General features: G+C 52.6%; 60 protein-coding genes (1 of these 60 running past the window's edge). 39 read left to right on the top strand and 21 right to left on the bottom strand.

All coding sequences use genetic code 11. The features are described 5' to 3' along the window. Together dnaN and dnaA are read right to left on the bottom strand one after the other, a co-directional pair. Positions 1–431, bottom strand: partial view of a DNA polymerase III subunit beta gene (gene dnaN, locus BIT28_RS02320; protein ID WP_075762030.1) — the 5' portion only. The gene continues 670 nt to the left of window position 1, outside the view; 431 of the gene's 1,101 nt are visible here — the first part of the coding sequence; the start codon lies at positions 429–431; its stop codon lies beyond the left edge, outside the window. Between the two features lies 1 nt (position 432). Further along, entirely contained in the window at positions 433–1,836 is a 1,404-nt protein-coding gene (dnaA, locus tag BIT28_RS02315) for a chromosomal replication initiator protein DnaA (protein WP_075762029.1), read from the bottom strand. 309 nt (positions 1,837–2,145) lie between these two features. Between dnaA and BIT28_RS02310 the strand changes: the two genes are divergently transcribed. From BIT28_RS02310 to BIT28_RS02180, 27 genes are all read left to right on the top strand, one after another. After that, positions 2,146–2,901 (top strand): amino acid ABC transporter substrate-binding protein, encoded by a 756-nt coding sequence (locus tag BIT28_RS02310; protein ID WP_075762028.1) that lies wholly within the window; start codon positions 2,146–2,148, stop codon positions 2,899–2,901. A gap of 104 nt (positions 2,902–3,005) precedes the next feature. Continuing rightward, positions 3,006–3,677 (top strand): amino acid ABC transporter permease, encoded by a 672-nt coding sequence (locus tag BIT28_RS02305; RefSeq protein WP_075762027.1) that lies wholly within the window; start codon positions 3,006–3,008, stop codon positions 3,675–3,677. After that, the gene (locus BIT28_RS02300) at positions 3,674–4,444 is read left to right on the top strand and encodes an amino acid ABC transporter ATP-binding protein (protein WP_075762026.1); all 771 of its coding nucleotides are present in this window, start codon (positions 3,674–3,676) and stop codon (positions 4,442–4,444) included. The genes BIT28_RS02305 and BIT28_RS02300 overlap by 4 nt, the downstream gene beginning before the upstream one ends. A 151-nt stretch (positions 4,445–4,595) precedes the next feature. Next, positions 4,596–4,730 (top strand): 50S ribosomal protein L34, encoded by a 135-nt coding sequence (gene rpmH, locus BIT28_RS02295; protein ID WP_075762025.1) that lies wholly within the window; start codon positions 4,596–4,598, stop codon positions 4,728–4,730. 12 nt (positions 4,731–4,742) lie between these two features. Then, positions 4,743–5,099 carry a ribonuclease P protein component gene (rnpA, locus tag BIT28_RS02290; RefSeq protein WP_075762051.1) on the top strand — a complete coding sequence of 119 codons (357 nt, stop codon included), beginning with the start codon at positions 4,743–4,745 and terminating at the stop codon, positions 5,097–5,099. Next, positions 5,066–5,323, top strand: a complete 258-nt coding sequence (gene yidD, locus BIT28_RS02285; protein WP_075762024.1) for a membrane protein insertion efficiency factor YidD — start codon at positions 5,066–5,068, stop codon at positions 5,321–5,323. Before rnpA ends, yidD begins: the two co-directional genes overlap by 34 nt. Positions 5,324–5,325: 2 nt before the next feature. Then, the gene (gene yidC / locus BIT28_RS02280) at positions 5,326–6,942 is read left to right on the top strand and encodes a membrane protein insertase YidC (protein ID WP_075762023.1); all 1,617 of its coding nucleotides are present in this window, start codon (positions 5,326–5,328) and stop codon (positions 6,940–6,942) included. Between the two features lie 168 nt (positions 6,943–7,110). After that, a complete protein-coding gene (mnmE, locus tag BIT28_RS02275) occupies positions 7,111–8,478 on the top strand; it encodes a tRNA uridine-5-carboxymethylaminomethyl(34) synthesis GTPase MnmE (RefSeq protein ID WP_075762022.1) in 1,368 nt (455 codons plus the stop codon). A 173-nt stretch (positions 8,479–8,651) separates the two neighbouring features. Further along, a complete protein-coding gene (mioC, locus tag BIT28_RS02270; protein WP_075762021.1) occupies positions 8,652–9,098 on the top strand; it encodes an FMN-binding protein MioC in 447 nt (148 codons plus the stop codon). A 427-nt stretch (positions 9,099–9,525) separates the two neighbouring features. Continuing rightward, positions 9,526–11,415, top strand: a complete 1,890-nt coding sequence (gene mnmG / locus BIT28_RS02265) for a tRNA uridine-5-carboxymethylaminomethyl(34) synthesis enzyme MnmG (RefSeq protein ID WP_075762020.1) — start codon at positions 9,526–9,528, stop codon at positions 11,413–11,415. Between the two features lie 9 nt (positions 11,416–11,424). Next, positions 11,425–12,045, top strand: coding sequence for a 16S rRNA (guanine(527)-N(7))-methyltransferase RsmG (gene rsmG / locus BIT28_RS02260; RefSeq protein WP_075762019.1), 621 nt, complete (start codon positions 11,425–11,427; stop codon positions 12,043–12,045). Positions 12,046–12,061: 16 nt separating this feature from the next. Next, positions 12,062–12,856, top strand: coding sequence for a ParA family protein (locus BIT28_RS02255; protein WP_075762018.1), 795 nt, complete (start codon positions 12,062–12,064; stop codon positions 12,854–12,856). A gap of 9 nt (positions 12,857–12,865) precedes the next feature. Beyond that, positions 12,866–13,759, top strand: coding sequence for a ParB/RepB/Spo0J family partition protein (locus BIT28_RS02250; protein WP_075762017.1), 894 nt, complete (start codon positions 12,866–12,868; stop codon positions 13,757–13,759). 178 nt (positions 13,760–13,937) lie between these two features. Then, the gene (locus tag BIT28_RS02245; protein WP_075762016.1) at positions 13,938–14,327 is read left to right on the top strand and encodes a F0F1 ATP synthase subunit I; all 390 of its coding nucleotides are present in this window, start codon (positions 13,938–13,940) and stop codon (positions 14,325–14,327) included. Between the two features lie 8 nt (positions 14,328–14,335). Beyond that, entirely contained in the window at positions 14,336–15,121 is a 786-nt protein-coding gene (gene atpB / locus BIT28_RS02240; RefSeq protein ID WP_075762015.1) for a F0F1 ATP synthase subunit A, read from the top strand. Between the two features lie 66 nt (positions 15,122–15,187). Next, a complete protein-coding gene (gene atpE / locus BIT28_RS02235; protein WP_005302247.1) occupies positions 15,188–15,445 on the top strand; it encodes a F0F1 ATP synthase subunit C in 258 nt (85 codons plus the stop codon). 49 nt (positions 15,446–15,494) lie between these two features. Further along, on the top strand, positions 15,495–15,965 hold the full coding sequence (atpF, locus tag BIT28_RS02230) for a F0F1 ATP synthase subunit B (protein ID WP_075762014.1): 471 nt from the start codon (positions 15,495–15,497) through the stop codon (positions 15,963–15,965). Positions 15,966–15,981: 16 nt separating this feature from the next. Then, positions 15,982–16,515: a F0F1 ATP synthase subunit delta gene (atpH, locus tag BIT28_RS02225; RefSeq protein WP_075762013.1), complete on the top strand. Its 534-nt coding sequence runs from the start codon at positions 15,982–15,984 to the stop codon at positions 16,513–16,515. Positions 16,516–16,531: 16 nt separating this feature from the next. Further along, positions 16,532–18,073, top strand: coding sequence for a F0F1 ATP synthase subunit alpha (gene atpA, locus BIT28_RS02220; protein ID WP_075762012.1), 1,542 nt, complete (start codon positions 16,532–16,534; stop codon positions 18,071–18,073). A gap of 44 nt (positions 18,074–18,117) precedes the next feature. Continuing rightward, positions 18,118–18,984 carry a F0F1 ATP synthase subunit gamma gene (atpG, locus tag BIT28_RS02215; RefSeq protein WP_075762011.1) on the top strand — a complete coding sequence of 289 codons (867 nt, stop codon included), beginning with the start codon at positions 18,118–18,120 and terminating at the stop codon, positions 18,982–18,984. Between the two features lie 32 nt (positions 18,985–19,016). After that, positions 19,017–20,423, top strand: a complete 1,407-nt coding sequence (atpD, locus tag BIT28_RS02210) for a F0F1 ATP synthase subunit beta (RefSeq protein ID WP_075762010.1) — start codon at positions 19,017–19,019, stop codon at positions 20,421–20,423. A 17-nt stretch (positions 20,424–20,440) separates the two neighbouring features. Continuing rightward, entirely contained in the window at positions 20,441–20,863 is a 423-nt protein-coding gene (locus tag BIT28_RS02205; RefSeq protein ID WP_075762009.1) for a F0F1 ATP synthase subunit epsilon, read from the top strand. 248 nt (positions 20,864–21,111) lie between these two features. After that, positions 21,112–22,473, top strand: a complete 1,362-nt coding sequence (glmU, locus tag BIT28_RS02200) for a bifunctional UDP-N-acetylglucosamine diphosphorylase/glucosamine-1-phosphate N-acetyltransferase GlmU (RefSeq protein WP_075762008.1) — start codon at positions 21,112–21,114, stop codon at positions 22,471–22,473. 186 nt (positions 22,474–22,659) lie between these two features. After that, positions 22,660–23,427, top strand: coding sequence for a DeoR/GlpR family DNA-binding transcription regulator (locus BIT28_RS02195; RefSeq protein WP_075762007.1), 768 nt, complete (start codon positions 22,660–22,662; stop codon positions 23,425–23,427). Positions 23,428–23,447: 20 nt separating this feature from the next. Next, on the top strand, positions 23,448–25,283 hold the full coding sequence (gene glmS, locus BIT28_RS02190; RefSeq protein WP_075762006.1) for a glutamine--fructose-6-phosphate transaminase (isomerizing): 1,836 nt from the start codon (positions 23,448–23,450) through the stop codon (positions 25,281–25,283). Between the two features lie 296 nt (positions 25,284–25,579). Next, the gene (locus tag BIT28_RS02185) at positions 25,580–25,957 is read left to right on the top strand and encodes a helix-turn-helix transcriptional regulator (protein WP_075762005.1); all 378 of its coding nucleotides are present in this window, start codon (positions 25,580–25,582) and stop codon (positions 25,955–25,957) included. Between the two features lie 249 nt (positions 25,958–26,206). Next, on the top strand, positions 26,207–26,566 hold the full coding sequence (locus BIT28_RS02180; RefSeq protein WP_075762004.1) for a helix-turn-helix transcriptional regulator: 360 nt from the start codon (positions 26,207–26,209) through the stop codon (positions 26,564–26,566). 60 nt (positions 26,567–26,626) lie between these two features. On the opposite strand, the gene ilvA is transcribed toward BIT28_RS02180, so the two are convergent. The 5 genes from ilvA to ilvG are packed head-to-tail and all read right to left on the bottom strand — an operon-like array spanning position 26,627 to position 32,943. Continuing rightward, positions 26,627–28,180, bottom strand: a complete 1,554-nt coding sequence (ilvA, locus tag BIT28_RS02175; RefSeq protein WP_075762050.1) for a threonine ammonia-lyase, biosynthetic — start codon at positions 28,178–28,180, stop codon at positions 26,627–26,629. Positions 28,181–28,184: 4 nt separating this feature from the next. Beyond that, a complete protein-coding gene (ilvD, locus tag BIT28_RS02170) occupies positions 28,185–30,026 on the bottom strand; it encodes a dihydroxy-acid dehydratase (RefSeq protein WP_075762003.1) in 1,842 nt (613 codons plus the stop codon). A 60-nt stretch (positions 30,027–30,086) separates the two neighbouring features. Continuing rightward, entirely contained in the window at positions 30,087–31,028 is a 942-nt protein-coding gene (locus tag BIT28_RS02165) for a branched-chain amino acid transaminase (protein WP_075762002.1), read from the bottom strand. A gap of 20 nt (positions 31,029–31,048) precedes the next feature. Then, the gene (gene ilvM, locus BIT28_RS02160; RefSeq protein ID WP_075762001.1) at positions 31,049–31,297 is read right to left on the bottom strand and encodes an acetolactate synthase 2 small subunit; all 249 of its coding nucleotides are present in this window, start codon (positions 31,295–31,297) and stop codon (positions 31,049–31,051) included. Next, positions 31,297–32,943 (bottom strand): acetolactate synthase 2 catalytic subunit, encoded by a 1,647-nt coding sequence (ilvG, locus tag BIT28_RS02155; RefSeq protein WP_075762000.1) that lies wholly within the window; start codon positions 32,941–32,943, stop codon positions 31,297–31,299. The genes ilvM and ilvG overlap by 1 nt, the downstream gene beginning before the upstream one ends. A 413-nt stretch (positions 32,944–33,356) precedes the next feature. Here ilvG and BIT28_RS02150 point away from each other — a divergent pair, with 413 nt between their 5' ends. Beyond that, a complete protein-coding gene (locus BIT28_RS02150; protein WP_075762049.1) occupies positions 33,357–34,889 on the top strand; it encodes a YifB family Mg chelatase-like AAA ATPase in 1,533 nt (510 codons plus the stop codon). 20 nt (positions 34,890–34,909) lie between these two features. On the opposite strand, the gene BIT28_RS02145 is transcribed toward BIT28_RS02150, so the two are convergent. The 6 genes from BIT28_RS02145 to BIT28_RS02120 form a co-directional block, all read right to left on the bottom strand. Beyond that, on the bottom strand, positions 34,910–35,380 hold the full coding sequence (locus BIT28_RS02145) for a 2-thiouracil desulfurase family protein (RefSeq protein WP_075761999.1): 471 nt from the start codon (positions 35,378–35,380) through the stop codon (positions 34,910–34,912). A gap of 63 nt (positions 35,381–35,443) precedes the next feature. Next, the gene (locus BIT28_RS02140) at positions 35,444–36,046 is read right to left on the bottom strand and encodes a thiol:disulfide interchange protein DsbA/DsbL (protein WP_075761998.1); all 603 of its coding nucleotides are present in this window, start codon (positions 36,044–36,046) and stop codon (positions 35,444–35,446) included. Between the two features lie 69 nt (positions 36,047–36,115). Further along, complete coding sequence (locus BIT28_RS02135; protein WP_075761997.1) at positions 36,116–37,105, bottom strand: serine/threonine protein kinase; 990 nt, start codon at positions 37,103–37,105, stop codon at positions 36,116–36,118. Positions 37,106–37,261: 156 nt separating this feature from the next. Then, the gene (gene ccoG / locus BIT28_RS02130; RefSeq protein WP_075761996.1) at positions 37,262–38,692 is read right to left on the bottom strand and encodes a cytochrome c oxidase accessory protein CcoG; all 1,431 of its coding nucleotides are present in this window, start codon (positions 38,690–38,692) and stop codon (positions 37,262–37,264) included. Between the two features lie 267 nt (positions 38,693–38,959). Next, entirely contained in the window at positions 38,960–39,226 is a 267-nt protein-coding gene (locus BIT28_RS02125; protein ID WP_075761995.1) for a YihD family protein, read from the bottom strand. Between the two features lie 167 nt (positions 39,227–39,393). Beyond that, a complete protein-coding gene (locus tag BIT28_RS02120; protein ID WP_075761994.1) occupies positions 39,394–39,579 on the bottom strand; it encodes a hypothetical protein in 186 nt (61 codons plus the stop codon). Between the two features lie 319 nt (positions 39,580–39,898). Between BIT28_RS02120 and BIT28_RS02115 the strand changes: the two genes are divergently transcribed. The 3 genes from BIT28_RS02115 (at position 39,899) to trhA (ending at position 42,305) form a co-directional block, all read left to right on the top strand. Beyond that, entirely contained in the window at positions 39,899–40,576 is a 678-nt protein-coding gene (locus BIT28_RS02115; RefSeq protein WP_075761993.1) for a FadR/GntR family transcriptional regulator, read from the top strand. 147 nt (positions 40,577–40,723) lie between these two features. After that, positions 40,724–41,512: a sporulation protein gene (locus BIT28_RS02110; protein WP_075761992.1), complete on the top strand. Its 789-nt coding sequence runs from the start codon at positions 40,724–40,726 to the stop codon at positions 41,510–41,512. A 133-nt stretch (positions 41,513–41,645) separates the two neighbouring features. Further along, positions 41,646–42,305, top strand: a complete 660-nt coding sequence (trhA, locus tag BIT28_RS02105; RefSeq protein WP_075761991.1) for a PAQR family membrane homeostasis protein TrhA — start codon at positions 41,646–41,648, stop codon at positions 42,303–42,305. 77 nt (positions 42,306–42,382) lie between these two features. On the opposite strand, the gene BIT28_RS02100 is transcribed toward trhA, so the two are convergent. The 5 genes from BIT28_RS02100 to def form a co-directional block, all read right to left on the bottom strand. Continuing rightward, positions 42,383–43,828, bottom strand: a complete 1,446-nt coding sequence (locus BIT28_RS02100) for a TrkH family potassium uptake protein (protein ID WP_075761990.1) — start codon at positions 43,826–43,828, stop codon at positions 42,383–42,385. A gap of 6 nt (positions 43,829–43,834) precedes the next feature. After that, complete coding sequence (trkA, locus tag BIT28_RS02095; RefSeq protein ID WP_075761989.1) at positions 43,835–45,211, bottom strand: Trk system potassium transporter TrkA; 1,377 nt, start codon at positions 45,209–45,211, stop codon at positions 43,835–43,837. Between the two features lie 92 nt (positions 45,212–45,303). Then, complete coding sequence (gene rsmB, locus BIT28_RS02090; RefSeq protein WP_281251544.1) at positions 45,304–46,593, bottom strand: 16S rRNA (cytosine(967)-C(5))-methyltransferase RsmB; 1,290 nt, start codon at positions 46,591–46,593, stop codon at positions 45,304–45,306. 116 nt (positions 46,594–46,709) lie between these two features. Next, a complete protein-coding gene (fmt, locus tag BIT28_RS02085) occupies positions 46,710–47,654 on the bottom strand; it encodes a methionyl-tRNA formyltransferase (RefSeq protein ID WP_075761987.1) in 945 nt (314 codons plus the stop codon). Positions 47,655–47,665: 11 nt separating this feature from the next. Beyond that, positions 47,666–48,178, bottom strand: coding sequence for a peptide deformylase (gene def, locus BIT28_RS02080; protein WP_075761986.1), 513 nt, complete (start codon positions 48,176–48,178; stop codon positions 47,666–47,668). Positions 48,179–48,512: 334 nt separating this feature from the next. Between def and BIT28_RS02075 the strand changes: the two genes are divergently transcribed. The 4 genes from BIT28_RS02075 to BIT28_RS02060 are packed head-to-tail and all read left to right on the top strand — an operon-like array spanning position 48,513 to position 51,742. After that, positions 48,513–49,580 carry a LysM peptidoglycan-binding domain-containing protein gene (locus BIT28_RS02075; RefSeq protein WP_075761985.1) on the top strand — a complete coding sequence of 356 codons (1,068 nt, stop codon included), beginning with the start codon at positions 48,513–48,515 and terminating at the stop codon, positions 49,578–49,580. Further along, complete coding sequence (gene dprA / locus BIT28_RS02070) at positions 49,577–50,674, top strand: DNA-processing protein DprA (protein ID WP_075761984.1); 1,098 nt, start codon at positions 49,577–49,579, stop codon at positions 50,672–50,674. Before BIT28_RS02075 ends, dprA begins: the two co-directional genes overlap by 4 nt. Positions 50,675–50,676: 2 nt before the next feature. Beyond that, on the top strand, positions 50,677–51,150 hold the full coding sequence (locus BIT28_RS02065; RefSeq protein ID WP_075761983.1) for a DUF494 family protein: 474 nt from the start codon (positions 50,677–50,679) through the stop codon (positions 51,148–51,150). A gap of 34 nt (positions 51,151–51,184) precedes the next feature. After that, positions 51,185–51,742 (top strand): DNA topoisomerase family protein, encoded by a 558-nt coding sequence (locus BIT28_RS02060; RefSeq protein WP_075761982.1) that lies wholly within the window; start codon positions 51,185–51,187, stop codon positions 51,740–51,742. 66 nt (positions 51,743–51,808) lie between these two features. On the opposite strand, the gene BIT28_RS02055 is transcribed toward BIT28_RS02060, so the two are convergent. Then, a complete protein-coding gene (locus BIT28_RS02055) occupies positions 51,809–52,924 on the bottom strand; it encodes a 5-(carboxyamino)imidazole ribonucleotide synthase (RefSeq protein WP_075761981.1) in 1,116 nt (371 codons plus the stop codon). Then, a complete protein-coding gene (gene purE, locus BIT28_RS02050) occupies positions 52,924–53,412 on the bottom strand; it encodes a 5-(carboxyamino)imidazole ribonucleotide mutase (RefSeq protein ID WP_075761980.1) in 489 nt (162 codons plus the stop codon). The genes BIT28_RS02055 and purE overlap by 1 nt, the downstream gene beginning before the upstream one ends. A 201-nt stretch (positions 53,413–53,613) precedes the next feature. Here purE and tsaC point away from each other — a divergent pair, with 201 nt between their 5' ends. The 4 genes from tsaC (at position 53,614) to BIT28_RS02030 (ending at position 56,255) form a co-directional block, all read left to right on the top strand. Further along, positions 53,614–54,171, top strand: a complete 558-nt coding sequence (tsaC, locus tag BIT28_RS02045; protein ID WP_075761979.1) for an L-threonylcarbamoyladenylate synthase type 1 TsaC — start codon at positions 53,614–53,616, stop codon at positions 54,169–54,171. 7 nt (positions 54,172–54,178) lie between these two features. Beyond that, a complete protein-coding gene (gene hemF / locus BIT28_RS02040; RefSeq protein ID WP_075761978.1) occupies positions 54,179–55,084 on the top strand; it encodes an oxygen-dependent coproporphyrinogen oxidase in 906 nt (301 codons plus the stop codon). Between the two features lie 71 nt (positions 55,085–55,155). Then, positions 55,156–55,989, top strand: coding sequence for a shikimate dehydrogenase (gene aroE, locus BIT28_RS02035; protein ID WP_075761977.1), 834 nt, complete (start codon positions 55,156–55,158; stop codon positions 55,987–55,989). Between the two features lie 2 nt (positions 55,990–55,991). Beyond that, positions 55,992–56,255, top strand: coding sequence for a DUF1488 family protein (locus BIT28_RS02030; protein ID WP_075761976.1), 264 nt, complete (start codon positions 55,992–55,994; stop codon positions 56,253–56,255). A 6-nt stretch (positions 56,256–56,261) separates the two neighbouring features. Here BIT28_RS02030 and BIT28_RS02025 read toward each other — a convergent pair whose 3' ends face one another. Continuing rightward, positions 56,262–56,801 (bottom strand): gamma carbonic anhydrase family protein, encoded by a 540-nt coding sequence (locus BIT28_RS02025; protein WP_075761975.1) that lies wholly within the window; start codon positions 56,799–56,801, stop codon positions 56,262–56,264. Positions 56,802–57,092: the final 291 nt, after the last annotated feature.

The following is a 57,092-nucleotide window of genomic DNA, read 5'->3' as shown; positions in this document are numbered from 1 at the left end:
AACTGGGTGCTGTCGATCAGCTGGCGCATCCGCCCTTGCGGTAGCGTCAGCTCAACCTCGCTCTGCCAGTCATCAATATTCGGGAAATCCGCGGCAGGCAGCGTCGACAGGGAATAACGGCTGCGGCCGGAGCGAATGATCACCCGGTCGCCTTCCAGGGCTACAACGATATTGGCGCTATCAGGCAGGCCGCGACAAATGTCGAGAAACTTACGCGACGGGACAGTTACCGCCCCAGGCTCAAAATCAGCGTCCAGTGCCAGCTTGGCAACCAGCTCGACTTCCAAATCAGTGCCTGTCATCGACAGGCAGCCTTCTTCGACCTGAAGCAGAATATTGCCCAGGATCGGTAATGAAGGACGGCCGCCAAGTGCACCAGACACCTGCTGCAGCGGCTTTAATAAATGTTCGCGTTCGACGGTAAATTTCATATCAAGACGACAATGTTCTAATTAGGTTTGAATAATCTTCTTTTATATCGTGGCTTTCTTCACGCAACTGCTCAATTTTGCGGCAGGCATGGAGCACCGTTGTATGGTCGCGACCACCAAAGGCATCGCCGATTTCCGGCAGGCTGTGGTTGGTCAGCTCCTTGGCCAGTGCCATCGCCATCTGGCGCGGACGGGCAACGGAGCGGGAACGGCGTTTGGACAGCATATCAGCCATCTTTATTTTATAGTATTCGGCCACGGTCTTCTGGATATTATCGATCGTTACCAGTTTTTCCTGCAGCGCCAGCAAATCGCGCAGTGCCTCACGGACAAAGTCAATGGTAATGGCACGGCCGGTAAAGTTGGCGTTGGCTATCACCCGGTTCAGAGCCCCCTCCAGCTCACGGACATTGGAGCGCAGGCGCTTGGCAATAAAGAAAGCCACTTCGTCGGCCAGGCGGATATGGTGGTCTTCGGCCTTTTTCATCAAAATGGCCACTCGCGTTTCCAGCTCCGGCGGCTCAATCGCTACTGTCAGTCCCCAGCCAAAGCGGGATTTCAGACGATCCTCTACACCGTTGATTTCGCGCGGATAGCGGTCAGAGGTCAGGATGATCTGCTGGTTGCCTTCAAGCAGGGCATTAAAGGTGTGGAAAAACTCTTCCTGCGATCGCTCTTTGTTGGCAAAGAACTGAATATCATCGATCAACAGGGCATCGACGCTACGGTAATAGCGCTTGAACTCTTCAATCGCATTGTTCTGCAGGGCCTTGACCATATCCTGGACAAAGCGCTCGGAATGCATATAGACAACCCGGGCATTGGGCTTGCGATCCGCAATGGCATTGCCAACCGCATGTAAAAGGTGCGTTTTACCCAGACCGGTTCCGCCATATAAAAACAGCGGGTTATAGGCGGCACCCGGGTTATCCGCCACCTGGCGGCAGGCGGCCAGTCCCAGCTGGTTTGATTTACCCTCAACAAAGTTGTTGAAGTTATGCTTGGGGTTCACATTCGACCGGTAGCCGGACTGAGACTCGGGCTGGACCGGTGACGGTGCTGGCTCCCAGGTACGCGGAGGCGTATCGTCCACCATCTGCGGGGCTGCCGGCTCGACAACCGGCACCGAGACCGCAGGCTGTGGCGGCGGCGCGGTAACCGGGCGGCTACCGACCTCAAATCGCAGGATCGGTACATCGTTGCCGCAAAATTCATTCAGCAGCCGGTTAATATTGTTGAGGTACTTATCCCGTACCCAATCAAGCACAAAACGGTTAGGCGCAAACAAGGTCAGCGTATTATCGTTCAACTCGGCCTGAAGCGGTCGAACCCACATACTGAATTCTGTTGCAGGGAGTTCTTCCTGAAGGCGTTGAAGGCACTGCAACCAAAGCGAAGATGACAAGCTCGACTCCACACTGAATAACAAAACACGAAAAGGGATGCAATTTTATACCTGCTGGCTCAGGATCGCCAGCAAAGAGATCGCAGATCCGGTGAATAAGATCAGACTTATTCACATAGATCGCACAATAAAACCTAAGATCAGCACAATTTTACCAGCCCTTACCCACAAAGCTATTAACAGCATGTAACCGCTACCTACGAACAATTGGTTATTTGAAATAACTCCAAGTTATTTAAAAAAAGCAGATATCAGCATATAGGATGTGAAAAACAGAGCATCATCACAGCCATCTGAGGAGTAAACAGGATGAAAAGCTGGATAAAAACAACATTCACAGCTGTCGCACTGACTTTGACAGCAAGCCAGGCTGCCATGGCCGCCACAGACGTGAAAGTCGGCATGTCAGGACGCTACTTCCCGTTTACCTTTGTAAAACAAGATCAGCTTCAGGGCTTTGAAGTCGACCTGTGGAACGAAATTGGTAAACGCAATGACTATAACGTCGAATTTGTGACCGCCAGCTTCTCGGGTCTGTTCGGTCTGCTGGAAACCGGCCGTATCGATACTATCTCCAACCAAATCACCATGACCGACGAGCGCAAGGCCAAGTATCTGTTTGCCGATCCGTATGTGGTCGATGGTGCCCAGCTGGTCGTCCGCAAGGGAAATGACAGCATCAAGAGTACCGATGATCTCAACGGCAAGACCGTCGGGGTCAACCTGGGCTCTAACTACGAGCAGCTGCTGCGCGAGCTGGACAAAGACGGCAAGATCAATATCAAAACTTACGATACCGGCATCGAGCACGATGTTGCCCTCGGCCGTACCGATGCCTTTGTAATGGACCGCCTGTCATCCGTCGAGCTGATCAAAAAAGCCAACCTGCCGCTGCAGCTGGCCGGCGAACCGTTCGAGCGTATCGAGAATGCCTGGCCGTTCATCAAGGGCGAAAAAGGCGAAAAGCTACGTGGTGAAGTGAACAAGGCCCTCAAGAGCATGCGAGAAGACGGTACCCTGGCAGAAATTTCAGTGAAATGGTTTGATGCCGATATCACCCAGTAATATCGCTGACGGCGTTTCCCTCTAAATATCCATATACTTAAAGGCTCACCGCAAGGTGGGTCTTTGTCGCTTATTCATCCCTCAATAACGGAACTCTTATCCACATGGGCTTTGATTTTGACTACATGTTATCGCTGCTGCCTATTCTCCTGAAGTACCTGGGTACGACATTGAATATGGCTGTCTGGGGTTTGCTTTTTGCCTTGGTCATTGCTGTGACGCTGGCGCTGGTCAGAGTATACAAGCTGCCGGTACTGGATCAGCTCAGCCAGCTCTACATCAGCTTCTTTCGCGGTACCCCGCTGCTGGTTCAGCTTTTTTTGCTCTACTACGGCCTACCGCAGGTGTTTCCAGTTTTTGTCGGCCTCGACGCCTTCAGCGCCGCGGTCATCGGCCTTAGCCTGCATTTTGCCGCGTACAAGGCGGAAAGTATCCGTGCTGCCATCATCGGGATTGACCGCAGCCAGATGGAGGCAAGCCTGTCGATCGGGATGACCGGCCTGCAGGCCATGAGACGGATCATTCTGCCGCAGGCAACCCGGGTCGCCCTACCCTCGCTAATGAACTACTTCATCGACATGATCAAATCAACGTCACTGGCCTTTACACTGGGTGTGGCGGAAATTATGGCCAAGGCCCAGATGGAAGCCTCCTCGAGCTTCAAGTTCTTCGAGGCTTTTCTGGCCGTTGCCCTCATTTACTGGGGGATGGTACTGGTACTGACCCGGATCCAGAACTGGGCAGAAGCAAAACTCAACAAGGCATACACACGATGATCAAGCTAAACAATCTCGCCAAGCGCTTTGGCGACGCCACCATCTTTTCCGGCATTGACCTGACCATAGAGAAAGGCGAAATCGTCGTGGTTATCGGTCCCTCGGGTACGGGGAAGTCCACCCTGCTACGCTGTATCAACTTCCTTGAAACAGCCAACCGCGGCCACATTACTATCGGGGATGTCACCATTGACAGCCAGCAGGCCGCCAAGAGCGACATCATCGCCCTGCGCCGCAAAACCGGGTTTGTGTTTCAGAACTATGCCTTGTTTGCGCACCTGACGGCGAAGCAGAACATCGCCGAAGGGTTGATCACGGTAAAAGGCTGGAAAAAAGACGACGCCTTTCAGCGCGCGCAGCAAATCCTTGATGATATTGGCCTCGGTGACAAGGGAGAGCACTATCCCGCCGCCCTGTCCGGCGGCCAGCAGCAACGGGTCGGTATCGGTCGAGCTATGGCCCTGGAGGCCGATTTGCTGCTGTTTGACGAGCCGACATCGGCGCTGGACCCGGAATGGGTCGGCGAAGTACTGACCTTGATGCAGAAACTGGCGACCCGCCACCAGACCATGCTGGTGGTCACTCACGAGATGCAATTTGCCCGCGAAGTCGCTGATAGGGTGATCTTTATGGCCGACGGTGAATTCGTCGAGCAAGGACCGCCAGAGCAGATCTTCACCAACCCGCAGGATCCTCGGCTACAAAAGTTCCTGAATAAGGTTGGGATCCGCGAAGGATCCTTGCACTCAGCGACACAAGAAGTATAATTCAGCGCCCGTTGCTAACAACGGGTATAATTATTGACTATTTAGAGGTCAGTGATTACAATTCCGCCTCTTTGTTTAGAGGTACCGGTTGTTCGCAGTCGGAAACTCAGTAACAAACTTAAAAACTGATCAGTTAATTTAAGGTAAAACCATGAAACGCACTTTTCAACCTTCAGTTCTAAAGCGCAAGCGTAGCCACGGTTTCCGTGCACGCATGGCTACTAAGAACGGTCGCGCTGTAATCAACGCACGTCGCGCTAAAGGCCGTAAGCGTCTTTCTAAGTAATCTTTGATTATTTTGAATAAGCTCGCTTTCGCTCGGGAGTTACGTTTGTTAACTCCCGAACATTATAAAAAAGTCTTCCAGCAAGCTCACCGTGCTGGCTCTCCCCACTTAACTATTCTTGCCCGTAACAACGACCTTAATCATCCCCGTCTCGGCTTGGCTGTTCCCAAAAAACAGATCAAAACTGCTGTTGGCAGAAATAAGTTCAAGCGCATCGTGCGTGAAAGCTTCCGCCTCAAGCAAGCCGATCTGCCAGCCAAAGATTTTGTCGTTATCGCCAGGAAAAGCGCCAGTGAGCTGAGCAACGAAGAGCTCTTTAAATTGCTAGATAAACTATGGCATCGCCTGTCTCGCCCTTCGCGTGGCTAGTCGTTGGACTAGTCCGCTTTTACCAACTGGCAATAAGTCCGCTTATTGGACCACGCTGTCGCTATACCCCAACATGTTCCCAATACGCAATTGAAGCAATAAAAGCGCATGGAGCGATAAAAGGTTGTTGGTTCGCAGCGAAACGTCTATTAAGATGTCATCCTTTAACCGACGGTGGTTATGACCCCGTTCCGCCAACCAAGCATAACGACAGAGATAAGTAACGATGGATTCCCAACGCAATATTCTGTTAATTGCCCTACTGTTCGTCTCGTTCCTGCTGTATCAGCAGTGGAACATGGACAACGCCCCTCAACCACAAGGACAGGGTGTAGCGCAACAAGTCAACACAAGTGGTGATGTTCCTTCACATTCAGCTGACGGCCAGCCGATCACTGAACAAAGCACATCCGACAATCTAATCACCATCAATACAGATGTACTGGCGCTTACTGTCGATACGCTTGGTGGCGATGTGATCGAAGCCCAATTGCTGGCTTACGACAACGAACTCAATTCAGAAGACCCGTTTGTTCTTCTGAAAAACGAGCAGGGCCACAGCTATACAGCACAGTCAGGCCTTATCGGTGCCAACGGTATCGATACCACCGCCGGCCGTGCCCAGCTAGTGGTTGATGCCGACAGCTTTACCCTTGCCGACGGCCAGGATGAGCTGCGCGTACCAATGACGTATGAAAAAGACGGCATCCAGTACACTAAGACTTTCGTACTTAAGCGCGGCAGCTACGCCGTTGATGTTGAATACAGCATCAACAACCAGTCAGCAGCACCGGCAAGCGTTCAGATGTATGCCCAGCTGAAGCAGAACCTGATGGATGACGGCGGCAGCCTGACCATGCCGACCTACCGCGGTGGTGCTTACTCGGCTGACGATACCAAATACAAGAAGTACAGCTTTGAAGATATGCAGGACAAGAACCTGAACCTGACTATCGCCAACCAGGGCTGGGCGGCAATGATGCAGCACTACTTCGTCTCGGCGTGGATCCCGCGTACCGACGAAGCCACCAACCTGTACACCCGTACCGGCAACGGCCAGGGTTACATCGGTGTGCGTATGCCTGCCACCACGGTTCCTGCAGGTAGCGAGCAGACACTAACTGCCACCCTGTGGGTCGGTCCTAAACTGCAGGATCAGATGGAAGCCACCGCGCCTAACCTGAACCTGACCGTCGACTACGGCTGGCTATGGTTTATCGCCAGCCCGCTTCACATGCTATTGTCGTTCATCCAGGGCATCGTTGTGAACTGGGGTGTGGCGATCATGATGCTGACCTTTATTGTCCGTGGTGCAATGTACCCGCTGACCAAGGCTCAATACACCTCGATGGCCAAAATGCGTATGCTGCAGCCTAAACTGCAGGCAATGCGCGAGCGTCTGGGCGACGATCGCCAGCGTATGAGCCAGGAAATGATGGAACTGTACAAGAAAGAGAAAGTGAACCCGCTGGGTGGCTGTCTGCCAATCTTGCTACAGATGCCTATCTTCATTGCCCTGTACTGGTCACTGATGGAATCTGTCGAACTGCGTCATTCTCCTTTCTTTGGCTGGATTCACGACCTGTCAGCACAGGACCCGTACTACATCCTGCCGATCCTGATGGGTGTGTCGATGTTCATGATCCAGAAAATGAGCCCGACGACGGTGACCGATCCGATGCAGCAGAAGATCATGACCTTCATGCCGGTGATGTTTACCTTCTTCTTCCTGTTCTTCCCGTCAGGTCTGGTCCTTTACTGGCTGGTATCTAACGTCGTGACCCTGATCCAGCAAACGCTGATCTACCGTTCACTCGAGAAGAAAGGGCTGCATTCGAAGTAATGTAACCCCATGAACTCCCCAAAGGCGGCCAATGGCCGCCTTTTTACGTTATGCCACGGTGTCGCAGCGAAGCAAACCTGCCTCGCAGCCAACCATCTAAGCTATTACTAGGTTTTCCCACCGACTCTGTTTACAATTGCAGCGAATTTACAAAGCAAAGCCAAAATTATGATCGAACATACTGATACCATTGTTGCGCAAGCTACCCCTCCGGGCCGTGGCGGCGTCGGCATTATTCGCGTCTCGGGCCCAAAAGCCAACGAGGTCGCACTCGCGGTAGCCGGCCGTGAACTCAAAACCCGTTATGCCGAATACCTACCGTTCAAAAACGAAGACGGTAACGCACTGGATCAGGGCATCGCTTTATTCTTCAAGGGACCGAACTCCTTTACCGGTGAGGATGTGCTGGAGCTACAGGGCCACGGCGGCCCGGTACTGATGGATATGATGATCAAGCGTATCCTGAAAATTGACGGCATCCGCCCGGCCCGTCCGGGGGAATTTTCCGAACGGGCTTTTATGAACGACAAGCTCGACCTGGCACAGGCAGAGGCGATTGCCGACCTGATTGACGCCAGCTCGGAGGAAGCCGCCAAAAGTGCCTTCCAGTCGCTCCAGGGCGCCTTCTCGGGCCGTGTCAACGAGCTGGTGGAGGCCCTCATCCACCTGAGGATCTATGTCGAGGCCGCTATCGACTTTCCGGAAGAAGAAATCGACTTCCTGTCTGACGGCAAGGTCAGCGGCGATCTCAACGGTATCATCGAACGCCTCGATGCCGTGCGCCGCGAAGCCAATCAGGGAGCGATCATGCGCGAAGGGATGAAGGTGGTTATCGCCGGTCGCCCTAACGCCGGCAAGTCCAGCCTGCTCAATGCCCTGTCCGGCAAGGATTCAGCCATTGTCACCGATATCGCCGGCACCACCCGTGACGTACTGCGCGAGCATATCCATATTGATGGCATGCCACTGCATATCATTGATACCGCCGGCTTGCGCGAAGCAACCGACGAAGTCGAGCGTATCGGAATCGAGCGTGCGTGGGAGGAGATCCAGCAGGCCGACCGCGTGCTGTTCATGGTTGACGGTACCACCACCGATGCCACCGATCCCAAAGAAATTTGGCCGGACTTCATCGAACGTCTGCCAGACAGCATGGGCCTGACGGTTATCCGCAACAAAGTCGAGCTGACCAACGAAGAAGCCGGGATCTGCCATGTCAACAACCCGACCCTGATCCGCCTTTCAGCACGTACCGGCGCCGGGGTCGACAGCCTGCGCGAGCACCTGAAGGAATGTATGGGCTATGCCGGTACCACCGAAGGCGGCTTCATGGCCCGGCGTCGCCACCTGGAGGCCCTGGAACGCGCGGCAGAACACCTTGAGACCGGCAAAGACCAGCTGGAAGGCTTCATGGCCGGAGAAATACTGGCCGAGGAGCTGCGCCTCGCCCAGCAGCACCTGAGTGAGATCACCGGCGAATTCACCTCTGACGATCTTCTCGGCCGGATCTTTACCTCGTTCTGTATCGGTAAATAGCAGATCCCACAAAGCAATCACACCCGTAGCCTGTTCCGGATCCCCGGGACAGGCTGTGCATAACCCTTCTATAAAGATCCCCTCTCCAGTAAGATCATGCTTTCCTCCCTGTTCTGAAGCAGTACAATGCTGTGTATAGATTTGTTGTGAATATCTAAACGGACAGAGAGACCATGCGCTATATCACCTTGATCACCGGCAGTACCCTCGGCGGTGCTGAATATGTTGCCGACCACCTCAGCGAATTGCTGGAACAACACGGCCACAGCACAGAAATCATCAATCAAGCCGACCTCGAACAGCTTTCCACCGACCATATCTGGCTACTCGTCTGCTCGACCCATGGTGCCGGTGAGTATCCGGACAACATCCAGCCGTTTATCGAGCAGCTCACCAGCCAGAAACCCGATTTGTCGACATTGCAGTATGGGATCGTCGGGCTTGGCGACAGCAGCTATGACACTTTCTGCGCCGCGGCCAAAAATCTCGATCAACAGCTCGCATCGCTTGGGGCAACCCGTCTCGGAGAGCGGCTAGATATCGATGTTTCCCAGGATCCCGTCCCTGAAGATCCTGCCGAACTGTGGCTGGAAACCTGGAAAAACACCCTCTGTGAATAAAATTCCGGCGATAATTACTCAATATTTTCGCCTTTTTTAAACTTTTTTCTGTGGATAACTATAGATCTAAACGGTGATCAACCCATAGTTATCCATTGAATAAGTTTATACCCCTCACCGGGCTGTTGATAAGTGGCTATTTTGATCCCAGCTAATCCTTGTAGAGATCCAAGCTGCTCCACAGCAAATGATCCTCCCTAACATCATGATCATTAGGATCATTTCTCGGTTATCCACATGATCGGGGGATCTATATAATAGATCTAACAGAAGATCTCTTTAAAAGATCTTATATATATTTAAAGAAGCCTTTCTTCTTGATCAAATGATCTTCACTAAAGATTCTCTCTTCCTCGGAAAAAGGATAGAATGATCCACCTTTGCTCGCAGATACGTACTGGCAATTTCGAATACCTGAGGTAGTTTCATGTTTTACCAGGAAAATTTTGATGTCATCGTGGTTGGTGGCGGCCATGCCGGCACTGAGGCCGCGTTGGCAGCAGCCCGAATGGGACAAAAAACCTTACTTTTGACGCATAACATCGATACGCTGGGACAGATGTCTTGCAACCCAGCCATTGGCGGGATCGGGAAAGGACACCTGGTTAAAGAAGTTGATGCCCTCGGCGGCCTGATGGCTCAGGCAATTGACAAGGGCGGGATCCAGTTCAGAACCCTGAACTCCTCCAAAGGACCGGCAGTACGAGCGACGCGTGCCCAGGCAGACCGTGCCCTGTACAAGGCTGCCGTACGTGAAAAACTGGAAAACCAGCCGAACCTGATGTTGTTCCAGCAGTCCGTGGATGACCTGATCGTTGAAAACGATCGTGTTGTCGGTGTGATCACCGAAATGGGACTGAAATTCCGCGGCAAGGCGGTCGTGCTGACTGTCGGCACTTTCCTTGGCGGCAAGATCCACATCGGGCTGGAAAACTACAGCGGTGGCCGTGCCGGGGATCCACCGTCGATCGCCCTGGCATCTCGCCTGCGTGAACTACCGTTCCGTGTTGACCGCCTGAAAACCGGTACACCACCACGGATTGATGCCCGCACCGTTGATTTTAGCCAGCTACAGGCCCAGCACGGTGACAACCCGACGCCGCTGTTCTCGTTCATGGGCAAGGCATCGGATCATCCGCGCCAGATCCCGTGCTACATCACCCATACTAACGAGCAGACTCATGAGGTGATCCGCAATAACCTCGATCGCAGCCCGATGTATTCCGGTGTGATTGAAGGTATCGGCCCGCGTTACTGCCCGTCGATTGAAGACAAGGTGATGCGGTTTGCCGACAAGAACAGCCACCAGATATTTATCGAGCCTGAAGGCCTGACAACACACGAGCTGTACCCGAACGGTATCTCGACCAGCCTGCCGTTTGATGTCCAGATGCAAATCGTCCGTTCGATGAAGGGCTTCGAGAATGCGGCGATTGTCCGCCCGGGTTATGCGATTGAGTATGATTTCTTCGATCCGCGTGATTTGAAACAGACATTTGAAACCAAGTTTATCCAGGGCCTGTTCTTTGCCGGACAAATCAACGGTACAACAGGCTATGAAGAAGCTGCCGCGCAGGGCTTGCTGGCCGGTATGAATGCCGCACTGCTGGCACAGGACAAAGAAGGTTGGAGCCCGCGTCGTGATCAGGCCTATATGGGCGTTCTGATCGACGATCTCTCGACCATGGGTACCAAAGAGCCGTACCGGATGTTTACGTCCCGTGCCGAATACCGTCTGCTGCTGCGCGAAGACAATGCCGACTTGCGTTTGACCGAAATTGGCCGTGAGTTTGGTCTGGTCGACGACGAGCGCTGGGCTCGTTTCAACCAGAAGATCGAGAACATGGCGCAGGAGCGCCAGCGTCTGAAAGATATTTGGATCAACCCGGCATCGGATCATGCCGAGGCGCTGAACAAGATCCTCAAGACACCGATCGCCCGCGAGGCCAGCGGTGAGGATCTTCTGCGCCGTCCTGAGGTGACTTATGAGCAGCTGACGGCCATCGAGGCTTTTGCTCCGGCTCATGATGATGCACAGGCGAGCGAGCAAGTTGAAATCCAGGTGAAATACCAGGGTTATATCGATCGCCAGAAAGACGAGGTCGAAAAATCCCTGCGCCATGAAAACACCAAGCTACCGTTTGAGCTGGATTACAGCGTGGTGAAGGGCCTGTCTAACGAGGTCATTGCAAAACTTAATGATGCCAAGCCGGAAACCATCGGCCAGGCGTCACGGATCTCGGGCGTTACACCAGCGGCAATTTCCCTGCTGTTGGTTTACCTGAAAAAACAAGGCATGCTTAAGAAAGGCGAATAGGAGTCACCGGTGAAACAACGTTTGGCGCAATTGATCGCGCAAACTGACCTTGAGGTCACAGATCAGCAAGTGGAGCAACTGGTCGGTTATGTTGCCCTGCTGCACAAGTGGAACAAAGCGTATAATCTGACCTCTGTTCGCGATCCCCAGGATATGTTGGTGAAACATATTATGGATAGTATTGTGGTAAGCACTCACCTTGACGGTGAGCGCTTTATCGATGTCGGTACGGGACCGGGCTTGCCGGGGATCCCGCTGGCGATTATGAATCCGGACAAGGACTTTACCCTGCTCGATAGCCTGGGCAAGCGAATTCGCTTTATTCGCCAGGTGATCCATGAGCTGGGCATCGAGAATGTGACGCCGGTGCAGAGCCGGGTTGAGGAATTTCAGCCGGAAGCGGGCTTTGATGCAGTATTGAGCCGTGCATTTGCGTCGATGAATGATATGGTGTCCTGGTGCCACCACCTGCCGCACAGCGAAGGGTGCTTTATGGCGCTGAAAGGGCAATTTAATCAACAAGAGGTCGTAGAGCTACCGGAGTGGTGTTCTGTGACTGAGGTCAAATCTTTGCAAGTCCCTGAGCTAGAAGGCGAGCGTCATCTAGTAATCTTGACGGCAAAGGATTAATTGATGAGGTTTTTTCGTGGGAAGAGTCATAGCGGTTGCCAACCAGAAAGGAGGCGTGGGTAAAACCACCACTTGCGTTAATCTAGCGGCTTCACTGGCCGCGACACAGCGCAAAGTTCTAGTTATTGATCTGGATCCGCAGGGAAATGCCACCATGGCCAGCGGCGTGGATAAATACCAGGTTGATGCAACAGCCTATGATCTTCTGGTCGAAGAAACCCCGTTTAGCGAAGTGGCGGTCACCGATACGACCGGCGGCTATCACCTGATTGCCGCCAACGGTGATGTGACGGCCGCAGAAATCAAGCTGATGGAAGTGTTTGCCCGCGAAGTTCGCCTGCGTAACGCTTTGGAGGTAGTTCGTGATAACTATGATTTCATCTTTATCGATTGTCCTCCGGCATTAAACCTTCTTACAATCAACGCTATGACAGCAGCTGATTCTGTGCTTGTCCCTATGCAGTGTGAGTATTTTGCGCTGGAAGGCCTGACCGCATTGATGGATACCATCAGCAAATTGACCGCCGTGGTGAATGCCGACCTGAAGATTGAAGGGTTGCTTCGTACCATGTATGACCCGCGTAACCGGTTGGCAAATGAAGTCTCCCAACAGCTGAAAAAGCACTTTGGCGAGAAAGTCTACCGTACCGTGATCCCACGAAATGTCCGTTTGGCAGAAGCTCCTAGTCACGGGCGTCCGGCAATGTACTACGATAAGTATTCCAGCGGCGCCAAGGCATACCTGGCTCTGGCCGGTGAGATTATTCGTCGTGACGAGGTCGAGCGCAATGCCGGCGCTGTGGATGCATAAGGGTAAACAATGAACATGAATAAGCGAGGCCTTGGGAAAGGCCTTGATGCGCTACTGGCTACCAGTTCGGTCGCCCAGGCGAAACAAAAAAGTGCCGAGCAGGCACAATCGCTCTCTGAGGAAGGGATGCTGAAAGATCTTCCTGTGCAGGCGCTGCAGGCCGGTAAGTTTCAGCCTCGTAAAGATATGTCGGATGAGGCGCTGGCTGAACTGTCAGACTCGATTCGGGCCCAGGGGGTGATTCAGCCGATTGTGGTGCGTGAGATCGCATCGCAACAGTATGAGATTATTGCCGGCGAGCGACGCTGGCGCGCGGCCCGTCAAGCTGGGCTTCAGAAAGTCCCTTGTATTATTAAGGATGTTAATGATCGGGCGACGGTCGCCATTGCACTAATAGAGAATATCCAGCGGGAAGATCTCAATGCGATGGAAGAGGCGCAGGCATTGGAACGGCTGCAGAATGAATTTTCGCTGACCCACCAGCAGGTCGCCGAAGCCGTGGGTAAGTCGCGGGCAGCCGTATCAAACCTGTTGCGTTTGAACCAGCTGTCGGAGCCGGTTAAGCGCATGGTCGAGCAGAGACAACTCGAAATGGGCCATGCCCGTGCCCTGCTCGCGCTTGAGTCCGAGCAGCAGCTGGAAGCGGCACAAATAGTTGTTGCCAAGCTGTTAACGGTTCGTGATACCGAGAAGCTGGTGAAGAAACTTTTACAGCCTGTAGCCGAGCCAAAAGTGAAAGCCGTGAATGCCCAGCTCGAAGCGGCAGAAAATCACCTAAGTGAACACTTTGGCACCCAGGTGGCGATTAATCAGCAGAAAAACGGTAAAGGAAAAATCGTTTTCAGCTTTGACGAAGCCCACAAATTGAAGCAATTTATTGCAATGTTTGGTCACGAAATGTGACATAAAACGTGGATATTTTGTTGCAAAATTTACAATGACGTGATCAGGTTATTGTGTTGTAAAATCTAACACTTTTTTTTGCTGCGATTAGATTGCATTCAATCTAATGAGCCGTATAATTTTCGCAGTTTTCCCAGCACGACGTTTGTGTAGTGGAATGGACTCGAGGAACGAATACATGGTATCGGCGCTAGTTAGACCGGGCCGCCAACTGGCGAAACGGTTGCTCTTGCTACAATCTGGCGTCGTTTTGACAACGGCATTACTGGCAGTGTTTGCTGTCAGTGTTGACTGGGGAATCTCCGCATTAATAGGTGGCGGCATTTTTGTAATTGCCAATGCTGTCTTTGCTAAATGCGCCTTTCTGTTCAGTGGAGCCCGCCGGGCCCGGCTGATCATGGCGTCATTTTACGGTGGAGAAGTGCTGAAAATCCTCATCACGGTCATCCTATTTGCCATTGTTTACCTGTATGTCGAGGTGGAACTTGTTCCCCTCAAACTGACCTATTTGCTGGCTCTCGGGATTAATATCTTTGGGCCGGTTTTATTCATTAACAACAACAAATAGGATGAGTTATGGCTGCGCCAGGTGAAGCGCTAACGCCGTCAGGCTACATTACTCACCACCTGACTAACTTGTCGGTGGGTGATGGTTTCTGGACGGTTCATATAGATAGCCTGTTTTTCTCTGCTTTCACAGGACTGCTCTTTTTAGGGCTATTCTACAAGGCAGCGAAATCAGCGACATCAGGAGTTCCAGGAAAACTACAGTGTTTTGTGGAGATTATGGTCGAATTCGTTGATAGCAGCGTAAAAGAGACCTTCCATGGCCGCAATAAACTGATAGCTCCTTTGGCTCTGACCATATTCTGTTGGATCATGCTGATGAACATCATGGACTTAGTGCCAATTGATTTTCTTCCGTATCCGGCGGAGCACTGGTTAGGTATTCCTTATCTTAAGGTAGTACCGAGTGCTGATGTCAACATCACCATGGCAATGGCGTTAGGTGTGTTTGCTTTGATGCTTTATTACAGCATCAAAATCAAAGGCCTTGGCGGTTTTGCGAAAGAACTGGCACTTCACCCGTTCAATCACCCGGTAATGATCCCGTTCAACTTGCTGCTTGAAGTAGTGTCGTTGCTAGCGAAGCCTATTTCGCTTGGTATGCGTCTGTTCGGTAACATGTTTGCCGGTGAGGTGGTGTTTATCCTAATTGCGGCATTAATGCCGTGGTGGGCACAATGGCTGGGCTCGGTCCCGTGGGCAATTTTCCACATCCTGGTCATTACAATTCAATCATTCGTGTTTATGATGTTGACTATTGTGTACCTGTCTCAGGCGCATGAAGACAATCATTAACGATTATTTGTAAATTTTTAATTTTTTACTGGCACTTTAGCCGACAACTATAAACTGGAGATAGTGATGGAAACTTTACTAAGCTTTTCTGCAATTGCCGTGGGCATCATTGTAGGTCTTGCTGCACTGGGTACAGCGATCGGCTTCGCACTTCTAGGTGGTAAATTCCTTGAAGGTGCAGCTCGTCAACCTGAAATGGCACCTATGCTGCAAGTTAAGATGTTCATCATTGCAGGTCTGCTTGATGCGGTTCCAATGATCGGTATCGTAATCGCTCTACTATTCACATTCGCAAACCCATTCGTTGGCCAACTAGCTGGTTAATAAATAAAAACGAACGGACCCATAGCAACCCTTTTTAAGGAGATGCGTTGTGAATATGAATGCAACTTTGCTGGGTCAGGCAATCGCCTTCTTCCTATTCGTGGTTTTCTGCATGAAATATGTATGGCCACCAATTATGGAAGCGATTGAAGATCGTCAGAAGAAAATTGCTGACGGTTTGGCAGCCGCTGATCGTGCTGCCAAAGACCTGAACCTAGCGCAGGCAAATGCTTCTGAGCAATTAAAGGAAGCAAAACACACTGCAACTGAACTTGTTGAGCAAGCGAATAAACGCAAAGCTCAAATCATCGACGAAGCGAAGGCTGAAGCCCTTGCTGAGCGTGACAAAATTCTGGCTCAAGGTCTTGCTGAGATTGAAGCAGAACGTAACCGCGCGCGCGATGATCTGCGCAAACAAGTTGCAACTCTAGCTGTGATTGGTGCTGAGAAAATCATTGAGCGTTCTATCGATAAGGATGCCCATGCTGATCTTCTTAACAAAGTCACTGCAGAACTGTAATTAAAGGGGCAAGCACATGTCTGATATGACTACTATCGCACGCCCCTACGCTAAAGCAGCCTTTGATTTTGCGGTTGAGAAAGGTGAGCTGGCCCAATGGGCTGAAATGCTCACCTTTACTGCTGAGGTGGCAACGAATGACACTATTCAGGATGTCCTGGACAGTGGTTATGCTGCCGAGAAGCTGACTGAAATCTTTATTTCGGTTTGCGGCGAGCAACTCAACGAATTCGGTCAGAACTTGATTAAAGTGATGGCCGAGAACGGACGCCTGAAAGCGCTACCTGATGTCTGCGACGAGTTCCTGTTCCTGAAAAATGAACATGAAAAGACTATCGATGCGGAAGTAACCTCGGCGGTTACCCTCGACGATAGCCAACTTGCCGCGATCAGCGCGAAACTGGAAGAGCGTCTGGAACGTAAGGTTAAGCTGAATTGCAGTGTAGACGAGACCCTGATTGCCGGGGTTGTGATTAGAGCTGGAGACTTAGTCATCGATAACTCAGTACGCGGAAAACTAAACCGCCTGAGCGATACTTTGCAGTCTTGATTTGGGGAATTGGAGCATGCAACTTAATTCCACGGAAATTAGCGCACTGATCAAGCAGCGTATTGAAAAATTCAACGTTGTAAGTGAAGCGCGTAACGAAGGTACTATCATTTCCGTAAGTGACGGTATTATTCGTATCCATGGCCTTGCTGACGTAATGCAAGGTGAAATGATTGAATTACCTGGTGGCCGTTTTGCACTGGCACTTAACCTTGAGCGTGACTCGGTTGGTGCGGTTGTAATGGGCCCATATGCCGACCTACAGGAAGGCATGAAAGTAACGGGTACTGGTCGTATTCTTGAAGTACCAGTAGGCCCGGCGCTACTTGGCCGTGTTGTCAACACGCTGGGTGAGCCTATCGATGGTAAAGGTCCAATTGAAACCGAGACATTCTCTCCGGTTGAAGTAATTGCACCAGGTGTTATCGACCGTAAATCAGTCGACCAGCCAGTTCAGACTGGTTATAAAGCGGTTGACTCAATGATCCCAATCGGCCGTGGCCAGCGTGAGCTAGTCATCGGTGACCGTCAGACTGGTAAAACAGCGATGGCGATCGATGCGATCATCAACCAGAAAAACTCTGGTATTTACTCTGTTTATGTTGCTATCGGCCAGAAAGCGTCAACTATCGCTAACGTAGTGCGCAAACTGGAAGAGCACGGTGCACTGGCAAACACAATTGTGGTTGTAGCATCGGCGTCTGAAGCCGCTGCATTGCAGTACCTTGCGCCATACGCAGGTTGTGCAATGGGTGAATACTTCCGTGACCGCGGTGAAGATGCCCTGATCGTATATGATGACCTGTCTAAGCAGGCTGTTGCGTACCGTCAGATTTCACTTCTTCTTCGTCGTCCACCAGGTCGTGAAGCATTCCCTGGTGACGTTTTCTACTTACACTCTCGTCTGCTGGAGCGTGCTGCTCGTGTAAACGAAAACTACGTAGAAAAATTCACTAACGGTGAAGTGAAAGGTCAAACGGGTTCCCTAACTGCGCTGCCGATTATCGAAACGCAGGCAGGTGACGTATCAGCATTCGTACCGACCAACGTTATCTCGATCACTGATGGTCAGATCTTCCTACAGACAGAGCTGTTCAACGCCGGTATTCGTCCAGCGGTTGATCCAGGTATCTCTGTATCGCGTGTAGGTGGTTCTGCTCAGACCAAGATCATCAAGAAGCTATCTGGCGGTATCCGTACTGCACTGGCACAGTATCGTGAACTAGCGGCGTTTGCCCAGTTCTCGTCTGATCTTGATGAAGCAACCAAGAAGCAGCTTGACCACGGTCAGAAAGTAACAGAGCTGATGAAGCAGAAGCAGTACGCGCCAATGTCTGTTTTCGAGCAAGCGCTTGTTATCTTTGCTGCGGAAAAAGGCTATCTGAACGATGTTGAGCTGACAAAGCTTGCTGACTTCGAAGCTGCGTTGCTTTCATATGCCAAAGCTCACTATGTAGAGCTTGTATCTCAGGTAGATGAAACGGGTGCTTGGAACGGCGAAATCGAAGAGCAGTTTGTAAAACTGGTTGAAGATTTCAAAGCGACCCAGACTTGGTAATTGGTTGGTGATCGCTTGCGATCACCTACTAACGGAGAGTAACGATGGCCAGCGCAAAAGAGATTCGTAACAAGATCGGCAGTGTGCAAAACACACAGAAGATCACAAAAGCGATGGAAATGGTGGCCGCGTCTAAAATGCGTAAAACGCAAGACGCGATGGAATCATCACGTCCATACGCACAAACTATGCGCAAAGTGATCGGTCATATCGCCCTTGGTAGCCTCGAGTATAAGCATCCTTATCTTGAAGAGCGTGAAGCCAAGCGCGTGGGTTACATCATTGTTTCTACTGACCGCGGTCTGTGTGGCGGTTTGAACATTAACCTGTTCAAACAAGCCATGACGGATGTGCAAGGCTGGTCAGAGAAAGGTGCAGACGTTGACTTGGCGCTTGTTGGCGCAAAGGCGACTGCATTCTTTAACAGCTACGGCGGTAACGTGGTCGCTCAGGTGTCAGGTCTGGGAGACTCCCCGACGGTTGACGAGCTGATCGGTACCGTTGGCGTAATGCTGAAGAAATATGATGAAGGCCAATTGGATCGCCTGTACCTGGTTTACAACAAATTTGTAAACACCATGGTTCAGGAACCAGTGATTGATCAATTGCTGCCTTTGCCTAAGTCAGAAGACGAAGAAATGCAGCGCAACCACTCTTGGGACTATATCTATGAGCCCGAGCCGAAAGCCCTGCTCGAGACCCTACTGGTTCGCTATGCCGAATCACAGGTATACCAGGGTGTGGTCGAGAATCTTGCCAGTGAGCAAGCGGCTCGAATGGTTGCGATGAAAGCAGCGACAGACAATGCTGGAAACTTGATTGACGAACTACAGCTTGTGTACAACAAAGCCCGTCAGGCGGCGATTACACAAGAACTGTCAGAAATCGTTTCTGGTGCATCGGCTGTTTAAGGCAAAGAATTAATAAGTTTAGAGGATTAACGATGGCTACAGGTAAGATCGTACAGATCATCGGTGCGGTAGTCGACGTAGAGTTTCCGCAGGACTCTGTACCACAGGTATATGACGCCCTTCACGTTGATGCAAAAGAGAACGGTACGCTAGTTCTTGAAGTTCAGCAGCAGCTTGGTGGCGGTGTTGTACGTGGTATCGCAATGGGTACTTCTGATGGCTTACGTCGTGGTTTGTCTGTTGAAAACACAGGCCGCCCAATTGAAGTTCCAGTTGGTACAGCTACTCTAGGACGTATCATGAACGTTCTGGGTCAGCCAATCGACGAGTGTGGTGATATCGGTGAAGAAGAGCGTTACGCGATTCACCGTGAAGCACCAAGCTACGAAGAGCAGTCAAACGCAACTGAGTTGCTTGAGACTGGTGTAAAAGTTATCGACCTGATTTGTCCATTCGCCAAGGGTGGTAAAATCGGTCTATTCGGTGGTGCCGGTGTAGGTAAAACCGTAAACATGATGGAACTTATCAACAACATCGCCCTACAGCACTCAGGTCTGTCGGTATTTGCTGGTGTTGGTGAGCGTACTCGTGAAGGTAACGACTTCTACTACGAGATGCAGGAAGCAGGCGTTGTTAACGTTGAGAATCCTGAAGAGTCTAAAGTAGCAATGGTTTACGGCCAGATGAACGAGCCACCGGGTAACCGTCTACGTGTTGCATTGACTGGTCTGACAATGGCTGAACGTTTCCGTGACGAAGGTCGTGACGTACTGCTGTTCATCGATAACATCTACCGTTATACCCTTGCGGGTACCGAGGTATCGGCACTTCTTGGTCGTATGCCATCTGCGGTAGGTTACCAGCCAACTCTTGCAGAAGAGATGGGTGTACTTCAGGAACGTATCACGTCAACGAAGACAGGTTCTATTACCTCTGTTCAGGCGGTATACGTACCTGCGGATGACTTGACGGATCCATCACCGGCAACAACGTTTGCCCACTTGGATGCGACAGTTGTACTTTCTCGTCAGATCGCTTCTCTGGGTCTATACCCAGCGATTGACCCACTAGATTCAACATCTCGTATGCTTGATCCGCTAGTGGTTGGTCAGGAGCACTACGAGATCGCTCGTGGCGTGCAGAGCCTTCTGCAGCGTTATAAAGAGCTGAAAGACATCATTGCAATCCTGGGTATGGATGAGCTGTCTGAAGAAGATAAGCAGGCCGTATCTCGTGCACGTAAGATTGAGCGTTTCCTAACTCAGCCTTACCACGTTGCTGAAGTCTTCACAGGTGACCCAGGTATCTACGTAGCGCTGAAAGACACGCTACGTAGCTTTAAAGGTCTTCTTGCTGGCGAATACGACGACATCCCAGAGCAGGCATTCATGTACTGCGGCGCGATCGAAGACGTATTGGAAAACGCGAAGAAGCTTTAAGCTGAGTAGGAGGCGACATGGCAGCGATAACCTTCCATCTAGACGTAGTCAGCGCAGAGAAAAAACTGTTCTCTGGTCGTGCTGAAAACGTTCAGGTGACCGGTAGCGAAGGTGAACTGGGTATTCACGCAGGACACACACCGCTGCTGACCGCTATCACGCCGGGCATGGTTCGAATCACTAAACAGCACGGCGAGGAAGAGATCATCTACCTTTCCGGTGGTATGCTGGAAGTCCAGCCGAGCTCCGTTACGGTGCTGGCTGACACTGCAATCCGTGGTGAAGATTTGGATGCTGCGAAGGCGGAAGAAGCGAAACGTCAGGCTGAGGAGCATATCCACAATCAGCACGGCGATATCGACTTTGCTCAAGCGGCCAGTGACCTGGCTAAAGCAATCGCTCAGCTACGAGTTATCGAGCTGACGCGAAAAGCGCGTTAATCAGGCGCATGACGCAAAAAGCGACCCTAGGGTCGCTTTTTTTATGCCTGCTACCTGGCGGGCTGTCCGTTTATGAGTACCTGATAGCTTTGTCATTGTTTGCTGTACGCCGTGTGTTTTGTTTCATTTGCAGGCGATATACGGTTATTACTCGCAAAAAAAAATCTATTTTCCTTAAACCTTCCCGGGTGAACCGATACAATGCGGGAAGTTAAACATTGAATATGCATCAAGAAGGATTATTTATCATGAGCTTCAGTGCTGTGATCCTGGCGGCGGGTAAAGGAACCCGCATGTACTCGAATTTACCTAAGGTGCTGCATAAACTGGCAGGCAAGCCGATGGCCAAGCATGTTATCGATACCTGTGGCGGGCTGGGGGCGGAGAATATTCACCTGGTTTATGGTCACGGCGGTGATCAAATGCAGGCAGCCCTGGCTGAAGAGTCGGTGAACTGGGTATTGCAGGCTGAGCAGTTGGGCACAGGCCACGCGGTTAACCAGGCCTGCCCGGATCTGGCCGATGACGAGAAAGTGCTGATCTTGTACGGGGACGTGCCGCTGATCAGTGCCCAGACCCTGGAAAACCTTCTTGATGCCCAGCCTGAGGGCGGTATTGCCCTGCTGACCGTGGTACTGGATGACCCAACAGGTTATGGCCGTATTGTTCGTCGTAACGGTCCTGTTGTTGCCATTGTTGAGCAGAAAGATGCTTCTGAAGAGCAGAAGCTGATCAAGGAGATTAATACCGGGGTAATGGTTGCCAACGGTGGCGATCTCAAGCGCTGGCTGGCAGCGCTTAAAAACGATAACGCCCAGGGTGAGTACTACCTGACCGACATTATTGCGACGGCCCACAATGAAGGCCGCGCTGTTGAAGCCGTTCACCCGGAAAAGGCGATTGAGGTTGAAGGGGTGAACAACCGCATTCAGCTGGCAAGACTGGAGCGGGCCTACCAGGCAATGCAGGCAGAGCGCCTGCTTGAACAAGGTGTAATGCTGCGCGATCCGGCTCGTTTTGACTTACGCGGTGAGCTGCAGTGCGGCACCGACGTTGAAATTGATGTCAATGTTATTATCGAGGGCTCTGTGTCCCTGGGGGATAACGTGGTGATCGGCACCGGCTGTGTGCTGAAAGACTGTGAGATTGATGACAACACAATTGTACGGCCGTATAGCGTGATTGAAGGTGCGACAGTCGGTGAAGATTGTACGGTAGGGCCGTTTACTCGCTTGCGCCCGGGAGCCGAACTGGTGGGTGACTCGCACGTCGGTAACTTTGTCGAAATGAAGAAAGCGCGATTGGGGCAGGGCTCCAAAGCCAACCACCTGACCTATCTGGGTGATGCCGAGATTGGCGATCGGGTAAATATCGGTGCCGGTACGATTACCTGTAACTACGACGGTGCCAACAAGTTCAAGACCGAAATAGAAGATGATGTCTTTATTGGTTCTGATACCCAGCTGATCGCCCCGGTAAAAGTAGCCAAGGGAGCTACCATTGGTGCCGGCGCGACAATCAACCGTGATATCGGTGAGGGTGAGTTAGTCATTACTCGCGCCCCTGCCCGTACTATCAAAGGCTGGAAACGTCCGGTGAAACAAAAGTAACGGCCGTTATTGGGTAATAAAAGGCAAGGGCTCTCCTTGCCTTTTTTGTATCCGAGTGACTACGTTGCTTCTCTTCCACCTCATCTTCTTTTTAATAAAAAATTAATTGCACAATCTTGATCAAGAAAGTTTTGATCTGCTACCATTTCTTTCAAATCGAAACTTTAAACTATCAGTTCGTAATTTATGTCGAAGCGAAATACCCAGCAGCGCCGTCATGCCATTGTCTCCATGGTCAATGAAGCGGGTGAAGTCAGCGTTGATAAGCTGGCGAAGTTTTTTTCCACCTCGGAAGTCACCATTCGAAAAGACCTTGCCGCCCTGGAAAAGAACGGCTTATTGCTACGCCGTTATGGCGGCGCGATTGCGATGCCGACCGAAATGGTCAGTGAGGTAGAAGAAAATGTTTCGGTTCGTAAGTTAGCAATTGCCAAAGCGGCGGCTGAGAGGATCCGTGATCATAACCGGGTCATCATCGACAGCGGCAGTACCACGGCAGGCCTGATTGGTTTGCTGGGTGGCAAGCAGGGGCTGATAGTGATGACTAACTCGCTGAGCGTCGCCAATGCCTTGAATGAGTTGGAGGACGAGCCGACTTTGTTGATGACCGGCGGTACCTGGGATCCGCATTCGGAAGCGTTTCAGGGCCAGGTCGCGGAGTCAGTGTTGCGCTCCTACGACTTTGATCAGCTGTTTATCGGTGCTGACGGTATTGATATTGCACGTGGTACAACGACGTTTAATGAACTGATCGGACTGAGCCGAGTGATGGCCGAGGTGTCACGCGAGGTCGTGGTGATGGTCGAATCCAGCAAGGTTGGACGCAAGATCCCCAACCTTGAGCTTCCCTGGTCGAATATCAGTACCTTGATCACCGACGACGGCTTGAGTGACGAAGCGAAACAACAGATTGAACAGCATGGTGTACAGGTGATCTGTACGGCATCGGAATAAACTTTTAGAGAGAAACGATTATGTGTGGGATTGTTGGTGCAGTAGCACAACGTGATGTGGCTGAAATTCTTGTCGAAGGCCTGCGTCGTCTGGAATATCGCGGCTATGACTCTGCCGGTGTGGCGGTGGTTGATAGCGAGAGTAACCTGACTCGCGTTCGCCGCCTGGGTAAAGTGCAGGAGCTGGCCGATGCTGTCGAGCAGTCACCGCTTGTCGGTGGAACCGGTATTGCCCATACGCGCTGGGCGACGCATGGCGAGCCGTCTGAAGCCAATGCCCATCCGCATATGTCTGGTGACAACATTGCGCTGGTCCATAACGGGATCATTGAAAATCATGAAGAACTGCGCGAGTTGTTGACAGAGCGCGGCTACGCATTTGTCTCGCAGACTGACACCGAAGTGATTGCTCACTTGGTTGAGTGGGAGTTGCGCACTGCAGCTACTTTGCTTGAGGCGGTACAAAAAACAGCTGCTCAGCTTGAAGGTGCCTACGGGACGGTTGTGATGGATCGCCGCGACCCAGAGCGTGTTGTAGTTGCGCGTTCGGGTAGCCCGCTGGTGATTGGCTTGGGTGTCGGCGAGAACTTCCTGGCCTCGGATCAGTTGGCGCTGCTGAATGTAACTCGTCGCTTTATGTTCCTTGAAGAAGGCGACGTGGCTGAAATCACCCGCCGCGAAGTAAATATCTTTGATGTTGACGGTCAGCCGGCTACTCGCGAGGTACACGAATCTAATCTTCAGCAGGATGCCGCTGACAAGGGTCAGTACCGTCACTACATGCAGAAAGAAATCTACGAGCAGCCAAGTGCACTGATCAACACCATGGAAGGCCGTATCGGCAGCGATTCCGTGATTGTTGAAAGTATCGGCAACGGTGCGACCGATATTCTGGAAAATGTCGAGCATGTACAGATTGTCGCCTGTGGTACTTCCTACAATGCCGGTATGGTTGCCCGCTACTGGTTCGAGGCGATGGCCGGTGTGAGCTGTGATGTCGAGATCGCCTCGGAGTTCCGCTACCGCAAGTTTGTGACCCGTCCAAATAGCCTGCTGATCACCCTGTCCCAGTCGGGCGAGACTGCCGATACCCTTGCCGCCCTTCGTCTGGCCAAAGAGAAAGGCTACATGGCTGCAATGACCATCTGTAACGTTGCTGGCTCATCATTGGTTCGTGAATCCGATTTGGCCTTCATGACCCGTGCCGGTACAGAAATCGGTGTGGCATCCACCAAGGCATTTACGACCCAGCTGGTGACGCTGCTGATGTTTGTGACCGCTCTGGGTAAAGAGAAAGGCCTGATTGATACGGCCAAAGAGAAAGCGATTGTCGATTCTCTGCATTCGCTACCGACCCAGGTTGAGAAAGCTCTGGCATTCGACAAGCCAATCGAGCAGCTAGCCGAAGATTTTGCCGACAAGCACCATGCCCTGTTCCTTGGTCGCGGTGAGTTTTACCCGATTGCCATTGAAGCGTCACTGAAGCTGAAGGAGATCTCTTACATTCACGCAGAGGCCTATGCGGCAGGTGAGCTAAAACACGGTCCGTTGGCACTGATTGATGCTGATATGCCGGTTATTGTCGTGGCACCAACCAATGACTTGCTTGAGAAACTGAAGTCGAATATCGAGGAAGTACGTGCCCGCGGCGGCTTACTGTATGTCTTCGCCGACAGCGAGGCAGGCTTCGAAGAGGTTGACGGGATGAAGATCATTACCATGCCTCGTGTCGATGAAGTGATTGCCCCTATTTTCTACACAGTACCGATGCAGCTGCTGTCGTACCATGTCGCGCTGATCAAGGGAACCGATGTGGATCAGCCGCGTAACCTGGCGAAGGCCGTGACGGTTGAATAACTGATTTTTTGATAGTCTCAATAATGAGAAAAGGCGCCAACTTTGGCGTCTTTTCTCGTTTTTGAGCATGGGAGAAGCTACTCTCTAGACAAGACTGACTAGTTTTATTGCGAAATAGGAAAAAAGACCTACATTGTGACGAACTGCAACTCATAATAAGAATCTCATCAATAATAATGTTTTTAAGTGTTTGATTTTTAATTTTTTTATTTCTTTTTGTAAAGTTGGCTTATGTTATGCACCCCTAGGATTGAAAGCTGGGCAGTATTCATTTAATTCTGTATTGGAGGTTAGACATGACAGATCCCAAAGCGAAAATCGCGGCGCGAATTAAGGAAGCGCGTGAGTGGAAAGGACTTACCCAGGTCCATATGGCGCAGCAGTTGCGTGTCGCTCGCCAGACCTATCTCGATTTGGAAACCGGAAAGACCGAGCCCAAAGTCAGGCTGCTGTCTGAGATTTCGGAAATCACCGAGCGTCCCCTGACCTGGTTTGTCTACGGTGACGAAGGGATAGAAATCTTGGAAAGTGAGTACAAAGAGGAAATAGATCGTTTATTGCAATACTTTAGCCGTCTTCCCCACTCGGCCAGAAATGTTATTTTGCAGCAAAGTATCAATCTAGCCGGCTTTATGGCGGAATACACCCGGGCACTGACTCAGAAAGACAAATAAATCCCATATTAATACGCATTTAATTACTATGCTTTTTGTGTGTATACAATGTTTTACATTAGTGATTTAAGTTGTCTGCTTTGCTCGACATTAAATGTATAGGGTCACAGTTTCGCCAGCTCTGTAGTGAACTTATGCTGTTCTGTTAGATAATTTCCCGTTCTTTGACACTTTTTCCTGCAATTACAACTTGTTGTCTTTGTCTGAGACGAAGGTTAGTTAGGGACATAATTAACAGATGGTGGCTAAATGCAAAGCTCAAAACCACACATTGCGGCGCGAGTTCGAGATGCTAGAGAGTGGAAAGAGATTTCGCAAGTTGCAATGGCAAAACGCCTTGATATTGCAAGGCAAACGTACCTTGACCTTGAGTCGGGGAAAACCGAGCCAAGGATAACAACCCTGTTGAAGATTGCGGAGATCACCGGGCGACCATTGACCTGGTTTATTGAAGAGGGGACGATCCCGCAGTCTGTACACCAACACACCCAGAGCCAACAGTTGATCGAATTGTTAGACAAGGTGCCGGAGCCGCTGAAAACCAAGCTTATTGCCCATCAGATTGGCATGATAAGCAGCTATATTGACCACTTGGATTCAATGAAATAAATGATAGGTACCTAATAAAAAGCAGCCCGAAGGCTGCTATTTTAATGGGCTATTCCGGCGTTACTGTGCCAGGAAAAACTTATAGGCAGGGTTATCCGTTTCATCCTTCCACTGGTACCCCAGCTCACGGAGATGGCTGGTGAATGACAGCAAATCATGGTCTTCCAGTTCGAATCCGCATAATACCCGGCCGTAGTCGGCACCATGGTTGCGGTAGTTGAACAAACTGATGTTCCAATGTGTACCGAGCGTATTCAAAAACTTCAGCAACGCTCCCGGGTATTCCGGAAACTCAAAGCTGTACAGCCGCTCTTTCAGCGGTTTCGACGGTCGGCCGCCAATCATGTAGCGGACGTGGACCTTGGCCATTTCATCGTCAGACAAATCAACCACCGGATAGCCGCCTTTGCGAAGGTCGTGGATGATGCTGTCCAGTTCTTCCTGTCCCTGCAGCAAGCGGACGCCGACAAAGACATTGGCCAGAGCATCGTCGTTGTAGCGGTAGTTAAACTCCGTCACTGCCCGTCCGCCGATAATATGGCAGAAATCCAGAAACGCCCCCGGTCGCTCGGGGATTGTGACGGCCAGCAATCCCTCGCGTTTCTCACCCAGCTCGCAACGTTCCGACACATAGCGAAGGCCATGAAAGTTCAGGTTGGCCCCCGATAGAATGGCCGCAAGTTGCTGGTCTTGCAGCTGGTTCACTTCGGCATACTTTTTCAGTCCGGCCAGCGACAGAGCCCCGGAGGGTTCGGCAATAGCACGGGTATCTTCGAAGATATCTTTGACCGCCGAGCAGATCTCGTCACTGGTTACGGTGATCACATCATCGATATACTGCTGGCAGAGTCGGAACGTCTCTTCACCGATCCGTTTTACCGCAACCCCGTCGGCAAACATACCGACCTGATCCAGCGTGACCGGTTCGCCGGCATCAAGTGCTGCCTTGAGACAGGCCGAGTCTTCTGCCTCGACGCCGATAACCTTGATCTCCGGCATCAGCTGTTTGAGCAGTACAGACACCCCAGCAGCCAGACCACCGCCTCCGACCGGCACAAAGACGTAGTTGAGATGGCCGTTTTGCTGGACCAGCTCAATCCCAATCGTGCCCTGCCCGGCAATAACAGCCGGGTGATCAAAAGGGGGAATAAAGGTATAGCTATGCTGAGCTGCCAGTGCCTCGGCATGGGCCTTGGCCTCGTCAAAGTTGCCGCCGTGCAGGACGACCTTGCCGCCAAAACTTCTGACGGCGTCTACCTTGATATCCGGTGTGGTACGCGGCATGACGATAGTGGTACTGACCCCGAGCTGCTTGCCTGACAATGCCAATCCCTGGGCGTGGTTGCCCGCCGAGGCGGCAATGACCCCGGCCTGACGTTGCGCCTCGGTAAGCTGGGCCATCATGGTATAGGCACCGCGCAGCTTGAACGAATGGACCGGCTGGCGGTCCTCCCGTTTAAGCTGGACGCTGTTGCCCAGCCTGGCGGCCAGCCGGTTCATGGTCTGTAACGGGGTGACCTGAGCCACCTCGTAAACCGGTGCCCGAAGAATATCGCGAAGGTAGTCGGCTCCGCTTGGTAGCGCTACATCCCCGGCCTGTTTCACTTCGCTCATCATTCTATCCTTCCAGCTTGGTTTTATCTCGGACAGCCCCTTTGTCGGCGCTGGTAGCAAGTAGTGCATAGGCACGTAACGCGTAAGACACCTCGCGCTGGCGGTCGGCTGGTTGCCAGCCCTGCTGGTTGTTCACCTCACGGCGCTGAGCCAGCTCCTGCTCGTCGATCTGCAGTTCAATGCTGCGGTTCGGAATGTCGATATCGATGATATCGCCGTCTTTTATCAGACCAATGGTGCCGCCGGCAGCAGCTTCGGGAGAAACATGACCGATCGACAGGCCACTGGTACCGCCAGAAAAACGGCCGTCAGTAATTAGGGCGCACTCTTTGCCCAGACCCATGGATTTGAGGTAGGTGGTCGGATACAGCATTTCCTGCATGCCCGGTCCGCCTTTCGGGCCCTCATAGCGGATAACGACCACATCGCCGGCTTTCACCTTACCGCCGAGGATCCCCTCGACCGCGGTATCCTGGCTTTCGAACACCACCGCCGGGCCGCGGAAAGTCAGGCAGCTTTCGTCGACACCGGCGGTTTTGACGATACAGCCGTCAACGGCCATGTTGCCGGAAAGCACCGCCAGTCCGCCATCCTGACTGAAGGCGTGCTCTTTGCTGCGGATACAGCCGTTTTCGCGGTCGTCATCGACGCTGTCCCAGCGGCAGTCTTGCGAGAAGGCCTTGGTGGTACGAATACCGGCAGGGCCTGCGCGATAGAAATCTTTGACTTCCTGCGATCCCGTTACCGAAATATCATAATGGGCTAGTGAGTCGGCGAAGGTCTGCCCTAATACGTTATAGCAGTCGCTGTGCAGTAGGCCTGCTCGGTTGAGCTCGCCCAGGATACCGTAGACGCCGCCGGCACGGTGAACGTCCTCCATATGGTATTGTTGGGTTGACGGCGCGACCTTGCACAGGTGCGGTACCAGACGTGACATCCGGTCGATGTCATCCATGGTAAAGTCAATCTCGCCTTCCTGTGCGGCTGCCAGCAGGTGCAATACCGTATTGGTCGAGCCGCCCATGGCGATATCCAGTGCCATGGCATTCTCGAACGCTTTCTTGGTGGCAATGCTACGCGGCAGGGCGCTGGTATCATCCTGTTCGTAATAGCGGCGGGTCAGATCGACGATGCGCTTGCCGGCATTGACGAACAGCTGCTCGCGGTCGGCATGGGTGGCCAGCATCGAGCCGTTGCCCGGCTGACTTAAACCCAATGCCTCGGTGAGGCAGTTCATCGAGTTGGCGGTGAACATGCCCGAGCAGGAGCCGCAGGTCGGACAGGCCGAGCGTTCAATTTGCTCGCTCTGCTCGTCGGACACTGTCGGATCCGCGCCCTGGATCATCGCATCAACCAGATCGAGCTTGAGGATCTGATCAGATAGCTTGGTCTTGCCGGCTTCCATCGGCCCGCCCGACACAAAGATCACCGGAATATTGATCCGCAGCGCGGCCATCAGCATTCCCGGGGTGATTTTGTCGCAGTTGGAAATGCACACCATCGCATCGGCGCAGTGGGCGTTGACCATGTATTCGACAGAGTCGGCGATCAGCTCGCGTGACGGCAGGGAGTACAGCATGCCGCCGTGACCCATCGCGATACCGTCATCGACGGCGATGGTGTTAAATTCTTTGGCGATCCCGCCGGCTTTTTCAATCTCGCCGGCCACCAGCTGCCCCATATCTTTCAGGTGAACGTGGCCCGGTACGAACTGGGTAAACGAGTTCACCACCGCGATAATGGGTTTACCAAAATCTTCGTCTTTTACACCGGTTGCGCGCCATAGGGCGCGGGCGCCGGCCATATTGCGGCCGTGGGTCGTGGTGGCTGAACGGTACTTAGGCATAACTGCAAATTCCTTTTTCTAGCCGCCCGGAGGAAGGACCGGGCGGCTATGTGAGTTAACTTATTTATCGGCTGATGCTGGGTAAACCGGATCCAACCAGCCCCACTTGTCTTCGGTCTGGCCGTTGAACAGGCCAAAGAAGGTCGACTGGATCTTTTCGGTCACCGGACCGCGTCGTCCTTCACCGACGGTGATTTGGTCAACGCTGCGAACCGGTACGATTTCAGCAGCAGTACCAGTCATAAACACCTCGTCGGCCAGATACAGCGCTTCGCGGGCAATGTTCTCTTCGCGGATTTCGTAGCCGAGCTCTTTGGCCAGCGTCATGATCGAGTCACGGGTGATACCCGGCAAAATGGCACTGGTGGCCGGTGGCGTAGAAATCACCCCGTTGCGAACAACAAAGATATTCTCGCCGGCCCCTTCGGACAGGTAACCGTCAACGCTCAGGGCGATCCCCTCGGCATAGCCGTGGCGTCGTGCCTCGCCGCCGACCAGCAGTGAGGACAGGTAGTTACCACCGGCTTTGGCCGCAGTCGGAATGGTATTTGGTGCGGCACGGTTCCAGCTGGAAATCATGGCATCGACACCGTTGGCCAGTGCATCTTCACCCAGATAGGTGCCCCAGGAGAACGCCGCGATGATCAAGTCCATCTCTGTTTCCGGCGGCGGGCAGACACCAAGGCCGACATTCGGCACATAGCCGAGCGGGCGAATATAGGCCGATGTCAGCTTGTTTTCGCTTAGGGTCTGGCGACAGGCTGCCATCAGTTCGTCGACTGAGTAGGGAATTGGAAAGCGGTAGATTTTCGCTGAATCCTTCAGGCGTTGCATGTGCTCCTTGTGGCGGAATACGACCGGGCCGCTGGGGGTGTCGTAGCAGCGGATCCCTTCAAAAACAGAGGTTCCATAATGCATTGCGTGGGTAAGTACGTGTACTTTGGCATCTTGCCATGGAACGAGCTCACCATTGAACCAAATATAATCTGCTGTGTTTGCCATTGTGTGTCCTTCCTTATGCGCTAATCACGCTGTTCCAATATTGTTGTTTTGACAGTGCGGATATCCCATAGCTTTTCTATTTGATTGATAAGCGTGCTGATGGGGCGGTCACTGTCTACGATTATTTCTACACTGGCTATCTTACTTTCATGGTTTTGTGTTGCCGTGACTTGCTTGATGATAAAACCACGGTGACGAATGACGCGTAGTACGCGCTCTAATAATACTGGCTTATCATCCGCTTTGATGTCGAGTAAATATCTATCCATTAAGTATTCTCCAGCATATCTTGGTTTGCTGCGCCGGGCGGAACGAGAGGCCACACATTTTCTTCTTCGGAGATCAGAACGTGAAGCAGGTACGACGTTTCGCTCTCCAGCATTTCTTTCAAAGCCGGCTCAACCTCGGCCTTGGTAGTGATGGTTTTTCCCGGAATGCCGAATGCACTGGCCAGAGTAACGAAGTCCGGGTTGTCATCGAGGATGGTTTCGCTATGGCGGCCGTCAAAGAACAGTGACTGCCATTGCCGTACCATGCCCAGCCGCTGGTTATTGATCAGGACCATCTTGACGGGGATCTGTCTGCGCTTGAGGGTGCCGAGCTCCTGGACGTTCATCATGAAGGAGCCGTCGCCCGAGATCAGGATTGACTCGTCATCGGGCCTGGCTACCTTGGCGCCCATGGCCGCCGGCAGGCCGAAACCCATGGTGCCCAGTCCGGCCGAGGTTATGTAGTTCTGCGGCTCGCGAGGCTGGACATGCTGGGCGGCCCACATCTGGTGCTGGCCGACATCGGTCGAGACTATCGCACTGTCGGGCATCATGTCCGACAGCTGTTTCAGCAACAGCGGGGCGTAGATGAGATCGCCAGGATGGTTATAGTGCCACTTGAACTCGGAGCGCAGGTTCTCGCTGCGCTCTACCCACGGCGTAATGTCCTGGGAAAGCTCTAGCTGCGGCAGGATCACATTGATATCACCTCGTAGCGGAGCATGGGCGTGGCGTAACTTGCTAAACTCGGCAGCATCGATATCCAGGTGAATGACCTTGGCGTGGGGAGCAAAGGTATCCAGCTTGCCTGTCACCCGATCGTCAAAGCGGGCACCAACTACGATTAGCAGATCCGATTCCTGTACTACCAGATTGGCGGCTTTGGTGCCGTGCATACCGAGCATGCCCAGGTAGTGAGGATCGTGGCGCTCGATGGTGCCGAGCCCTTTTAGCGTGCTTACCGAAGGCATTGGATTCATGGTCAGGAAATGGCGTACGGTCTGGGTTGCCTTGGCCAGCTGGACCCCACCGCCGACATAGAGCACCGGGCGCTGGCTTTGCGACAAAATGTGCTGGGCGTTGGCGATGCATTCATCGGAGGCGACCGGCATGGCCGGCGGCTCAACAAACGGCAGCGTCTCGACCGGCGCCTGGGCGAGCTGGACATCTTTGGCGATATCGACAATGACCGGACCGGGGCGGCCGCTTTTGGCGACTTCGAAAGCCTCGGCCAGCGTCGGAGCAAGCTCGTGGATATCGGTAACCAGGTAGCTGTGCTTGGTACAGGACAGCGACATACCGATGACATCCATTTCCTGGAACGCATCGGTCCCTATGTGCGAGCTGGCAACCTGTCCGGTGATGGCCACCAACGGGATGGAGTCAAGAAAGGCATCCGCCAGGCCGGTGACTAGGTTGGTCGCCCCCGGTCCGGAGGTGGCCATGCAGACGGCGACATCCTGGGAGGCTCTGGCCATGCCGATGGCCGCCATGGCGGCACCTTGCTCGTGGCGACAGAGAATGTGCTCGACCCCGCCGTCATAGAGTGCGTCATAGATGGGCATGATAGCCCCGCCAGGATAACCGAAGACCGTGGATATCCCTTGCTGTTGCAGCGCTTTAACAACTAACTCTGCTCCTGTCATCGCTGCTCCCCTTTTCCTTGTTCGTGTGTTGCTGAAAGCTGTATTGGTGGTATTTCCAGCATAATTACATCCAATGTCTAAAAAAAAGCCCCCGGACCGTTCGGTGCGGGGGCTTTCTGCGTTTGTTGTGTTTGTTGCTACTTTACGCCTGCCAGCCCCTCTCGCGGTGAAATAATCACCACGATGACGATGAGAATGAGTGCGATAGCGTTGGCGTTAAATGGCATCTACTGTCTGTCCAGTTTTATTGTTTATTTGTTGCTCTTCCTAAGTGGTAACACAGACATCTGTCGCATGACAAGTAAAAAATGAAAATTAATTAGCAATCTTTGTGCATAAATAGGCTATTTGTGAAACGGAATTTCTTATTTTTATTAACTTAAATGGGTGATATTTCACCGGGGAAAGAGATCATGACTCTTGCGATTGTCCATAGCCGCGCCTGCGTCGGTGTCGATGCGCCGCCAGTAACGGTTGAAGTGCACATCAGTAACGGAATGCCGGCACTGACGTTGGTCGGGTTGCCGGAAACCACTGTCAAGGAAGCCCGGGATCGGGTACGCAGTGCGATTGTGAATGCCAATTTCGAGTTTCCCTCCCGGCGTATCACGGTAAATCTGGCACCGGCCGATCTGCCCAAGGAAGGCGGGCGTTTCGACTTGCCGATAGCCTTGGGGATCCTGGCCGCTTCTGAGCAAATACCGGCAGATAGCCTACAAAGTTATGAATTTTTAGGCGAGTTGGCGCTTTCTGGCGAGCTGCGTCATGTCAAGGGAACCTTGCCTGCGGCCCTGGCGGCGAAGCAGGCTGGCCGCTGTTTGGTCGTGCCCGACAGCAACGGGGATCAAGTGGCCCTGGTAGGTAGGCACATTCATAAATCGGCACCGGATCTGCTGGCCGTCTGCGGGCAGCTATGTGGGCAGCACCAGCTGGAACTGTGCATTCGTAGCGAGGTGAAAAACACGCCAGAACCACATTCTCCCGGCCGTGACATGCAAGATATTATTGGCCAGCAACAGGGCAAGCGGGCCCTGGAGATTGCTGCTGCCGGAGGCCATAACTTGCTGTTTCTTGGTCCACCCGGTACCGGTAAAACGATGCTGGCTTCTCGGCTGTGTGACTTGCTGCCGGAAATGACTGTCGATGAGGCGCTGGAAACCGCGGCGGTGGCATCGCTGACCCAGCAGGCATTGCATGAGGGAAACTGGCGCACCCGGCCGTTTCGGACCCCGCACCATTCAAGTTCGATGGCGGCGCTGGTTGGCGGCGGCTCGGTGCCGAGGCCGGGAGAAATCTCTCTGGCCCATAACGGGATCTTGTTTTTGGATGAAATGCCGGAGTTCGAGCGCAAGGTGCTGGACTCACTGCGCGAGCCTCTGGAATCGGGGGAAATCGTGATATCGCGTGCGACCAGCAAGACCTGCTTTCCGGCACGCTTTCAGTTGATTGGGGCGCTGAACCCGAGTCCGACCGGGTATTACGAGGGAAACCAGGCCCGAACCAATCCGCAGGCCATCCTGCGCTATCTCGGGCGCCTCTCCGGCCCGTTGCTTGACCGTTTTGATATGTCGATTGAAATCCCGGCCCTGCCGCGCGGCACATTGGCCGAAGGTGGCGATCGGGGTGAACCGACGGCAGACGTCAAAAAGCGGGTCTGGCAGGCCAGAGAAGAGATGCTGGTACGTTCCGGCAAGGTCAATGCCCTGCTATCGACCCGGGAGCTGGACCGACACTGCGTACTTGCCAAAGCAGACGCCGAGTTTCTCGAGACGGCCCTGCATCAGCTTGGGCTGTCTATTCGTGCCTATCACAGGATCATCAAGGTTGCCCGGACCATTGCTGATCTGGCTGGCTGCGCGCAGATAGAGCGGGGACATCTGGCCGAGGCGCTGGGCTACCGGGCGATGGATCGGCTGTTGAAGCAGCTGACGGCGCAGGTTGTCTAGTGGCTGAGGTTTCGTCGGCTTTAGGGGGGCTCTTCAAGGCTGTTGAGGGTGCACTCTAACTCGTCAAGCTGATATTCGCTAAAGACTGTGATGCCATGTGCGGTGAGGGCCGCTGCTGCCAGACCTTGTCCGGTGATTCTGGTGCCGTCAAACTGGCCGTTATAGATAAAGTGACTGCCGCAGGAAGGGCTGTTTTCCTTCAGTAACGCAAGATGGATGTTGTACTGTCGGCATAGTGCAACAGCTGCCTGGGCGCCGGCCTGAAACGCGGCTGTCGCATCATCGCCTGTGATGGTAGCGACGTTGCCGTTGGTCTGGATTTCGGCGGGTGGTCGTGGTGTCGGCAGCCCGCCGCTGATCTCGGGGCAGATGACGACTAGCCGCCCCTGTTTTTTCCACTTATCAAGAAGCGGATGGGTAACGAGGTTGTCATTTCCGTCATACCGTACGGCATGGCCGTACAGGCAGGCACTGATCAGGATTTTTTCCACGCTCTCTTTCCTGCTCTCCAAAAAAAGAAGGGCCAAGCGGCCCTTCTTTTCAAGTGTAACGGGTTATTTTTTCAATAGGAAGTTAACCAGCTCGAAGTACTCATCGGCCGATTTGATTTTGCCGGTCTGTACCAGGTACTTGTTGTTGACGATAACGGCTGGTACACCGGTCAGGCCGCTGTCCTGGAAGGCTTTGTTGGCACGGTTAACCATAGAGTTAACGGCAAAGCTGTTGAAGGCACCATCGAAGTCATCGGCACTGATCCCCTCGTCGATGAAGATCTGGCGTAGCTCTTGGTCATTGCGAGGTGGTTTTTGCATACCATGGACACGGTTGAACAGGACCGGCACCATTTTGTCCTCGACATTAAGGACCACGGAAGTGGCATAGGCCTTGCTCATTGATGGCCCCATAGAACCACCCATGAAAGAGACATGGTTTTTCTGCAGCTTGGCATTGTCCGGCAGGGTTTTCTTCAGCTGCTGGATCATTGGCTCAAAGCTATTACAGTGCGGACAGAAAAATGAGAAATACTCAGTGACAACCGGGCTGGTGGACTGCGGCAGATCCAGCACTTTGTAGTAATCACCTTCTGTGAATTTAGCTGCCTGAACAGAGAAAGACAGTAAAGCGACGCTTGCCAGCGCGAGTAGTTTCTTAAACATGTTGCGAGGTACTCCCTTAAAAAGGACTGAAATAACCAAGGTTATTGTTCCATTTGTGTTTTCGTTTTCTTACCACTGCGGCATCAGCTGCAATGGAGGTTCGTTTAAAGCGGCGAGCTGTTCTTTGAACGCTAACACCTGTCCTTCCCAGTATTTGTTATCGGCAAACCAGGGGAAGGCGCGGGGGAAGGCCGGATCCTGCCAGCGTTTGGCGAGCCAAGCCATATAGTGCACCATTCTAAGACCGCGCAAAGGCTCAATTAGTTGCAATTCTTTCTGATTGAAGTCCGCAAACTCGCTGTACGCCTCCAGTATAGTATCGAGCTGGGCGAGCTGGTCATGGCGCTCGCCGTTGAGCATCATCCAGAGATCCTGTATGGCAGGGCCGTTGCGGGCGTCGTCCAGGTCGACAAATAACGGGCCGTCACGCCAGAGAATATTGCCGGGGTGGCAGTCGCCGTGCAGGCGCAGTGACTGCCAGTCGGTGTGCCAGTGCTGCTCCAGCTCTCGAATAAGCAGGTCGAGATCGGCAAAGAAAACTGTCTTCAGGTGGTCGGGGATGAAATCGGCTTGCTCTAGAAGCTGTCGTGGCTGGTGAAGGTATTCATCCAATCCGATGGTCGGACGGTGTGCAAAAGGCTGTCGCCGGCCTACCTGGTGAATGCGGCCGAGGTAGCGCCCGACCCATTCCAGCTGGTCAAAGTTATCGACCTCGAACTGGCGTCCGCCCATACTGGGAAAGAGCGCCAGGCGGTGCTCACCGAAATGCTGCAGGGTACGGCCTTCAAAGGCGATTGGCGCAGCAACCGGTATCTCCTGCTCGAGCAGTTCATGGGTAAAGTCATGCTCCTCCTGGATTTGCTCATTGCTCCAGCGCTGCGGACGGTAGAACTTGGCGACGTAGCGGGCACCGTCTTCGGCACTGAACTGGTAGACCCGGTTTTCATAGCTGTTAAGGGGAAGCAGGCCTGACTCGGCACGGACTCCGATGCTGTCGAGTGCATCGAGCAGCAGCTCGGGGGTCAAATCAGAAAAGCTAAAACCATCTTGTTGTGTCATATGAAAAATTCCGCAGCCAGTATCAGAGCCTGTCAGTATATACCCAAGCGACTTCAAGATGCTCGCTCCGGCGAGAATTACTTGGGGATAGCATCATAATAAAAAAGGGCCGTCAGCGGCCCTTCTTTACATAACTTTGCTTTACTTTGCTAGAGGTTAGCGTAACTCTCCGATAAAGCGGCTTTCGGTCTGAAGTTCTATTTTATCCTCACCCTCTCCCCGCTCCATGATAAAGGTGATATCGGCAATCGGCGACTGCAACAGGTAGGGGTCAACCCCCAGGCTGACCGGCAGGGTGAAGACTTCACCGGCTTCGACAGTGACCTGCTGCTGACCGTACCATTCAATCTCTTCAATGCCCTTGACGCTCAGAGTGTAGACGGCCTGCTGCTGGGTTTTGTTGAGGATCTTCAGGGTATAGGTGTTTTCAACCAATCCTTCGGTGTTGACTCTGAACAGCTGGTTGCGATCGCGGATCACGTCCAGTCCCATTGGCTGTACCGAGGCCAGCAGGAAGAAGAACAACCCGACCATGGCGATCATCACCGCGCCGTAGCCGATGAGTTTCGGTCGCATAACATGGGTTGTGTGCCCCTCAAGCTTGTGCTCGGTGGTATAGCTGATCAGGCGCTTCTCATAACCCATGCGGTCCATGGTTTCATCACAGGCATCCACACAGGCACCGCAGTTGATGCACTCGTATTGCAGCCCGTCACGGATATCAATACCGGTCGGGCATACCTGGACACACAGGTTACAGTCGATACAGTCACCGAGTCCCAGCTCCTTGGGATCTTTCTTGCGTGAGCGAGGGCCACGGGCTTCGCCGCGCTCGGTGTCATAGCCGACAATATAGGTGTCCTTGTCGAACATCGCCGACTGGAAGCGGGCGTACGGACACATGTGGATGCAGACAATCGAGCGCATCCAGCCGGCATTGGCATAGGTGCAGGCAGTAAAAAACAATACCCAGAAACCTGCCCAGAAGCTGGCATTGAAGGTAAAGAAGTCAATGACCAGTGTCTTGACCGGAAAAAAGTAGCCGACAAACGTCAGGCCGGTGGCAAGGGCGACCGCCAGCCAGGCGGCATGCTTGAGGACTTTTCTGCCCAGCAGCTTACCGGTCGGCTTCATGCTGTCTTGTTTGCGCCTTTTGTTAGCCGGCCCTTCAAGCTTCTCCTCGAACCAGATGTAGATAAAGGTCCAGACGGTTTGCGGACAGAAATAACCACACCAGACCCGGCCCAAAAAGGTGGTAACAAAAAACAGGGCAAAGGCCGCGATCATAAACAGGGTTGCCAGCAGGGTGAGATCCTGTGGCCACAGAGTCGTGCCGAAGAAGTTAAACTGCTGCTGGCCGATATCCAGCAAGATAGCCTGGCGATCGCCATAGGGGATCCAGGGTAGCCCCATAAACAGGATCATTAGCAGCCAGCCCATTTTCTGGCGTAGCTTCTGATAGATCCCCTTGACGGCACGGACATAGATTCGATTACTAGGATTGAAGCGATCGGAGTTGCCTTTGTGGGTTTTGGGGTTGAATTGTTGCGGTGTGACATCCTTTATTTTGATTTTCTCATGGCTCATGACATTACTTTCCTTGGGTTACCCCATATTTTTAAATATAGCTAGGGGCGTCGGCAGGTACATTGCCTGACCGATAATGTTGTAATTAGCGAACAGATGTTATCAGCTGATTATATTACAGACGATTTTGTTATAACTCTAACAAGGTCATAGTTTGAGAAACAGATACAGATAGGGTGCTGGCGGGGTATAACAGAAGGACTCTGATAGCCGAACGCTGGAGCATCAGGCTCGGCCATCGGGAAAGGTTGGGGTTAACCGTCGCGGTTACTTGATGATGCCGCGTGCGCGCAGGATGGCGGTTTTAAAGTCGTCTTCACAGTCTTTGGCGATGCCCGGGATCATTTCCTCCTTGTCACTGTTGCGCATTTTCAGGTGGTAAATCAGCACATCATCGGTAAGTGCTTCCAGCTTGCCCTCATATTTTGCTTCCTCAGCCAGCTTGAGCAGAAACTCGACCAGGTTGAGATCCGGTTCTTTCTGCCATTCAGGATGCAATAGTTCAATCAGTTCGTTGACGCGATGGGTTTTCATTTCTTTCTCCACAAGTTAGGCCGAGTGAATCTATTTTGATTCTATAATCATAATTTTATTGTGGGTAAATTACCCCAAACCCGGCAACGATACAAACGGGATGCAACACCGGCACCAAAAGAAAAGACAGCCGCAGAGGGCTGTCTTTGCTATTGAACGCAGTGAGTCTATGCTGCCTGCTCGTTATCAGCACATTGCTGGGCAATGACGGGCTCTGCAGTCGTTATTGTATGGACCTCGGCGACATGCTGTGGCGCTTTCCTGGCCTTGAATGTCGGCGCATGGGAGGTTGCACGCAAACGAGAGGGACTACGATGGGTACTTACATACCTGACGGGAGATGCTGGACGCATGGTTCACCTATTGTCAGGCGCATCCGTGGCCAAATTAATCGAAATATCTCCGCAGTTATTCTTGCTGGCAAAACCGATCCTGTGCGGAAATATTGGTCTGGTTGAATATTTTTCGCCGGGAGGATAGCAGTAACCTATTGTGATGTCGAGCGAAAAGTAACCAATAAAAATTGCGCTTCAGGCCGCATTCGGCGGGTCTAAAGCAATAAAATGTTAGTTGAATCGGCATCTGTGAAGATAAGCTGTTTCTCGGCAGGAGCTTTGTGGTCTAATGCGCGTAGCTGGCAACTATTATAAAAAATAGCCCGGGAGGGACTGAATGGAACGGGAACAGCAGCGGTTGGTCACCAACCGTAATTTATCTTATAAACTGGCAGAGTCGATTGGCCAGCGGATTTTACGTGGAGAAACGGTTCCTGGTGATATTTTGCCAGGAGAAGTGGAATTGGGCGAAATGTATGGCGTGAGCCGGACAGCGGTTCGCGAAGCGATCAAAATGCTGGCGGCCAAGGGGATGGTACTTCCCCGCCCCCGGATCGGTACCCGGGTGCTGCCGAAACGCAACTGGAACTATCTGGATCAGGATTTGCTGGCCTGGCTGAGCTTCGATCATCATACGGAACTGGTGAATGAATTCCAGCAGGTTCGAATGACCCTGGAGCCGGAGGCTGCGGCACTGACGGCCGTTCATGCCAGCGACGAGGATCGTGAAGAACTGCAGTCGCTAATGGATGAGATGTATAAACTGGGCGAGACGTTTGATCAGGAAAAATGGATTGAAGTCGATACCCGCTATCATCAGCTGATTTACTTTGCTTCGGGCAATCATTTTATCAGCCCGTTCGGTAACCTCTTCAAGGCGGTATTTGAAAGCTACTTCAGAATCATCACCCGTGATCGGGTGCTTAAACTGGACATTCATCAACGGATAGTGGACGGCATTATGGCCCGGGATCCTGAGGCTGCCCGTCAGGCAACGATCGAATTGCTGAAATAAGCTGAAATAAACCGAGTGACTTTTTGAAGCGGAGCCCAGGCTCCGCTTTTTGTTCCTGGTTTTATCTCCGGTTACTCCTTGCAGCATAATGCTATTCGCTGCACTATAAACCTGTTTCATAGCTTGCTACAGGAGTGAGGAGTCGTTATGTCTTTGTTTCGGAAAAGTCTCGCCAGCCTTGGGATTGGGGCGGCGAAAGTTGATACTGTTTTGCAGCGTGACGTGTTGATCCCCGGAGAAGCCCTGCCTGTGTCTATCCATGTTCATGGCGGAGAGACTGCGCAGGCGGTCAGTAATATCCATTTGTTCCTGTGCTGCCGCTATGAAGAAGAAGTGGCATCAAGCCGGGGTGACAGCCAGCACCGCACCGAGAAAGTCAGCCAGACCTGCACGCTGGCCACCTGGTCTTTGCCTGAGGCGTTTACCATTGAAGTCGGTGAGGAACGCCTGTTCGACGCCGAACTGGCACTGCCGTTTAATACGCCTATCACCATCGGAGATGCCAAGGTCTGGCTGGAAACCCATCTGGATATTCCGCTGGCATTCGATCCCAAGGATAAAGATATCTTGACGGTGCGCCCGGATCCTTTGATGGATGGCGTGTTTACCGCGCTGGAGCAAGCCGGCCTGCGGATCCGGCAGGTCGAGTGCGAGGCGGCTGACGGGTTTGAGCTGCCTTTTGTCCAGGAGTTTGAGTTTGTGCCGGTGTCCGGCCCGTTTCATGGCCGCTGGCGAGAATTGGAAGTCGTTGCCTACCGCGACAGCGACGGCCTGCAGCTATGGTTCGAGGTCGACCGGCGACTGAATGGTTTGTCCGGCATGCTATCTGGTTTCCTCGGTCGTGGCGAGCTCAAGCGGCAATGCCATGTGCCGGCCACGACCTGTCCGCAACAGGCGGGAGAGATGATACTCGACTATCTTGATCAGGCGACCTGACAAGAACGCTGGGGCTAATCCATGCGGCTTGCGTCGAACCGAGGCTGAATTGAAATTTCAGCTTACACCTGTAAGCTAAACTGTGCCATACTAGCTATCTATTGAGTTTTAACTCTAGTAAGGACAACTGCGGATGGCTAAGAGTATGGCGTCAGACCCCGGATATTCTGTGGCAGAAGAAGTGGCAAACAGCGTGAGCCATGGCTTGGGCATGATTTTCGGCATCGTGGGCCTGGTATTGTTGCTCAACCAGGCCATTGAGGCCAATGCGGATGCGCTGAGCATTACCAGCCTGAGCATCTATGGCGGCAGTATGATTTTGCTCTATCTGGCATCGACGCTGTATCACGCCATTCCGTTTGAGCGGGCCAAGCGCGCGCTCAAAACTTTTGATCACTGCGCGATTTATTTGCTGATCGCCGGTACCTATACCCCTTTCCTGCTGATCTCGCTGCGCACACCGCTGGCTATTGGCCTGATGGCCGTGATCTGGACCATAGCATTGGCTGGTATTGTGCTGAAGATAGCCTTTGTCTATCGGTTCAAGCGTTTGTCGCTGGCAACCTACCTGGTGATGGGATGGCTGGCGCTGGTGGCGGTTTACCCGCTGGCGCTGTCGCTATCGACAGGCGGGTTGGTGCTGCTGGGGCTCGGCGGGGTGATTTATTCGCTGGGGGTTATCTTTTACGTCAATGATCGTCTGCCTTATAACCATGCGATTTGGCATCTGTTTGTGCTGGGCGGAACGGTGTGCCACTTTTTGGCCGTCTATTATTATGTGACACCAGTCTAGGGCGCATACAGCCGATAGAAAAAAGAGAGCCTTAGGCTCTCTTTTGGTTTCTGCAGGTAATTGGTCTCTGCGGGTAATTAGTTACGCCAGAAGGCCGGGAAGAAGACCACCAGTACGGTCAGGATCTCCAGCCTTCCCATCAACATGCCAAAGCTCAGGGTCCATTTGGCCATATCCGGCAAGGTTGCAAAATTGCCGGTCGGGCCAATGACCTCTCCCATTCCCGGTCCGACATTGGCGACTGCGGTTACCGCCCCGGTAATACTAGTGATGGCATCGAGTCCCATCATGCCAAGGAGTGCGGCAACAATCACAATGGTAATGATGAAGGTTAAGGCGAAGGCCACCACAGAGCGGACGATACCGTCTGTGACCGGTCGGCCGTTATAGCGCTGGATGAAGACGCCGGACGGATGGATAAGCTGCATCATCTGCTTGCGTAGCAGGGCAAACGCTACCTGGAAGCGGAAAATCTTGACCCCGCCGGCTGTTGAGCCGGAGCAGCCGCCGACCAGCATGATGAAGGCAAAAATAATCGTCGGGAACGGGCCCCAGGCGGTAAAGTCTTCCAGTCCGAAGCCGGTGGTGGTTACGACCGAGATAATATTGAACAGCGACACCCTGAAGGCATCGATAAAACGGTAGTCGAGCTGCCAGGTCAGCCACAGGGCGACGGCCAGCCCGGCGGAGAACACCAGCAGGGTGAAGCCACGTACCTGGGCATCGCTCAGCAAGGCCGTCGGTTCTTTCTTGCGCAGAGCCTGGACAAACAGCAAAAACGGCAGGCCGCCGGCAAACATGAACACGATCGCGACCCAGTGGGCACTGTTGGAAAAGTGGTTCATCGAGCCGTCAGACGTTGAGTAGCCGCCGGTCGACAGGGTGGTAAACGCGTGGTTGATGGCATCGAAGGTATTCATCCCGGTGAGCTGGTAGCCGATCACGCAAAGTCCGGTCAGGATCAGGTAGACGTTGACGATATTTTTGGCCACGCTCTTGGTTCGCGGCGAGCTTTTATCCGACCAGTCTGACGATTCGGTCTGGAACAGCCGCATACCACCGACGTTGAGCATCGGCAGGATGGCTACACCCATGACGATAAACCCGATCCCGCCGAGCCACTGCAGGGTGGAACGCCACAGCAGAATGCTCGGGGCCATAGTGTCGAGCCCGCTGAGTACGGTGGAGCCGGTGGTGGTGATCCCCGACATGGTCTCGAAATAGGCATCGGTAAAACTGATATGGTTGATGAATACAAACGGCAGTGCGGCGAATGCGCTGGCAATGGTCCACACGAAGGTGGTGATCAGGAACATCTCCCTGACCCCCAGTTTGAACTCAGCCGTACGGCCAAACGTCAGGCACAGAAAAGCCACCGAATGGGTGAGCAGGACGGCAGTAGCAAAGTCGATGAAACCACCGGTGCCGGTAAAGAAGGCCACCAGAGTGGGGACATACATGAATAGGGCGATCTTGGATAAGACCAGCCCTATAACAAATAAAATGGGACGGTAATTGACCATAATTTTTTACAGGAAGAACGGACTAGGTTGGAACAGGCGCTCTACGTCTGGGATATATTTCTTGTCGACCAGGAACATCACAACGTGATCATCTTGCTCGATAACGGTTCGGTCGTGGGCGATCAGAACTTCGTCACCACGAACCACGGCACCAATGGTCGTGCCCGGTGGCAGTTTGATATCACCGATAGCCTTGCCGACCACTTTCGAGGTGCTCGAGTCACCATGGGCAATGGCCTCGATAGCTTCAGCCGCCCCGCGGCGTAGTGACGAGACGTTGACAATATCGGCTTTGCGCACATGGGTAAGGAGTGCCGAGATGGTTGCCTGCTGCGGCGAGATGGCAATATCGATGGTACCGCCCTGTACCAGATCGACATAGGCCCCGCGCTGGATCAGCACCATGACTTTCTTGGCCCCCATCCGCTTGGCCAGCATCGCCGACATAATGTTGGCTTCGTCGTCGTTGGTCACGGCAATGAAGACATCGATTTGCTCGATATGCTCTTCGCTCAGCAGCTCCTGATCCGAGGCATCACCACAGAAGACTATGGTATTTTCCAGCATCTCGGACAAGTTTTCTGCCCGTTCTGGATTACGCTCGATCAGCTTGACGCTGTAGGTCTGCTCCAGGCGGCGGGCCAGACCGGCACCGATGTTACCCCCGCCGACGATCATCAGGCGTTTGTAGGGCTTCTCCAGTCGCTGCAGCTCACTCATTACCGATCGGATATGGTTGCTGGCTGCAACGAAGAAGACCTCGTCATCGGCTTCGATAATGGTGGTTCCACGTGGGCGGATTGGTCGCCCCTGGCGGAAAATCGCGGCAACACGGGTATCGACGTGCGGCATATGTTCGCGCAGTGCAGACAGGGCATTACCTACCAGCGGACCGCCATAGTAGGCTTTGACGGCAACCAGGCCGACTTTGTCTTCGGCAAAGCCGACGACCTGTAGGGCGCCCGGGTATTCGATCAGGCGTTCGATATAGCCGGTGACCAGCTCCTCCGGAGCGATGAGGTGATCGACGGGCACGGCATCGGACTGGAAGAGGTGCTCTTTTTCTTTCAGGTATTCCGGAGAGCGAATACGTGCGACCCTGTTCGGGGTATTAAACAGGGTGAAGGCAATCTGGCAGGCAATCATATTGGTTTCGTCGGAGTTGGTGACCGAAACCAGCATGTCGGCATCCTGCGCACCGGCTTCCCGTAAGGTACGGGGGTGGCTGGCAAAACCTTGTACTACTCGCAGATCGTATTTGTCCTGCAATTCTCGAAGACGCTCGGGATCTTTGTCGACGATGGTGATGTCGTTATTCTCGCCGACCAGGTTTTCCGCCAGTGTGCCACCGACCTGACCTGCGCCAAGGATGATAATTTTCATAGCATATGCCTGATGATTCTTTTCTGCCTAGATTACTACGTTTCTTGTCAGAGGCTACATTCATAACCTCTGATTTCGAAGGACTTAGTTTTTTATATTAGGGCTTTACGTATGACGGCGTAGTAAAAACCGTCCATATCGTGCTCGCCGGGAAGGATCTGGCGACCGGGTTGGGCCGGGTCGCTGTCAATGAGCTCTGCATCACTGGTACGGCCAAGGAAAGCTTTTACCTGCTCGCTGTTTTCCTGCGGGGTGATTGAGCATGTTGCATACACCAGGGTCCCGCCAGGCTTGAGCTGCTGCCACATGGCATCGACAATTTCGGCCTGCAACTGGGCCAACGCCTCAATGTCATCGGCACGGCGCAGCCACTTGATGTCAGGGTGGCGTCGGATCACCCCGGTGGCCGAGCAAGGGGCATCCAGCAAAATGCGGTCGAACTGTTCGCCCTGCCACCACTGTTCCGGGTAGCGGGCATCGGCACACAGTACCTTGGCATCGAGTTTCAGGCGTTGCAGGTTGTCATGGACCCGCTTGAGGCGGTTGTCGTCACAATCGATAGCAACGACCTGAGTCTCAGGCTGGCGCTCCATGATATGGGCCGTTTTGCCGCCGGGGGCCGCGCAGCAGTCTAGGATAAGCTCGCCGGCTTGCGGGGCGAGGTATTCGACAGACAGCTGGGCCGCTGCATCCTGCACCGAAACCCAACCATCGGCAAAACCAGGTAGTTTGCTGACATCACACGGCTGGTGCAGGCGAAGGGCATCCTGGGCCTCGGGATGGAGGTCGGTGGCAATGCCTTCGGCATCCAATAGCTCACGGTATTCATCGCGGCTATGGTGACGGCGGTTGACGCGTAGCCACATTGGCGCCTTGGTGTTGTTGGCCTCTACGACGGATTCGAATTGCGTAGGATAGCTTTGTCGTAACAGTTTAAGCAGCCAGCCTGGGTGGCCGTATTTGCCGGCATCATGGCTGAGTGATTGCTCGTCAAGGCTGTCTTGCTGGCGCTGGTAGTTGCGAAGGACAGCATTGATCAAACCGCGAAGCTGAGGCTTTTTCAGGTTCTTGGTGGCATTGACGGTTTCGGCCACGGCGGCATGGGCCGGAATACGCATGTAACCGAGCTGGTACAGGCCGACAAGGATCAGGTGATGGAAAACCCGTTGCTTGCCTTTGAGAGGTTTGTCCATCAGCTGGTTGGTGACAGATTCCAGGCGAGGAAGCCAGCGCAGTACGCCATAACAGATTTCCTGTAACAGGGCATGGTCACGTTCTCTGATATCTTGCTGGGCAGCAGGCAGAGCGTTAGAAAGGGATTGGCCCTGATCAACAACCTGATAGACCACCTTGGCTGCAGCGGCTCTTACATTCATTCGTATTTCCTGAAGTTGTTTCCGTCGACATACCGCGATGCTTCACCGGGTATGTCTGCGGCAGAATAGTTTCGATTCCGTTGGCGGAAAAGAAAAGCCAGTGCAAGCACTGGCTTGGGTTATTACAGTACGGTACCGGGCTCGAACCAGTCACGGCGCGAGTTGAGTAAATCTTGCACCTTCATGGCTTTTTTGCCCGGAGGTTGCAGCTCGACCAGACGCAGTGCGCCCTCCCCCGTCGCAACCAGGATGCCTTGCTTGTCGGCACTGAGGATGGTGCCCGGTGCTTTGTCCTGGTTGTCGGTTTCAACTTCGGCTCGCCACACTTTGACATTTTGCTCGGCAACCGCAAAGTAGCTCATCGGCCAAGGATTAAAGGCACGGATACAGCGCTCAATAGCAGCTGCGTCCATCGACCAGTCGATTTTGGCCTCTTCTTTGCTGAGCTTCTTGGCGTAGTTGGCCAGCTCATCATTTTGCTTTTCGGGTACGGCGGTACCTGCCGCGATATCGGCCAGACAGTCAACCAGTGCATCCGGTCCCAGCTCGGCCAGTTTTTCATACATGGTGGCGCTGGTATCGTTGGCTTCGATTGGCAGTGACGCAATCTTCAACATATCACCGGTATCAAGACCGATATCCATCTGCATGATGGTTACGCCAGTTTCGGCATCACCCGCCCAAATTGAGCGTTGGATCGGGGCGGCACCACGCCAGCGCGGCAAGATTGAACCGTGAACATTGATACAACCCAGCTTCGGGGTATCCAGTACCGCTTGTGGTAGCAATAGACCGTAAGCTACAACGACCATGATGTCAGCGTTGAGATCAGCAAGTGCTTGCTTTGCTTCGTCTGACTTGAAGTTTTCTGGTTGGTGAACTGGAATATCGTGCTCAAGCGCCAGATTTTTCACTGGGCTTGCTGTGAGTTTCTTACCACGCCCCGCTGGGCGGTCTGGTGTGCTGTACACCGCAATAACATCATGCTGTGAAGACAACAACGCCGCCAGGTGACGGGCGGCGAAGTCTGGGGTACCAGCAAATACAATACGTAACGGTTTGCTCAAGGTAACCTCGATTATTGGTTCTTTTCGTTGAAACGCTTAATTTTCTCTAGCTTTTGCTTGATGCGCTGACGCTTCAGAGGCGACAGGTAGTCAACAAACAGTTTGCCGGCTAGGTGATCCAGCTCGTGCTGAACGCAGATAGCGAGTAAATCATCAGCGTCGAAAGTGAATTCTTTACCGTCGCGGTCAAGGGCTTTGACGGATACTTCCGCGGCACGCGGCACAAGTGCTCGTGCACCCGGAACAGACAGGCAGCCTTCTTCAATCCCGTCTTCACCGCGCTTTTCGGTGATCTCAGGATTGATCAGTACCATTGGCTGATTGCGCTCTTCAGAGATATCGATCACGACGATACGCTGATGGATATCAACCTGAGTCGCTGCGAGGCCTATGCCTTCTTCGTCGTACATGGTTTCCAGCATGTCATCGACAACTTTTTGGATCTCAGGTGTTACGGCTTCAACAGGTTTGGCGACGGTGCGCAGGCGCTCATCAGGGAATGTTAATACTTGCAATACAGACATAGGTACTCGTAAAAATAGACAGTGCTGAAAACTAACGTAGCTTATTTGCTCTAATTCTAGTCATTTTAAAGCGCAAATAATAGCACCTGACGGGATTAGATGATGCGAGTCTTGCTGATTGGCAACGAATGTTTGCACTCTTGAGCTTTCATCTTTCCGCAAAACTGTCTGCCGGGAGCACAATCACGCGTGCCCGGGTGTAAAGCGAGGCCGTTGGCAGTGAAGTGCGCCGAAAAACAGTGCCATTGCTGCTGGCAGCCGTAGACACCAGTTGTCAGAGGTGCCACTTTTTAATGGGTAGTGATTATAAGTGTATGTTTCGGGAGGATAATGCGTGAGGCTGTTTGTGTTGCTCTGGGGGCTAATCCTGCCGGTGTTGAGCTGGGCCAATGCTTCTCAGCCAGAGGTAATAGCCAGCGCGCCGTCGGAATATACCGTCAAAGAAGGCGATACCTTATGGGATATCTCTGCCCGTTTCCTCGCCAACCCGTGGCTGTGGCCCAAGCTATGGCAGGCCAATTCCTATATTGATAATCCGCATTTGATTTATCCCGGAGATCAGCTGCGTCTAGTCTGGCGCAATGGCCAGCCTCACCTGCTGAAGAAAAAGGTGGTCAAGCTCTCACCGAGTATCCGGATCAAACGATCGCCGATCACGATCTTGCAGGCATCGGTGTTATTGCCCTATCTGGCCGAACACCAGCTGTTGGCTTCGGGCGATGTCGAGCGCTTGCCGAGAGTACTGGGGGACAGCAAGGAAAAGAGTTACATGTCACCCGGCGATACAATATGGGTTGATTCGGTGTTGGAGCCTGGTGAGTGGCGGGTGTATCGACCCGGCAAGGTATTTACCCGGCAGCTATCACAGGGAGAGGATATCGATCCGGTCAGGGGGTTGAAAGAAATTGCCAAGGTAACCGTCGTTGGAACAACAGAGGAGCTCAGCCAGGTCCGTCTCGAGTCATTTCGCCAGGAACTCCGTCAAAATGATGTGTTGCTTCCAGCGTCTGTGTCCCGCACGCAAGGCTCGCTCAGTTTTGTTCCCTCCGAGCCGCCACGGGATATCCGGGCGATGCTGTTAGGCCACTTCGACAACCAGAGCTATATTGCCGTCTCGGATGTTGTCGTGATCGATCGCGGTCACCTGGACAATGTATCGGCGGGTAATGTCTTTCGTCTGTATCTGTCCGGCGCTGTGGTGGAAGGTGACAAAGGCGGGTATCAGTACAAAAGCAGTCGTTATATCAGCAATCAGTATCCATTGAGCAAGATCGGGCTTGGGGAGGTCATGGTGATCCGGCCGTATGAGCACTTTAGCCTGGCAGTAGTCATGAAGGCGACTGAACCTTTTGTGCCAACCGTACTGGCCTTGCCACCGCCTGCTAACGATGCGCCGCTATGATGAGTGATCTCGAGAGTTGGCTAACCCTGGCTGCAGTGCCGTATCTGGGGGGAAACCGTATCAGTCAGTTACTGCAACATGCAACGCCACAGCAGCTTTGCCGGATGTCAGCCGAACAACTCCAGGCTATCGGACTCAAGCCTAAGCAGGTATCCAGTTTGCTCCGGCCGCAGTACCTGCGTATTGAACGTTGTCTGGAGTGGGCCGAATGCGACCGGCATACCATCTTGACGCTGGACTCGCCCGGTTATCCGCCATTGCTGAGAGAAATAGCATCGGCCCCTCCCCTATTATTTGTTCGTGGTGAACCTCATTGGCTGCATGAACCTCAGGTAGCCGTGATTGGCAGTCGTTCAGCCAGTATTGATGGTCGTGAATCGGCCTATGAATTTGCTGCATCGCTGGTCGCCGCTAATTATGTTGTCACCAGCGGTCTGGCGCTTGGTGTCGATGGGCAGGCGCACTACGGAGCATTAAAAAATGGTGGGGCGACTGTTGCGGTGTTGGGCTCGGGACTGGAACAGATTTACCCTGCCCGCCACCGGGAGTTAGCAGGCAAAATTATCGAGCAAGGCGCCTTGGTGTCGGAGTTCTGGCCGGATGAAAAACCGCGCCCGCAAAATTTTCCCCGCCGTAATCGAGTGATCAGCGGGTTGTCCGTTGGCGTATTAGTGATAGAGGCTGCCGAAAGAAGCGGTTCATTAATCACAGCGCGTTACGCACTGGAGCAAGGGCGGGAAGTTTTTGCCCTTCCCGGGTCGATTCATTCACCGGGAAGCCGAGGATGTAATGCATTAATTAAATCTGGTGCTAAATTGGTAGAAAGCCCGGTCGATATTTTTGAAGAGGTTGGTACGCTGACGGAGTGTGTGAAAAACAACCAGTTAGACTCATCGTTACCGCAACCTGAAAATGAGGAATTGCCATTTTCATCGGTGTTGGCTAACGTAGGCAATGAAGCAACACCCGTAGATGTAGTTGCTGAACGCTGTAAACAACCCGTACATGAAGTTATGATGCAATTGTTGGAATTAGAATTGCAAGGTGTTGTCACTACAGTGCCCGGTGGCTATATCAGAACGAGGAGGGGCTAGTTATGATGGATATCCTTATGTACCTGTTTGAAACCTATATCCACAGCGATGTGGAGTTGCTGGTTGATCAGGACGAACTTTCAGACGAACTTCTGCGTGCAGGCTTTCATCAGGACGATATCTATAAAGCTCTGACATGGTTAGAGAAGCTGGCTGCATTGCAAGACACCGAGAATACCCCTTACATGAATAACAGTGCTGTCACTTCTATTCGTGTATACACCGCCCAGGAGATGGCTCGGCTGGATATTACCTGCCGCGGCTTCCTTACTTATCTTGAGCAGATCCATGTACTGAGTGGCGATACCCGTGAGATGGTTATTGACCGTGTGATGGAGCTGGAAACCTCTGAGTTTGCCCTAGATGATCTGAAGTGGATTATTTTGATGGTGCTGTTTAATGCGCCTGGCAATGAAAGTGCCTATAGTCAGATGGAAGAGCTTTTATACGGTGCGGAAGACGGGTATATCCACTAATTGACTCCTCTCTGGCTGGCGAATAAAGAGTTGTATGACTGGTAAAATTAACGATCAATTGTTTTCAGCTCATGAGCATGCGTTGGAGCAGGAGCAGAGCTGTCCCCAGTGTGGGGCGGAGCTGGTTATCCGCAATAGCAAACGCGGTCCTTTTCTCGGGTGTTCTGGTTATCCCGAGTGCGACTACATCAAGTCGCTGAACCACAATGATGGCCATGTGGTGAAATACTTGGGCAAACCCTGCCCGGATTGCGGTGACGAATTGCTGCTTCGCCAGGGGCGATATGGCATGTTCATTGGCTGCGCGGGATATCCGGACTGTCAGCATATCGAATCGCCCGAGAAAAAGGCTGAGGATACCAAGCTGACTTGCCCGCAATGTGGCAAGGGGCACCTTATGGAGCGTAAGTCTCGCTACGGAAAACTGTTTTATGCCTGTGATCAATACCCGGGCTGCCGCTTTGCAGTGAATAACAAGCCGGTTGCAGGCCAGTGCCAGGCTTGTGGATTTGGCTTGCTGATTGAGAAGAAACTGGCTAGTGGTGTGAAGTACCAGTGTGCCGACAGAAAGTGTCATGCCTATCAAGATTAAGAAACGGTTATTGATATAAAAAGCCAGCTGATGCTGGCTTTTTTAGTATTGGGGTGTATCGGCTGCCTAATAGCGAACAGCAGGAAAAGCGACGGGATCTAATTGATCGGCGAGAGTTTCCAATGTGGTTTTCAGATCTGCCGTGGAGCTGGCGCAGACATTGATGTGGCCCATTTTTCGTCCGGGACGTTTTTCTTTGCCATACCAGTGAATATGGCATTGCGCTTGTTCCATCACCGTATCTGGCAATGTGTCTTCGCCGAGGATGTTGACCATAGCTGTTGGGCGCAGCAGACTTGTATCGCCTAGCGGCATGTTGCATACGGCTCTGAGGTGGTTCTCGAACTGGCAGGTTTCAGCACCTTGCTGGGTCCAGTGACCGGAGTTGTGGACTCGGGGAGCAATTTCATTGACCAGTAGCTTGCCGCCCACATCAAAGAACTCAATGGCCAGTACCCCGATGTAGTCGAGCGACTCGGCCAGTGCCCGGAACATGGTTTCAGCCTGGGCTTGCAGCTCGCGGTTTCCTTCTTGTGCAACCGACAGGCTGAGAACACCGTTACTGTGAATATTTTCTGTCAGTGGATAGATGGCGATCTCGCCGTTCTTGCCACGGGCACCGATCAGCGAGACCTCGCGGTCAAACGAGACGAATTCTTCGGCAACAATCGCCTGATCAGGGGTTTCTTCGAGGAAGTTGCTTATCTCTTGCCAGACAGGCTCAACATCATCCTGGGATTTTAGGCGCCACTGCCCTTTCCCGTCATATCCGCCCAGGGCACTCTTTAGCACCATAGGAAGTCCGACCGTGTCGATGGCACGCTCTAGATCGTCACGGGTGTTGACGAGTTGGTACTTTGCATTGGCAACGCCAGCGCGATCAAGCAGGTGTTTTTCCAGACGGCGGTCACCGCCAGCCTTGATGGCCTCGGTGGTCGGTCGAAATTTTCCGCTGGCAGCACAGGCGTCAAGAATATCATGCGGGATATGCTCAAACTCTGCGGTAATGACATTGGCATAGGTGATGGCGGTATCCAGCCCTTTCATCATTAGCTGCTGAGTCAGTGGGTGGACCACATGACCGCTGGTGACATCGTAGGCGAAGACTTCGATATTTAACGGAGCCCCGGCCAGTGCCATCATACGCGCCAGTTGTCCGGCTCCAAGTACCAAAACCTTCATTATGCATCCTCTGCTGGATTTGGATTGTCCAACACTGTGTCGGTTTGTTCTTTGCGGAACGCATCAACGGCGGCCATCACTGTGGCATCCTGGGTGCCAATGATTTGCGCGGCTAACAGGCCGGCATTCGCCGCACCGGCATCACCAATAGCCAGGGTACCGACTGCGACGCCTTTTGGCATCTGGACGATAGAAAGTAGTGAGTCCATCCCTTTGAGTGCACGGGACTGAACAGGCACCCCCAGTACCGGTACGCTAGTGAAAGCTGCTGTCATGCCGGGAAGGTGTGCAGCACCGCCGGCACCGGCAATAATGACCTTGATCCCGCGCTCGTGGGCTGTTTCGGCATATTCGGCAAGTAGATGTGGAGTACGGTGAGCAGAAACCACTTTGGTTTCATAAGGTACGTTGAAGCGATCTAGCATTTCAGCTGCATGCTGCATGGTTGGCCAGTCAGACTTGGAGCCCATGATAATCCCAACTTTCATCCCTATCTCCTTTGGGTTGCATAATATGAAGGCGTGAATACTTTTGCGCGCATTATACGGTGATTTTTTCAGAAGGAAAACGTTTGCGTCAGTGATTTTGTCTCATTATGTTACGAGCATGGAGTTGCGAGGTTGGAGTGGGTAAAATAGGTAAACAGATGGTTAAATCTGGCGTCAGCTGGGATCAATAATGAGGATAATGTGGAAAATTTAGCGCAAGTAGTTGCTGCCCTTCAGCAAGGTGAGGTTGTTGCCTACCCTACCGAGGCGGTTTTTGGTGTAGGGTGCGACCCCGATAATGAGCAAGCGGTACAGAAGCTTCTGGCACTGAAACAACGCCCGGTCGAAAAAGGGCTGATCTTGATTGCTGCCGACTATGAGCAGTTGAAGCCTTATGTTGATGATAGCCAGCTAACTGCCGAGCAAATGCAGCGGATTCAATCCTCCTGGCCGGGGCCGGTTACCTGGGTGATGCCAACCAAGGCCGGAGTACCGAGTTTTCTTACCGGCCAGTTTTCTACCATAGCCGTTCGGGTGACCGATCATCCGCTGGTGCAGCAGTTATGTCGCCAGTTTGGTAAGCCGCTGACCTCAACCAGTGCTAACCTGACAGGACAGGAGCCGGGACGCAGCGCAGAAGAAGTGAAAGAAAAGTTAGGCCAGTATTTACCGGCTATTTTACAAGGGGAGACAGGAGGACGACAAAATCCTTCTGAGATCCGTGACGCCCAGACAGGGGAAGTTTTCCGCCAAGGATAAAAACAATATGCAAGATGTCAGCAAACAAGCGGTAAAGGCGTTTCTGTTAGATCTGCAGGACCGTATTTGTCAGGCTGTAGAACAGCAAGACGGTACGGCTGTTTTCGAACAGGATCAGTGGGAGCGAAAGGAAGGCGGTGGTGGTCGCAGCCGGGTATTGCGCCAGGGGCTGGTGTTTGAGCAGGCCGGCGTCAACTTCTCTCATGTGTTCGGTACCAAAATGCCGGCATCGGCTACGGCCCACAGGCCGGAACTGGCGGGGCGTAGCTTTGAGGCAATGGGGGTATCTCTGGTTATTCATCCTAATAACCCTTATGTGCCTACCTCGCATGCCAATGTCCGTTTCTTTATCGCCGAAAAGGAAGGTGAAGCCCCGGTGTGGTGGTTTGGCGGTGGCTTTGATTTAACCCCGTTCTACCCTTTCGAAGAAGACTGCCAGCACTGGCACGATACTGCAAAAGCCTTGTGCGCCCCTTATGGCGAGGATGTGTATCAGCAGCATAAAGAATGGTGTGACAAGTACTTCTTCTTGCCTCACCGAAATGAAACCCGCGGTGTTGGCGGATTGTTCTTTGATGATCTCAACCAATGGGGGTTTGAAAAGTGCTTTAGCTATATGCAGGCAGTCGGCAATGGCTATATTGATGCGTATCTGCCGATAGTTGAAAAGCGCCACCCTACCCCGTTTGGTGAGCGAGAGCGTAATTTTCAACTTTATCGCCGTGGGCGTTATGTTGAATTTAACTTAGTGTATGACCGCGGTACTTTGTTTGGCCTTCAAAGTGGTGGCCGGACAGAGTCTATCTTGATGTCCATGCCGCCGCTGGCCCGCTGGGAGTATTGCTACGAGCCAGAGCCGGGAACGCCTGAGGCTGATTTGTATCAACATTACCTCAAACCGCGAGAGTGGTAACAGAATACGAAACGTTTGAGCTTGTGATATAGCAATGATAGGGTCGATTTATCGACCCTGTTTTATTTGGAATGCATAGCCACATGGATAAGTACGTTGTTTTCGGCAATCCGATTGCCCAGAGTAAATCCCCCTATATTCATACTTTGTTTGCTCGCCAGACCGCTCAGGCCATGACGTATACCGCACAGCTTGCACCTGTTGATGGTTTTAAGGCTGCTGCTGATGACTTCTTTGCTTCAGGTGGCCGCGGCTGCAATATTACGGCTCCCTTTAAAGAAGATGCCTATCAGTATGCTTCTCAATTGACGGAGCGGGCTAAATTGGCGGGCGCTGTGAATACGTTGAAGAAGCTGGATGATGGTGTGATTCTGGGTGATAACACCGATGGTGAAGGCTTAGTGCAGGATCTGCTGCAAAACCAAGTAGAGCTGGCCGGTAAACGCATTCTGTTAATCGGGGCTGGTGGTGCTGCTCGAGGGGTGATTTTGCCTATTCTGGCGCAACAGCCCGAACTGCTGGTCGTGACAAACCGGACATTGGCCAAAGCCGAGCAGTTGGCCGAGTTGTTTTCAGGGTATGGCAATATTGATGCCGTGGCACTGGAAGCGCTGGAAGAACCAAACTTTGATGTGATCATCAATTCAACATCAGCGGGACTGAGCGGCCAGCTACCAGGTATTTCCGATAAACTGATTAAGCCGGCTGTGACTTGTTATGACATGGTATATGGCCCGAAGCTGACGGCTTTCAACCAGTGGGCCCGAGATCTGGGCGCAGGCAAGACATTAGATGGCCTGGGTATGCTGGTTGGCCAGGCGGCTGAGAGCTTTATGCTGTGGCGGGGGATCCGCCCGGGAGCCAAGCAGGTGAAAAATGAGTTACGCCGAGCAATGCAGGAATAAATATGAATCAAGATATATTATTTGCTGATATCCAGTTGTGGGACAGCGAAAAACAAGCGGTTAACTTTCCGGCCCAGCAGGCAGGGGCGTTAATTACTTGTTGGGTAAGCCTTTCCTGGCTTCAGAAAAAAGCGGCGCAACCGCTGGTCGAAGAAGCCGATATCCTTAGTGTCTTTGCTGCCAACCGCTTTGACTTGGAAGAGTTGGCAGAGACGATGATCGAAGATGAAGAGTTCAATCAAGGTGGGGATATCGAGATTAACTAATCTTGATTATTGCTCGGCAAGATATTCGTTTTTCAGCCGGACATAGTTGTCGGCGGAAGCTGGCAAGAAAGCCCGTTCCTTATCACTGAGGGGACGGGCTTGTTTGACTGGGCTGCCGACATACAAATAACCGCTAGCCAGGCGTTTCCCTGGCGGCACTAAACTTCCCGCTCCGATGATGACATCATCTTCTATAACAGCGCCATCGAGTAAAATTGCGCCCATGCCGACTAATACCCGGTTCCCGACCTGACAACCATGCAACATTGCCTTGTGACCGATTGTCACATCATCGCCTATAATTAACGGGTGGCCATGTGGGGTCTCCGTTGATTTACGAGTAACATGCAACACCGAACCATCTTGTACATTGGTACGGGCACCAATGCGGATGTGGTTTACATCGCCGCGCGCGGCAACCAAAGGCCAAATGCTGGCGTCATCCTCTAATAGAATATCGCCGATTAACACTGCTGAGTCGTCAACGTACACATTATTAGCACGTGTCGGGTAAATTCCCTTATAGGGGCGTAATGAAGATGGCATGACAGTGACCTTTTCTTATTTATATAGATGAGAATAGCGAAGCCATGGTGTGATTTGCATCAAAAAGTGCGTGATTGTTCGATAATTGCGCGCTTAAGCTAAAATGACAGATTTATTTCAAAAAGCCCCTTGCCAACGTGATCGAAGTCTCTATAATGCGACCTCACTGACACGGAGCAAGGCGCTAAGCCAGCAACGATAAGTCAGTCTGTTCTTTAACAATTTGACCATGCAATCTGTGTGGGCACTCGTGAAATGATTAGTCAAAAGATTTATCAGTGAACTGAGTGA

This window comes from Photobacterium proteolyticum (genome assembly GCF_001939735.1).
Taxonomy (GTDB): Bacteria; Pseudomonadota; Gammaproteobacteria; order Enterobacterales; family Vibrionaceae; genus Photobacterium; species Photobacterium proteolyticum.
The sequence above is the reverse complement of the archived record's forward strand: the minus strand, read 5'-3'. Positions and strand labels throughout refer to the sequence as shown.

Bases quoted from the DNA above. Each gene is read 5' to 3' on its own strand.
- BIT28_RS02300 (WP_075762026.1), top strand. From the start codon at position 3,674: ATGATCAAGCTAAACAATCTCGCCAAGCGCTTTGGCGACGCCACCATC.
- hemF (WP_075761978.1), top strand. From the start codon at position 54,179: ATGCAAGATGTCAGCAAACAAGCGGTAAAGGCGTTTCTGTTAGATCTG.
- trhA (WP_075761991.1), top strand. From the start codon at position 41,646: ATGGCTAAGAGTATGGCGTCAGACCCCGGATATTCTGTGGCAGAAGAA.
- atpG (WP_075762011.1), top strand. From the start codon at position 18,118: ATGGCCAGCGCAAAAGAGATTCGTAACAAGATCGGCAGTGTGCAAAAC.
- BIT28_RS02180 (WP_075762004.1), top strand. From the start codon at position 26,207: ATGCAAAGCTCAAAACCACACATTGCGGCGCGAGTTCGAGATGCTAGA.
- mnmE (WP_075762022.1), top strand. From the start codon at position 7,111: ATGATCGAACATACTGATACCATTGTTGCGCAAGCTACCCCTCCGGGC.
- BIT28_RS02110 (WP_075761992.1), top strand. From the start codon at position 40,724: ATGTCTTTGTTTCGGAAAAGTCTCGCCAGCCTTGGGATTGGGGCGGCG.
- BIT28_RS02100 (WP_075761990.1), bottom strand. From the start codon at position 43,828: ATGGTCAATTACCGTCCCATTTTATTTGTTATAGGGCTGGTCTTATCC.
- BIT28_RS02030 (WP_075761976.1), top strand. From the start codon at position 55,992: ATGAATCAAGATATATTATTTGCTGATATCCAGTTGTGGGACAGCGAA.
- ilvM (WP_075762001.1), bottom strand. From the start codon at position 31,297: ATGGATAGATATTTACTCGACATCAAAGCGGATGATAAGCCAGTATTA.
- BIT28_RS02140 (WP_075761998.1), bottom strand. From the start codon at position 36,046: ATGTTTAAGAAACTACTCGCGCTGGCAAGCGTCGCTTTACTGTCTTTC.
- glmU (WP_075762008.1), top strand. From the start codon at position 21,112: ATGAGCTTCAGTGCTGTGATCCTGGCGGCGGGTAAAGGAACCCGCATG.
- atpE (WP_005302247.1), top strand. From the start codon at position 15,188: ATGGAAACTTTACTAAGCTTTTCTGCAATTGCCGTGGGCATCATTGTA.
- ccoG (WP_075761996.1), bottom strand. From the start codon at position 38,692: ATGAGCCATGAGAAAATCAAAATAAAGGATGTCACACCGCAACAATTC.
- BIT28_RS02185 (WP_075762005.1), top strand. From the start codon at position 25,580: ATGACAGATCCCAAAGCGAAAATCGCGGCGCGAATTAAGGAAGCGCGT.
- BIT28_RS02305 (WP_075762027.1), top strand. From the start codon at position 3,006: ATGGGCTTTGATTTTGACTACATGTTATCGCTGCTGCCTATTCTCCTG.
- yidD (WP_075762024.1), top strand. From the start codon at position 5,066: ATGGCATCGCCTGTCTCGCCCTTCGCGTGGCTAGTCGTTGGACTAGTC.
- atpB (WP_075762015.1), top strand. From the start codon at position 14,336: ATGGCTGCGCCAGGTGAAGCGCTAACGCCGTCAGGCTACATTACTCAC.
- BIT28_RS02165 (WP_075762002.1), bottom strand. From the start codon at position 31,028: ATGGCAAACACAGCAGATTATATTTGGTTCAATGGTGAGCTCGTTCCA.
- BIT28_RS02125 (WP_075761995.1), bottom strand. From the start codon at position 39,226: ATGAAAACCCATCGCGTCAACGAACTGATTGAACTATTGCATCCTGAA.
- def (WP_075761986.1), bottom strand. From the start codon at position 48,178: ATGTCTGTATTGCAAGTATTAACATTCCCTGATGAGCGCCTGCGCACC.
- aroE (WP_075761977.1), top strand. From the start codon at position 55,156: ATGCATAGCCACATGGATAAGTACGTTGTTTTCGGCAATCCGATTGCC.
- BIT28_RS02150 (WP_075762049.1), top strand. From the start codon at position 33,357: ATGACTCTTGCGATTGTCCATAGCCGCGCCTGCGTCGGTGTCGATGCG.
- BIT28_RS02120 (WP_075761994.1), bottom strand. From the start codon at position 39,579: ATGCGTCCAGCATCTCCCGTCAGGTATGTAAGTACCCATCGTAGTCCC.
- BIT28_RS02060 (WP_075761982.1), top strand. From the start codon at position 51,185: ATGACTGGTAAAATTAACGATCAATTGTTTTCAGCTCATGAGCATGCG.
- atpA (WP_075762012.1), top strand. From the start codon at position 16,532: ATGCAACTTAATTCCACGGAAATTAGCGCACTGATCAAGCAGCGTATT.
- BIT28_RS02205 (WP_075762009.1), top strand. From the start codon at position 20,441: ATGGCAGCGATAACCTTCCATCTAGACGTAGTCAGCGCAGAGAAAAAA.
- ilvG (WP_075762000.1), bottom strand. From the start codon at position 32,943: ATGACAGGAGCAGAGTTAGTTGTTAAAGCGCTGCAACAGCAAGGGATA.
- yidC (WP_075762023.1), top strand. From the start codon at position 5,326: ATGGATTCCCAACGCAATATTCTGTTAATTGCCCTACTGTTCGTCTCG.
- ilvD (WP_075762003.1), bottom strand. From the start codon at position 30,026: ATGCCTAAGTACCGTTCAGCCACCACGACCCACGGCCGCAATATGGCC.
- glmS (WP_075762006.1), top strand. From the start codon at position 23,448: ATGTGTGGGATTGTTGGTGCAGTAGCACAACGTGATGTGGCTGAAATT.
- atpD (WP_075762010.1), top strand. From the start codon at position 19,017: ATGGCTACAGGTAAGATCGTACAGATCATCGGTGCGGTAGTCGACGTA.
- BIT28_RS02310 (WP_075762028.1), top strand. From the start codon at position 2,146: ATGAAAAGCTGGATAAAAACAACATTCACAGCTGTCGCACTGACTTTG.
- mnmG (WP_075762020.1), top strand. From the start codon at position 9,526: ATGTTTTACCAGGAAAATTTTGATGTCATCGTGGTTGGTGGCGGCCAT.
- BIT28_RS02025 (WP_075761975.1), bottom strand. From the start codon at position 56,801: ATGCCATCTTCATTACGCCCCTATAAGGGAATTTACCCGACACGTGCT.
- ilvA (WP_075762050.1), bottom strand. From the start codon at position 28,180: ATGAGCGAAGTGAAACAGGCCGGGGATGTAGCGCTACCAAGCGGAGCC.
- dprA (WP_075761984.1), top strand. From the start codon at position 49,577: ATGATGAGTGATCTCGAGAGTTGGCTAACCCTGGCTGCAGTGCCGTAT.
- BIT28_RS02055 (WP_075761981.1), bottom strand. From the start codon at position 52,924: ATGAAGGTTTTGGTACTTGGAGCCGGACAACTGGCGCGTATGATGGCA.
- rpmH (WP_075762025.1), top strand. From the start codon at position 4,596: ATGAAACGCACTTTTCAACCTTCAGTTCTAAAGCGCAAGCGTAGCCAC.
- purE (WP_075761980.1), bottom strand. From the start codon at position 53,412: ATGAAAGTTGGGATTATCATGGGCTCCAAGTCTGACTGGCCAACCATG.
- BIT28_RS02245 (WP_075762016.1), top strand. From the start codon at position 13,938: ATGGTATCGGCGCTAGTTAGACCGGGCCGCCAACTGGCGAAACGGTTG.
- trkA (WP_075761989.1), bottom strand. From the start codon at position 45,211: ATGAAAATTATCATCCTTGGCGCAGGTCAGGTCGGTGGCACACTGGCG.
- BIT28_RS02135 (WP_075761997.1), bottom strand. From the start codon at position 37,105: ATGACACAACAAGATGGTTTTAGCTTTTCTGATTTGACCCCCGAGCTG.
- atpH (WP_075762013.1), top strand. From the start codon at position 15,982: ATGTCTGATATGACTACTATCGCACGCCCCTACGCTAAAGCAGCCTTT.
- BIT28_RS02250 (WP_075762017.1), top strand. From the start codon at position 12,866: ATGAACATGAATAAGCGAGGCCTTGGGAAAGGCCTTGATGCGCTACTG.
- BIT28_RS02195 (WP_075762007.1), top strand. From the start codon at position 22,660: ATGTCGAAGCGAAATACCCAGCAGCGCCGTCATGCCATTGTCTCCATG.
- BIT28_RS02115 (WP_075761993.1), top strand. From the start codon at position 39,899: ATGGAACGGGAACAGCAGCGGTTGGTCACCAACCGTAATTTATCTTAT.
- BIT28_RS02065 (WP_075761983.1), top strand. From the start codon at position 50,677: ATGATGGATATCCTTATGTACCTGTTTGAAACCTATATCCACAGCGAT.
- mioC (WP_075762021.1), top strand. From the start codon at position 8,652: ATGCGCTATATCACCTTGATCACCGGCAGTACCCTCGGCGGTGCTGAA.